This is a genomic window from Variovorax sp. H27-G14 (genome assembly GCF_046156345.1).
GTDB lineage: Bacteria > Pseudomonadota > Gammaproteobacteria > Burkholderiales > Burkholderiaceae_C > Variovorax.
The window spans coordinates 1-56,702 of the sequence record NZ_JAYLVN010000005.1 but is presented as its reverse complement, the minus strand read 5'-3'; the positions used below and the strand labels follow the sequence as shown (position 1 = coordinate 56,702).

The 56,702-nt window shown below is 68.8% G+C and carries 51 protein-coding genes (1 of these 51 running past the window's edge); 15 read left to right on the top strand and 36 right to left on the bottom strand.

Annotated elements, in window-relative coordinates; translation table 11 throughout:
* A protein-coding gene (locus VLK31_RS15520; protein WP_409169307.1) for an RHS repeat-associated core domain-containing protein crosses the window boundary here: on the bottom strand, positions 1-3,154 show its 5' portion. The gene continues 1,811 nt to the left of window position 1, outside the view; the window shows 3,154 of its 4,965 coding nt (coding positions 1-3,154); it begins with the start codon at positions 3,152-3,154; its stop codon lies beyond the left edge, outside the window.
* Between the two features lie 76 nt (positions 3,155-3,230).
* Complete coding sequence (tssI, locus tag VLK31_RS15515; protein WP_409169306.1) at positions 3,231-6,305, bottom strand: type VI secretion system tip protein TssI/VgrG; 3,075 nt, start codon at positions 6,303-6,305, stop codon at positions 3,231-3,233.
* 205 nt (positions 6,306-6,510) lie between these two features.
* Here tssI and VLK31_RS15510 point away from each other — a divergent pair, with 205 nt between their 5' ends.
* Positions 6,511-7,485 (top strand): hypothetical protein, encoded by a 975-nt coding sequence (locus VLK31_RS15510; RefSeq protein WP_409169305.1) that lies wholly within the window; start codon positions 6,511-6,513, stop codon positions 7,483-7,485.
* A gap of 46 nt (positions 7,486-7,531) precedes the next feature.
* Here the strand turns inward: VLK31_RS15510 and VLK31_RS15505 are convergent, their stop codons facing one another.
* From VLK31_RS15505 to pip, 3 genes are all read right to left on the bottom strand, one after another.
* A complete protein-coding gene (locus VLK31_RS15505; protein ID WP_409169304.1) occupies positions 7,532-7,978 on the bottom strand; it encodes an SRPBCC family protein in 447 nt (148 codons plus the stop codon).
* An 89-nt stretch (positions 7,979-8,067) separates the two neighbouring features.
* The gene (locus VLK31_RS15500) at positions 8,068-8,487 is read right to left on the bottom strand and encodes a hypothetical protein (protein ID WP_409169303.1); all 420 of its coding nucleotides are present in this window, start codon (positions 8,485-8,487) and stop codon (positions 8,068-8,070) included.
* Positions 8,488-8,518: 31 nt separating this feature from the next.
* A complete protein-coding gene (pip, locus tag VLK31_RS15495; protein ID WP_409169302.1) occupies positions 8,519-9,472 on the bottom strand; it encodes a prolyl aminopeptidase in 954 nt (317 codons plus the stop codon).
* 290 nt (positions 9,473-9,762) lie between these two features.
* Here pip and VLK31_RS15490 point away from each other — a divergent pair, with 290 nt between their 5' ends.
* Together VLK31_RS15490 and VLK31_RS15485 are read left to right on the top strand one after the other, a co-directional pair.
* Positions 9,763-11,334, top strand: a complete 1,572-nt coding sequence (locus VLK31_RS15490; protein ID WP_409169301.1) for a tannase/feruloyl esterase family alpha/beta hydrolase — start codon at positions 9,763-9,765, stop codon at positions 11,332-11,334.
* Positions 11,335-11,336: 2 nt separating this feature from the next.
* Positions 11,337-11,951: a class I SAM-dependent methyltransferase gene (locus VLK31_RS15485; protein WP_409169300.1), complete on the top strand. Its 615-nt coding sequence runs from the start codon at positions 11,337-11,339 to the stop codon at positions 11,949-11,951.
* 13 nt (positions 11,952-11,964) lie between these two features.
* Here the strand turns inward: VLK31_RS15485 and VLK31_RS15480 are convergent, their stop codons facing one another.
* On the bottom strand, positions 11,965-13,341 hold the full coding sequence (locus VLK31_RS15480; protein ID WP_409169299.1) for an amidase family protein: 1,377 nt from the start codon (positions 13,339-13,341) through the stop codon (positions 11,965-11,967).
* Positions 13,342-13,543: 202 nt separating this feature from the next.
* Between VLK31_RS15480 and VLK31_RS15475 the strand changes: the two genes are divergently transcribed.
* Both VLK31_RS15475 and VLK31_RS15470 read left to right on the top strand, forming a co-directional pair.
* Positions 13,544-14,380, top strand: coding sequence for an alpha/beta hydrolase (locus VLK31_RS15475; RefSeq protein WP_409169298.1), 837 nt, complete (start codon positions 13,544-13,546; stop codon positions 14,378-14,380).
* Between the two features lie 77 nt (positions 14,381-14,457).
* Positions 14,458-14,826, top strand: a complete 369-nt coding sequence (locus tag VLK31_RS15470) for a hypothetical protein (RefSeq protein WP_409169297.1) — start codon at positions 14,458-14,460, stop codon at positions 14,824-14,826.
* Positions 14,827-14,875: 49 nt separating this feature from the next.
* On the opposite strand, the gene VLK31_RS15465 is transcribed toward VLK31_RS15470, so the two are convergent.
* Entirely contained in the window at positions 14,876-15,277 is a 402-nt protein-coding gene (locus tag VLK31_RS15465) for a PaaI family thioesterase (protein WP_409169296.1), read from the bottom strand.
* Positions 15,278-15,427: 150 nt separating this feature from the next.
* On the opposite strand from VLK31_RS15465, the gene VLK31_RS15460 reads away from it, so the two are divergent.
* The gene (locus VLK31_RS15460) at positions 15,428-16,483 is read left to right on the top strand and encodes a MerR family transcriptional regulator (protein WP_409169295.1); all 1,056 of its coding nucleotides are present in this window, start codon (positions 15,428-15,430) and stop codon (positions 16,481-16,483) included.
* Here the strand turns inward: VLK31_RS15460 and VLK31_RS15455 are convergent.
* Positions 16,480-17,091, bottom strand: a complete 612-nt coding sequence (locus VLK31_RS15455; RefSeq protein ID WP_409169294.1) for a DUF938 domain-containing protein — start codon at positions 17,089-17,091, stop codon at positions 16,480-16,482. The genes VLK31_RS15460 and VLK31_RS15455 overlap by 4 nt on opposite strands.
* 96 nt (positions 17,092-17,187) lie before the next feature.
* Here VLK31_RS15455 and VLK31_RS15450 point away from each other — a divergent pair, with 96 nt between their 5' ends.
* The 5 genes from VLK31_RS15450 (at position 17,188) to VLK31_RS15430 (ending at position 21,445) form a co-directional block, all read left to right on the top strand.
* Positions 17,188-17,622, top strand: a complete 435-nt coding sequence (locus VLK31_RS15450) for a hypothetical protein (protein WP_409169293.1) — start codon at positions 17,188-17,190, stop codon at positions 17,620-17,622.
* 75 nt (positions 17,623-17,697) lie between these two features.
* The gene (locus VLK31_RS15445; RefSeq protein ID WP_409169292.1) at positions 17,698-18,255 is read left to right on the top strand and encodes a hypothetical protein; all 558 of its coding nucleotides are present in this window, start codon (positions 17,698-17,700) and stop codon (positions 18,253-18,255) included.
* Positions 18,252-19,451 carry a PrsW family intramembrane metalloprotease gene (locus tag VLK31_RS15440; protein ID WP_409169291.1) on the top strand — a complete coding sequence of 400 codons (1,200 nt, stop codon included), beginning with the start codon at positions 18,252-18,254 and terminating at the stop codon, positions 19,449-19,451. Before VLK31_RS15445 ends, VLK31_RS15440 begins: the two co-directional genes overlap by 4 nt.
* Before the next feature lie 29 nt (positions 19,452-19,480).
* Complete coding sequence (locus VLK31_RS15435; RefSeq protein ID WP_409169290.1) at positions 19,481-20,701, top strand: helix-turn-helix domain-containing protein; 1,221 nt, start codon at positions 19,481-19,483, stop codon at positions 20,699-20,701.
* Positions 20,702-20,749: 48 nt separating this feature from the next.
* Positions 20,750-21,445, top strand: coding sequence for a hypothetical protein (locus VLK31_RS15430; RefSeq protein ID WP_409169289.1), 696 nt, complete (start codon positions 20,750-20,752; stop codon positions 21,443-21,445).
* 41 nt (positions 21,446-21,486) lie between these two features.
* Here the strand turns inward: VLK31_RS15430 and VLK31_RS15425 are convergent, their stop codons facing one another.
* Positions 21,487-22,332, bottom strand: a complete 846-nt coding sequence (locus tag VLK31_RS15425) for a carboxymuconolactone decarboxylase family protein (protein WP_409169288.1) — start codon at positions 22,330-22,332, stop codon at positions 21,487-21,489.
* Between the two features lie 134 nt (positions 22,333-22,466).
* Positions 22,467-23,357 (bottom strand): LysR family transcriptional regulator, encoded by an 891-nt coding sequence (locus VLK31_RS15420; RefSeq protein WP_409169287.1) that lies wholly within the window; start codon positions 23,355-23,357, stop codon positions 22,467-22,469.
* Positions 23,358-23,592: 235 nt separating this feature from the next.
* Here VLK31_RS15420 and VLK31_RS15415 point away from each other — a divergent pair, with 235 nt between their 5' ends.
* A complete protein-coding gene (locus VLK31_RS15415) occupies positions 23,593-24,414 on the top strand; it encodes an SDR family NAD(P)-dependent oxidoreductase (protein WP_409169286.1) in 822 nt (273 codons plus the stop codon).
* 338 nt (positions 24,415-24,752) lie between these two features.
* Positions 24,753-27,923 carry an autotransporter outer membrane beta-barrel domain-containing protein gene (locus VLK31_RS15410; RefSeq protein WP_409169285.1) on the top strand — a complete coding sequence of 1,057 codons (3,171 nt, stop codon included), beginning with the start codon at positions 24,753-24,755 and terminating at the stop codon, positions 27,921-27,923.
* Positions 27,924-28,009: 86 nt separating this feature from the next.
* Here the strand turns inward: VLK31_RS15410 and metC are convergent, their stop codons facing one another.
* The 5 genes from metC to VLK31_RS15385 all read right to left on the bottom strand — a co-directional run bounded on the left by metC (position 28,010) and on the right by VLK31_RS15385 (position 32,974).
* Positions 28,010-29,236 carry a cystathionine beta-lyase gene (gene metC / locus VLK31_RS15405; protein WP_409169284.1) on the bottom strand — a complete coding sequence of 409 codons (1,227 nt, stop codon included), beginning with the start codon at positions 29,234-29,236 and terminating at the stop codon, positions 28,010-28,012.
* A gap of 38 nt (positions 29,237-29,274) precedes the next feature.
* Positions 29,275-30,285 (bottom strand): Bug family tripartite tricarboxylate transporter substrate binding protein, encoded by a 1,011-nt coding sequence (locus VLK31_RS15400; RefSeq protein ID WP_409169283.1) that lies wholly within the window; start codon positions 30,283-30,285, stop codon positions 29,275-29,277.
* Between the two features lie 56 nt (positions 30,286-30,341).
* The gene (locus VLK31_RS15395) at positions 30,342-30,545 is read right to left on the bottom strand and encodes a hypothetical protein (RefSeq protein ID WP_409169282.1); all 204 of its coding nucleotides are present in this window, start codon (positions 30,543-30,545) and stop codon (positions 30,342-30,344) included.
* A gap of 145 nt (positions 30,546-30,690) precedes the next feature.
* Positions 30,691-32,277 carry a rhodanese-like domain-containing protein gene (locus VLK31_RS15390; RefSeq protein ID WP_409169281.1) on the bottom strand — a complete coding sequence of 529 codons (1,587 nt, stop codon included), beginning with the start codon at positions 32,275-32,277 and terminating at the stop codon, positions 30,691-30,693.
* Positions 32,278-32,383: 106 nt separating this feature from the next.
* Positions 32,384-32,974 carry a hypothetical protein gene (locus tag VLK31_RS15385; protein WP_409169280.1) on the bottom strand — a complete coding sequence of 197 codons (591 nt, stop codon included), beginning with the start codon at positions 32,972-32,974 and terminating at the stop codon, positions 32,384-32,386.
* Between the two features lie 106 nt (positions 32,975-33,080).
* Here VLK31_RS15385 and VLK31_RS15380 point away from each other — a divergent pair, with 106 nt between their 5' ends.
* The gene (locus tag VLK31_RS15380) at positions 33,081-33,959 is read left to right on the top strand and encodes a LysR substrate-binding domain-containing protein (RefSeq protein WP_409169279.1); all 879 of its coding nucleotides are present in this window, start codon (positions 33,081-33,083) and stop codon (positions 33,957-33,959) included.
* A gap of 38 nt (positions 33,960-33,997) precedes the next feature.
* Here VLK31_RS15380 and VLK31_RS15375 read toward each other — a convergent pair whose 3' ends face one another.
* The 6 genes from VLK31_RS15375 to VLK31_RS15350 all read right to left on the bottom strand — a co-directional run bounded on the left by VLK31_RS15375 (position 33,998) and on the right by VLK31_RS15350 (position 38,852).
* Positions 33,998-34,684 (bottom strand): GntR family transcriptional regulator, encoded by a 687-nt coding sequence (locus VLK31_RS15375; RefSeq protein ID WP_409169278.1) that lies wholly within the window; start codon positions 34,682-34,684, stop codon positions 33,998-34,000.
* Between the two features lie 74 nt (positions 34,685-34,758).
* On the bottom strand, positions 34,759-35,424 hold the full coding sequence (locus tag VLK31_RS15370; protein WP_409169277.1) for an amino acid ABC transporter permease: 666 nt from the start codon (positions 35,422-35,424) through the stop codon (positions 34,759-34,761).
* Between the two features lie 6 nt (positions 35,425-35,430).
* A complete protein-coding gene (locus VLK31_RS15365; protein WP_409169276.1) occupies positions 35,431-36,111 on the bottom strand; it encodes an amino acid ABC transporter permease in 681 nt (226 codons plus the stop codon).
* Positions 36,112-36,150: 39 nt separating this feature from the next.
* Positions 36,151-37,002, bottom strand: coding sequence for a transporter substrate-binding domain-containing protein (locus VLK31_RS15360; RefSeq protein ID WP_409169275.1), 852 nt, complete (start codon positions 37,000-37,002; stop codon positions 36,151-36,153).
* Between the two features lie 50 nt (positions 37,003-37,052).
* Entirely contained in the window at positions 37,053-37,991 is a 939-nt protein-coding gene (locus VLK31_RS15355; protein ID WP_409169274.1) for an aminotransferase class IV, read from the bottom strand.
* A gap of 36 nt (positions 37,992-38,027) precedes the next feature.
* Entirely contained in the window at positions 38,028-38,852 is an 825-nt protein-coding gene (locus VLK31_RS15350) for an amino acid ABC transporter ATP-binding protein (RefSeq protein ID WP_409169273.1), read from the bottom strand.
* A 241-nt stretch (positions 38,853-39,093) separates the two neighbouring features.
* Between VLK31_RS15350 and VLK31_RS15345 the strand changes: the two genes are divergently transcribed.
* On the top strand, positions 39,094-41,181 hold the full coding sequence (locus tag VLK31_RS15345) for a TonB-dependent receptor (RefSeq protein WP_409169272.1): 2,088 nt from the start codon (positions 39,094-39,096) through the stop codon (positions 41,179-41,181).
* Here the strand turns inward: VLK31_RS15345 and VLK31_RS15340 are convergent.
* The 15 genes from VLK31_RS15340 to VLK31_RS15270 all read right to left on the bottom strand — a co-directional run.
* Positions 41,169-42,794: a diguanylate cyclase domain-containing protein gene (locus tag VLK31_RS15340; protein WP_409169271.1), complete on the bottom strand. Its 1,626-nt coding sequence runs from the start codon at positions 42,792-42,794 to the stop codon at positions 41,169-41,171. The genes VLK31_RS15345 and VLK31_RS15340 overlap by 13 nt on opposite strands.
* A gap of 123 nt (positions 42,795-42,917) precedes the next feature.
* Positions 42,918-44,159 carry a lysophospholipid transporter LplT gene (gene lplT, locus VLK31_RS15335; protein ID WP_409169270.1) on the bottom strand — a complete coding sequence of 414 codons (1,242 nt, stop codon included), beginning with the start codon at positions 44,157-44,159 and terminating at the stop codon, positions 42,918-42,920.
* Positions 44,156-45,007 (bottom strand): GNAT family N-acetyltransferase, encoded by an 852-nt coding sequence (locus VLK31_RS15330; protein ID WP_409169269.1) that lies wholly within the window; start codon positions 45,005-45,007, stop codon positions 44,156-44,158. The genes lplT and VLK31_RS15330 overlap by 4 nt, the downstream gene beginning before the upstream one ends.
* Positions 45,008-45,026: 19 nt before the next feature.
* Positions 45,027-46,124: a hypothetical protein gene (locus VLK31_RS15325; RefSeq protein ID WP_409169268.1), complete on the bottom strand. Its 1,098-nt coding sequence runs from the start codon at positions 46,122-46,124 to the stop codon at positions 45,027-45,029.
* Positions 46,121-47,065 (bottom strand): methyltransferase, encoded by a 945-nt coding sequence (locus VLK31_RS15320; protein ID WP_409169267.1) that lies wholly within the window; start codon positions 47,063-47,065, stop codon positions 46,121-46,123. Before VLK31_RS15320 ends, VLK31_RS15325 begins: the two co-directional genes overlap by 4 nt.
* Positions 47,059-48,012, bottom strand: a complete 954-nt coding sequence (locus VLK31_RS15315; protein ID WP_409169266.1) for an iron-containing redox enzyme family protein — start codon at positions 48,010-48,012, stop codon at positions 47,059-47,061. The genes VLK31_RS15320 and VLK31_RS15315 overlap by 7 nt, the downstream gene beginning before the upstream one ends.
* A 75-nt stretch (positions 48,013-48,087) precedes the next feature.
* The gene (locus tag VLK31_RS15310) at positions 48,088-50,103 is read right to left on the bottom strand and encodes a response regulator (protein WP_409169265.1); all 2,016 of its coding nucleotides are present in this window, start codon (positions 50,101-50,103) and stop codon (positions 48,088-48,090) included.
* 5 nt (positions 50,104-50,108) lie between these two features.
* Positions 50,109-51,020 carry a sensor histidine kinase gene (locus VLK31_RS15305; protein WP_409169264.1) on the bottom strand — a complete coding sequence of 304 codons (912 nt, stop codon included), beginning with the start codon at positions 51,018-51,020 and terminating at the stop codon, positions 50,109-50,111.
* The gene (locus VLK31_RS15300) at positions 51,017-52,105 is read right to left on the bottom strand and encodes an ATP-binding protein (protein ID WP_409169263.1); all 1,089 of its coding nucleotides are present in this window, start codon (positions 52,103-52,105) and stop codon (positions 51,017-51,019) included. Before VLK31_RS15300 ends, VLK31_RS15305 begins: the two co-directional genes overlap by 4 nt.
* Positions 52,096-52,500: an anti-sigma regulatory factor gene (locus VLK31_RS15295; protein ID WP_409169262.1), complete on the bottom strand. Its 405-nt coding sequence runs from the start codon at positions 52,498-52,500 to the stop codon at positions 52,096-52,098. The genes VLK31_RS15300 and VLK31_RS15295 overlap by 10 nt, the downstream gene beginning before the upstream one ends.
* Complete coding sequence (locus VLK31_RS15290; RefSeq protein WP_409169261.1) at positions 52,490-52,864, bottom strand: STAS domain-containing protein; 375 nt, start codon at positions 52,862-52,864, stop codon at positions 52,490-52,492. Before VLK31_RS15290 ends, VLK31_RS15295 begins: the two co-directional genes overlap by 11 nt.
* 10 nt (positions 52,865-52,874) lie before the next feature.
* Positions 52,875-53,729, bottom strand: a complete 855-nt coding sequence (locus VLK31_RS15285; protein WP_409169260.1) for an STAS domain-containing protein — start codon at positions 53,727-53,729, stop codon at positions 52,875-52,877.
* A 247-nt stretch (positions 53,730-53,976) separates the two neighbouring features.
* Positions 53,977-55,152: a HupE/UreJ family protein gene (locus tag VLK31_RS15280; protein WP_409169259.1), complete on the bottom strand. Its 1,176-nt coding sequence runs from the start codon at positions 55,150-55,152 to the stop codon at positions 53,977-53,979.
* A complete protein-coding gene (locus tag VLK31_RS15275) occupies positions 55,139-56,425 on the bottom strand; it encodes a tetratricopeptide repeat protein (RefSeq protein WP_409169258.1) in 1,287 nt (428 codons plus the stop codon). Before VLK31_RS15275 ends, VLK31_RS15280 begins: the two co-directional genes overlap by 14 nt.
* A 5-nt stretch (positions 56,426-56,430) precedes the next feature.
* Positions 56,431-56,702, bottom strand: a 272-nt coding sequence (locus VLK31_RS15270; protein WP_409169257.1) for a hypothetical protein, incomplete at its 5' end; no start/stop codon positions are given.

Genomic DNA, 56,702 nt, shown 5'->3' with positions numbered 1-56,702 from the left:
GGTAGTGGTGGTGTTCCGTGCGCACATTGCCCGCAGGGTCGTGGAACCACTGCAAGTGGATGTGCGCGTTCCTCGCATCCGTGAGCTGCCCGTTGCCGTCGTAGGCGTAGGTGTCGGTCTGGGCGTGCTCGTGGTCCAGGGTTCGCCTTGCAGGCATCCCGTTCCGGCTTGCGGGCTCGATGTACAGCGCCGCGCTGCGCGCGATCAGGCGCCCCATCGGGTCGAAGTCCAAGCGGGTGGCCGAGTCGCCCTCCACCACCTCGCGCAGGATGCCGGTGGACGACTGGTAGGCGTACTGGGTCCTGCTGCCGTCGAACTGCACCTCGGCCAGCAGCTTGCCCATCGGGTCGTAGCTGAAGCTGTACGTTCTGGCGTTCTCGTTGCGCAGAGCAGTGAGCCGGCCCAGGCGGTCCCACTGGTAGTCGATGGTGTGGCGGTTGGCGTCGGTGCGCTGGACGATCAGGCCGGCGGCGCTGTAGCGGTAGCGGGTCTCGCGTTGCAGGGCATCGCGGTGTGCGAGCAGGCGGCCTTCGGCGTCGTACTCCAGATGCTCCAGCGCCCCATCGGGGTTGGTGAGCTTGGCCAATTGGCCGCGCTCGTAGTGGTACTGGGTGGTCTCGCCGGCCGCATTGCGTTGCTTGACCAGCCGGCCGCGCTCGTCATAGGCCCAACTCGACTTCTTGCCCGAGCAGTCGGTGTACGCAGTGAGCTGGCCCGCCTCGTCGTAGGCGAGCTTCTTCTTGCCGCCCTTGGCGTCGGTGATCTCCACCGGCAATCCGTGTTCGTTGTAGGCGTACCCGGTCTTGTGGCCCAGCGGGTCGATCTCTTCGACCAGGTTGATGCCGTCGTAGTCGCGCTTCCAGGCATGGCCCTCTGCATCCCGGATGCCCGTGAGGTTGTCCTTGTCGTCGTAGGCGAAGTGGGCCACCGAGAAGTCGGCCCGGGTGTGGCTGAGGACGTTGCCGCGCGCGTCGTAGCTGTAGCGCTCCTGGCTGCCGTCGGGGCGCATGTGCAGCGTGACGTTCTTGTTGGCGTCGCGAACGAACCATTCTTCATGCGCGCAGATGGTCTGGCTGACGGGGTCGGTGACTTCCGGGTAGATGAGGCGGTAGGTGTAGCCCAGGATGTCGTAGTAGCAGCGGGTTCTTGCGCCAAGCGCGTCGATGACGGTAACCAGCCGGATGTTGTCGTTCCACACCAGGGTGGTGCCGAAGCTGCCGTCGTCGGCCCATTCGCGGTAGGCCTTGGCGCTGGCGCTGTTGGCCGGGGTGATGGCGGCCCTGAAGCCGTCTTCGTGCATCCATTGCAGATGAATGCCGCGCCCGGTGCGGTCGCTGTAGTGGTTCACCAGGTGGCTGTCGTCCTGGTAGGCATAGGCCCAGGCGTGCTGGTCTTCGTCGCTTGCGGCAACAAGGTCGCTGCTGCCGTCGGCGCGGTCCTGGTAGGTGTAGCTGGCCAGCTGGCGTACGGCCTGGCTGCCTTGCACCAGCCACAGGCTGTGGATGCGGCCCTGCGCGTCGATGGCGGTGCTGACATGGGTGTCGCCGCTGACGATGTCGGAGAGCTGGTCGCCGTCGTGGCGGTAGCGCAGTTCGGTTTGCTGGCCGGCCCGCGTGCGCTGCGAGGCCAGGCGGTACACGGCCGTCTTGTTGCGTGTGTCGGGCTTGGCGTTGCGCCAGAAGGCCGGGGCCAGCTCGAAGGTTTCGACGAGGTCGCGCCCGAGGCTGAGGATCAACAGGCCGTCGTTGCCGCGCCCGAGCGTGAGGTGCTCGATGGGGTTGTGGTGGGTCTGGCCGGTGGCGTCCGGCTGCTCCGGGTCGGGGCCGGCGAGTGAGGGGAACTCATGGCTGCGGCCATCGGCGCCGAAGTAGGTCAGGCGGCCGTCTTCGGCCTGATCGATGCGGGTGGTGTAGGGCGTGATCCAGCGCGCGCCCAGGCAGGCATGGGAGGTCTGGTCGTACGCGCCCAGCCTGGAATAGTAGGTGCGACTCCAGACGATGGGCATCAGCCCGGGCAAGGCGAAGTCGGTGTGCGAGATGGTTTCGCTGCCGGACACGAAGCTGATGGCGTTGGCCGTGGTGACCTTGGGCCGGGGGCAGGGGCAGTGACTGGGGTCCGGTATTCCCTTGGTCACCTGCGCGCTTGAACCGTCTACCTCGGGCGAGCCTTTCGCGCGGTCGTGCCTGGCTTGGGTCTTGCCGTTGATCTGGACGCCGCCCTTGTTGCGCGCCAGCTTGCGGGTCACGGCCTCGGAGATTCTGACGAGCAGCCAGCCGATGCTTTTGACGGTCTTCTTGTCGGCATGCGCCAGCAGCTTTTGCTTGACGGCGTCGCCCACGGTTTTGAGGGCCGTGGCGGCGTGGATCAACTTGACATCGGCTCCCACGCTTTTGATGCCCGCCGCAAAGGCGGCATTGCCTTTCTTGCGCAGCTCCAGCAACGCGGCCTGGCGCAGTTTGGCGGCTTTTTCTCCGAGGGCGCCGACCACGGCTGCCCAGTAGTTGCTGTATTCCTTGTTGGGATCGCGCAGTGGCCGCTCGGGCGGCGGGTTGTCGTCAAAGATCTTGCCGGCCGCGAGTTTTTGCAGGCCCTGCGCCCAGTTGCCGGTGAGCGCCTCGGCCTTGGCCCCGGCATCGCCCAGCATGCTTTCGAGCTTGGTGCTGGCCTCGTCGATGAATTTCTCGATGTCCCCGGCCAGCGTGGCATTCAGGTGGTTGACGATCATGCCCACCAGCGCCTCGCTCATGGCATGGGCGGAGGTTTGGAGCGCGCCGCGCGCCAGGTGCAGCGTGGGGCGCAGCGCGGTGCGCGCGGCATTGCCTGCGCCGGGGAGGATGCCGATCAGGTTGATGCCCATGCTGGCCCAGAGCAGGAGTTTGTCGAGCTCGTCCCTGGCCTTGTCGGTGGTCAGCGAAATGATGTCGCACAGCGCGTCGAGCAACGCCAGGATGTTGCCCAGCACCGGAATGGCGCCGGCCACGGTCATCACACGTTCCAGCGTGACCCAGTCGCGGGTCATGGCGCGCAGCCAGCTGTCCACGATGCGTGCGGCCGCCCCGACGTCCTGCACCGCAATGGCGGTCAACGGGACGATGGCGGTTTCTTTTTGTGCGGCTATTTTTTCTATCTGTGCCGGGGTCAGCGGGGTTGCCATGCGGGCTCCTGGGAATGTTCGAAGGGGTGGGGTTTGCTGAAGCGAAGCGCGCCGCCGCGGCGTGGCGTCGCGGGGGTCAGCTCAGGGTCTGCATGAGGGAGATGCCGCAGGGCAGCCGGGCCATGGGCTCGCTGCCAGCGCGACCGGTGGAAGCCGGTACAGCGCCAGCGATGGCGCTCACGGCCTTGCCGGCGATGACGCTCACGGCCTTGCCGGCGCTGTCGCCAAGAAGGCCTGTGGCGGCTGTGCCCGCCACACCGCGCAGGGCCTTGTCGACCGTGCCTTTCAGGCCGCCTTGCAGGCCGTCTTGCAGGCTTTTGTTCAAGCCTTCGAGGCCGCCACCGCCCAGGCCCGACTGGGCTTGCCTCATCAGGCCGCCCAGCAGGTCGCTGCCCGCCGTGGGGGCGCTCTGGGCACTCACGGGGGCTTCGTCCTTGCGCTCGGGCCAGGTGGGCTTGCCGAAGTAGCTGGCGTCGTCCCACGGGTTGCGCGGGTCTTTGCCGAAACTGACGATGGCGCCGCCGGGAGCCAGGCCGGACACCAACGCCTTGCCGGCGCTGTCGAGCGTGCCGGTCTTGACCTGCCCGGTGGCGTCCGTGACCTTGTAGTCGGCCCCCTTGAGCCCTTGCACCGCGCCGTTGTAGATGCTGTTGAGCTCCAGCTGCCCCTTGCCCGGCTTGCGCCCTTCCGGCAGGCTGGGGCTGCCTCCGCTGCCGGGCCCCACCAGGCTGTGGCTGCTGGCGTGCTGCACATGAGGGCCGGTGGTCCCGCTCTCGATGCTGCCGCCCTTGTACCGGGTGTAGCTGCCGCCCCCGCTGACCAGCAATTCGGTCTTCGCCTCGATCGTGATCTTGTCGGCCCGGATCGTGATCTCGTCCTTGGCCAGCAGGTTGATGCAGGTCTTCAGTGCCTGGATGTCGATGTCCGCCTGCGCCGCAACAATCTTGATGCCCTTCTGCGCGGCAAAGAGCTTGATCGCCTGCAAGGCCACGCCCAGCAGGCTGTCCCCGCTGGTGATGCTGGTGTGCTTGCCGCTGGTGATCGCGGTGTGCTCCACGCTGGCGATGTGGGTGCTGAACTGGCTGGTGGTCTCGATGCCCGCGGGGGACGCCAGCACCAGGTGCGGCTGGGCAAGCTCCGGAAACTGCCCCTCGGCCGGGTCGCCCGCGCCATCGCCCTTCACCGCATCGTTCTGCTCCTTGAGCGCCTGGGCGACGAGGGCCTGGTCGTTGCCTTCCTGCGCCTTGTTCTTCTGCGCCTCCTGGGCGGCGCTGTCGTGCAGGTCGCGCGCCTCGCTCAGGCGTTGGCGCGTCTCGCCGCTGTCGAGCAAATGGGCCTGTGCGTTGGGCCGCGCTTCGGTGGTGATGAGCAGGCCTTGTCTGGCCCGGATCGCCCCATGCGCGTCGGTGCGCAGCTCGAAGCCTTCGCCGCGTGCGTCCTGGCGTCCGGCGTTGCCGTCGATGCGCGTCACATGCCCCAGGCTCAGCGAACTGCTCTGGTGGTCGCTCTTGAGCTGCGCCTGGATCTTGCGCTCGCTGTCGTCCAGGATCAGGTGGTTGGAGCGCCCGCCCGCACTGTTGCCCCCTTGCTTGACCAGCTCCCGGCTGCGCAACCCCGACAACGCCGCCTGTCCGGGCAGCGCCCACGGCGGCAGGTTCATCTGGTTGTGCACCCGGCCCGTACAGATGGGCAGGTCGGGGTCGCCACCGATGAAGTCGACGATCACCTCCTGGCCGATGCGCGGCACCTGCACGCCGCCCAGCTGATTGCCCGCCCAGGGCGAGCTCACGCGCAGCCAGCAGGTGGAATGCTGGTTCTTCTCGCCCACGCGATCCCACGGAAACTGCACCTTGATGCGGCCCAGTTCATCGGTCCACAGGTTCTCGCCTTCGGGGCCCACGACCAGCGCGACCTGCGGGCCGTGCGTGTGCGGCTTGGCTCTGAGCAGCGCCGGGCGCAAGGGCTCGGTGACGGGGTGCACCGTGAAGTCGACCTCGACGCGCCATGCCTGCTTGCGGTGGGCGGCAGTGTCGATGCCTTGGCTCTCCTGCGCGATGTTCTCGATGAGAAAGCGGGCGTCCAGCACCAGGTACTGAATGTTGGCCGCTTCACGTGGATGCTTCAGCAGCTTGAAGGTGCCCCCGGGCACCATGCCGCGCAGATAGCCGCTGGCCTTGGCCCGCGCACCGTGGCTGCGCAGGGCCTGCATGCGCAGCCGTGCGAGGCGCTGGCCTTCGGCAAGGGGGTCGTTGGTGCCGGCGCCCGCACGCGGCTGCACGTAGTGGCTGCCGGCCCGGCTGTCGTGCCACTGGTAGACCTCCTGCTCCGCCTGCCCGGTGGGGCGGGGGTCGGCGCGCTTGACGCTCAGGTCGGCCGCGGGCCGTGTGTAGTCGTAGTCGCGGCTGGCATAGCGGCCGCTGGTGAGCTGGTGGTGCGGCGCAAAGCTGTGGATGTACTCGGCATCGACCTTCCAGCCCGGGGCGTGGTACTCCACGCTCTGGTAGGCCGCGCTCGCCATGGGCTCGTGCGCACCCATGTTGTCGGTGAGCACCAGGCGGTGCTTGCCGTCGCCGTGCTGAAAGTGAAAGTTGATTCCCCATTCACAGCACAGGCGCTCGAAGAAGGCAAAGTCGCTTTCGTTGAACTGGGTCTGGTAGTCCCTGGCGGGGTAGGTCTCGTTGAGGTGCTTGTCGACGGGAAACGAATAGTCGGCGAGCAGTTCGTCCAGGATGTCGACGACGGTCTTGTTCTGGTAGATCCTGCAGTCGCTGTTCAGGGTGCACAGGTGCAGCCAGGGGCGCAGGGTGAGCTTGTATTGAACGTGGCGGCCTTCTTCGCTCCAGAACTGCGCGTCGGTGATGAGGGCGTTGATCTCGCGCACGCCTGAACCCGAATTGCCTGCATCGCTGCCCACTGCGCCAGACACGAACTGGCCCGCGCCGTCCAGCTCGATCCGGCAACTGATCTCGCGCCCGATGCAGTCGTCCAGGTCGATGTCCGCGGCCGAGCCGAAGCTGAAGTTCGATGCGTCGGGGGTCTTGAGCAGCAGTTCGTATTCGAAGAGGGTGTTGATGCCCTCCACGCCCGACAGGCGAACAGGCTCGAATGAACCGGGGATTGCAGGGCTGGAGACGGCGAGGGTTTGAGGCATGCGCGGGACTCGGTGGGGCGGTCCCAAAAGTCTGTGGCACCCATGCGCTGCACCCTCTTAAACAATCGTCAAACGCACGCTGCAGCCGAACGCAGCTTCAAAGAATGCGAAAAATTTGGGGGAAGAGAAAGCAAGAGCGCGTCGGAGCTTGAGAGACCTTGACGTGGCGCGTTGCCCTGTGTTGTGGCCCCGGTACGATCGACCGATGAACCCTCCCGTCTTCTCCCGCAGCATCAAGGTCGATCAAGTCGACGGTGGCGCCGGCGGCATTTGGGTGCTGGTGGTGCTGTCGACGGTGCTGGTGGGCCCTGTGCTGGCGGGCGGCGCCTGGTTCATGGACCGGGAGGGCGCTGTCGGCGCGCTGGGCGGGGGCCTGAGCATCGCGTTGGCCTTTGTCATGCTGCTGGTCAGCCTGGCAGTGTGGATGTGGGTCGACACCGGCTGGCGCGCATTGCGCGGCAAGCCCGCGCTTTTCAGCGCGACGACCCAGGTCGACATCGACCAACGCGGCATCTCCGTGCAGTCGCTGGGCCATGTCGATTGGCCCGACGTGCTCGCCATCGAGTCCATTCCCGACAGCAGCACACACCTGGTGGTTCACACGCGCACCTTCCAGAAGCTGATGCTGGCGGCGCCGCTCGATGAGCTGGCGGAAGTGGTTCAGCACTACCTTGCGCAGAAGAGCGTGCCGCCGGTCAACGATCGCTCGGCCGTCCTGCGGACGCGGGCTGTGGTGTTCAGCTGGCCCCGGTTCATGGCGTGGATCTGGACAGGCTATGCAGTGGCCGGCGCCCTGGGCCTGGCCGTGTTGCTGAACGCGAACGATGTGGGTTTTTTGAAAACGCTGGTCGCGCTGGGCGTGCTCATGCCGCTCAGCGCCTGGCTGATGTGGATGGTTCCGTTCGCGCAGCTCAATGTGTTTGCGCCGAGCCGCGTACGTGCGTTCGAGCTTGAAGGCGCCGCCTTGCGCAGCACCGACGACGCATGGCGCATCGACCTGCGCCGCGCGCGCATCGGCAATCGGCAGGTGAGCGGCATCGGCTACGACTTCAGCTTCATCAGCGTGCGCCCGCACAAAGGTGCCCGCCTCGACCTGCTGCTGCCCGACGACGACCGCCGCGCGCTCATCGATGTGCTGCAGCAGCGCGGCTTGATGCAGCCGGCCGTGCACACGCCGTAGGCCCTGTACATGCGGTAGGCCAGCACTGCGCCAGCCGCCAGCGCGCTCACCCCGGAATGTTCGGCTCCACCAACTGCGCCAGCGCCACCAGCGACTCCTGCCAGCCCAGGTAGCACATCTCGGTCGGAATCATGTCGGGAATGCCTTCCTGCACGACCGACATTTCCGTGCCGCAGGACACCGCGGTCAGCGTCACGGTGGTGGTCATGGTGCCTGGCAGATGAACGTCGTCGAAGCGCGCGTCGTAGGCGATGCGCTGGCCGGGCACCAGCGCCAGGTACTTGCCGCCGAACGAGTGGCTGTGGCCGGTGCCGAAGTTGGTGAACGACATGTGCCACGCGCCGCCGACCACGGGCTCCATGGTGTCGACCTTGCCCGTGAACCCGAAGGGCGGCAGCCAGCGCTCGAACGCGGCGGCCTCGACGAAGGCGCGGTAGAGCCGGTCTGGCGTGGTGCGCAGAACGCGGTGCAGACGGATGGTGTTTGTTGCCATGGTTGCTTTCTCCTGAAGAACAGAGGATGACCCTCTTTTAGGTACGTCGATCGCATGCGCTGCGTACGCGCACCTTGCCTCGATGCGGCTCACAGCCCCAGCCGCGTCAATGCCCAAGCCACCGCGCCCAGCTGCACTGCGTTCACCACCATGCCGACCACATGAAGCCGACGAAATTGCAGGGCCGATGCATCGATGGCCGGAATGGTGTCGCGCAGCCTGTCCATGCGCGGAATGACGAGCCAGCGGCGCTGCACAAACGCCAGCCCCGCAATCAGCGCCATGCCCAGGGCGAAGAGCGGCTTGCCGGCCGTGGCATAGCCGAATGCCGCCGCGCTCGCGGTCGGCATCACGGCAAGGTAGTAAACGTCGAACAGGCCACGAATGAAGCGCGAGTCGAGTGCGGTGTCGTGCTTGAGCACCAGCAGCGGCAGCGAGCCCATCATGAAGAACCCCATCCACACCAGCAGCACGACCGTTGCCATGAGTGCGATGACGATGGGAACCATGTGAGCCTTCTGGGTTGACAAGCCGGCTTGGTCAGCGGCCCGCGAAGCGGTCGGTCGCGCGCACCAGCCGGTCGAGGATGCCGGGCTCCGAGTAGGCATGCCCCGCGCCTTCGATCAGATGAAACTCCGCCTGCGGCCAGGCCTTGTGCAGCGCCCAGGCGTAGCGCGCGGGGCAGGGCATGTCGTAGCGCCCGTGCACGATCACGCCGGGAATGCCGTGCAGCTTGTGCGCGTCGCGCAGCAGCTGGCCTTCTTCCAGCCAGGCGTCGTGCACGAAGTAGTGGTTCTCCAGCCGCGCAAAGGCCAGCGCGAAATGGTCGTCGGCGTGGGTCTGCGCCAGCGCGGGGCTCGGCAGCAGGGTGATGGTTTCGCCCTCCCACACGCTCCAGGCACGCGCCGCCTCGACGCGCGCGACCGGGTCGTCGCCGGTCAGGCGCTTGCGGTATGCCGCGATCATGTCGCCGCGCTCGGCCTCGGGAATGGGTGCCTGAAATTTCTCCCACTGCGCGGGGAACACCTCCGACACGCCGAACTGGTAGTACCAGCGCAGCTCGGCGCGGGTCACGGTGTAGATGCCGCGCAGCACCAGTTCGCTCACGCGCTGCGGGTGCTTCTGCGCATAGGCCAGGGCCAGTGTGGAGCCCCATGAGCCGCCGAACACCAGCCAGCTGTCGACGCCGGCTTTTTCGCGCAGGCGTTCGATGTCGGCCACCAGGTGCCAGGTGGTGTTGGCCTCCAGGCCGGCGTGCGGCTGCGAGAGGCCGCAGCCGCGCTGGTCGAACAGCATCAGGTCGTAGCGCGCCGGATCGAACAGCCGGCGGTGCGCGGGCGAGATGCCGCCGCCCGGCCCGCCATGCAGGAACACCGCCGGCTTGGCACCGGGCGTGCCCACGCGCTCGTAGCGGATGCGGTGGCCGTCGCCCACGTCGAGCATGCCGCTCTCGTAGGGTTCGATGGGGGGATAGAGCTGGCGCAGGTCGATCATGGCATGTCTTTCTTCGATGGGCCGTACGTTAAGCGATGCGCGGCCGGTGCCGGGGATTGGGTTTCCCGCAAAACCAAAAACCGAGAAACCGAGAACGATGGACCGGCGCAACGGCGCAAACCCGTGGCGACGTCACCGCCTGTTGTGCCTACCATCGGCCCGGACCCCAACAACAGAGCAGGCGACAAATGGCAATTCAAGAGTTACGCGGCCGCGCTGCGGCGTTCGGCATCGCGGTATTGGCTGGCGCAACGCTGGCTGGGTGCACGGGCACTGGCCGCCCCGCCAACATGGCCGCTGCACCCACCGATCCGCAGGCCGCCTGCGCCGCGCTGCAGGGCATGAAGATCGCGGCCTCGGCCATCGGCAAGCCGAGCGCGGGCGCCGTCGTGCAATCGGCCGTGCGGGTGGCCGCAGATGCCAAGGACAACCCCAACGGCGAGTACTGCGCGGTCAAGGGCGTCGTGCTGCCTGTCGACGCCACGGCACCCAGCCTCGAGTTTCAGGTGAACCTGCCCGTCGCATGGAACCAGCGCGCGTTGCAGATGGGCGGCGGCGGCTACGACGGAACGCTGGTCACCGGCCTGGGCCCCTACACCGCGCAACCCAACGGCACGCCCCATGCGCTGCGCCAGGGCTACGTCACGCTGGGCAGCGACGGCGGGCACAAGGGCACGAGCAACTTCGACGGCGCCTTCGCGCTGAACGAAGAAGCACTGCTCAACTACGGCCAGCAGTCGGTCAAGAAGACGCACGACGCGGCCATGGCGGTCATTCGGCAACGCTATGGCGCGGCGCCGCGGCGCTTCTATTTCATCGGCGGGTCGCAAGGCGGGCACGAGGCGCTGGACGCCGCGGCGCGCTACGGCGCGGACTACGACGGCGTCATCGCCAACTACCCGGCCTACAACATCACGCTGCTGCAACTGGCCTCGCTGCATGTGGGCAAGGCGCTGTACGGCAACGGCGGCGCGGGCTGGATCAACCCCGCCAAGAAGACGCTGCTGGTCAACGCCGTGTATGCCGCGTGCGACGCGCTGGACGGTGCCAGGGACGGCATCATCGGCAACGTGGCGGCCTGCAACGCCAGGTTCAACATCGACACCGTGCGTGCCGCGCTGCGTTGCCCCGCGGGCGCGGACACCGGCGACACCTGCCTGTCTGATGCGCAGATTGCCGCAGTGCGGCAGATTGCATCGCCCTACGACGCAGGCTTCGAGGTGGCGGGCCAGCAGGTGTTCGCGCGCTGGCCGGTGCTGGAAGGCGCGGTGTGGTCGGTGTCGTCGTTCGGCGCGGCGCGGGTGCCGTCGAACCCGCCCGCGCCCACCGACGCCTTGCTGTATTCGATTGGTGCGGCGCATGCCAAGTACTTCGCCACGCAGAACCCGTCGCTCGATGCGCTGGGCTACGAGCCGGCACGCCACAAGGCGCGGCTGCAGCAACTGGGCACGCTCACCGACGTGACCACGGCCAGCCTCGAAACCTTCAGGGCCAGGGGCGGCAAACTGATCCTCACGCACGGCACGGCCGACGACTTCATCAGCCCGCACAACACCGTGGACTACTACCGCCGCCAGGTGGCGGCCTTCGGGCAGCAGGGTGTGGATGCCTTCGTTCGCTTCTACAGCGTGCCGGGTTTCGGGCACGGCATGGGGCCGTACCGGCTGGGCTACGACGGCCTTGCGGTGCTCGACGCCTGGGTAGAGACAGGCCGCGCACCCGAGACCATCGCCTCCGTCGACAACAACCCGAACGCCCACCGCGCACGCCCCATGTGCCGCTGGCCGGCATGGCCGGCGTTCACCGGCGCGGCGGGCGCTTCGCTGGACGATGCAGCCAACTTCAGCTGCCAGGGCCGCTGAACATGAGCGATGTTCTGGGCACCGCAGGCTACGGCACCAACGCCGCCGCGTTGGCGCAGCAGTATGAAAGCCTGCAGTTCACCGATGTGCACCGCGACGTGCTGCACTGCTTTCCGCCGCCGCCCGCGCGCGTGCTCGACATTGGCGCGGGCTCCGGGCGCGACGCCGCCGCGCTTGCCGCGCTGGGCCACCGCGTGATGGCCGTGGAGCCGACGCACGCACTGCGCATGGAAGGCATGCGCCGCCACGCGGCATGGCCCATCGAGTGGGTCGACGACCATCTGCCTGCTTTGCAGCGCATACGGGCGAGCGGCGGCCGGCATGACCTGGTGCTGCTGACGGCGGTGTGGATGCACCTCGATACCGGCGAGCGCGACGTGGCGATGGCGGCCGTCGTGGAACTGCTGGCCGAGTGCGGACAGGTGGTGATGTCGCTGCGCCATGGCCCGGTGCCGCCGGGCCGGCGCATGTTCGACGTGTCGGCGCAAGAGACCGTGCGGCTCGCCGAGGCGCATGGCCTGGCGCTGCGGTTTCTGTGCGAGCGTGAAGACATGCTGGACCGCGGCGATGTGACGTGGAGTTTTCTGGTGCTGCAGGCGCGCGCGGCGCCGGTCTGAGGGCGAGACCCGGTTACGTCGAACCGAGCCCGGCCAGCGCCTGCGCGAGCGCAATCGTCGTGCGGTCCTGCAGGTAGCCGCCGACGATCTGCACCCCCAGCGGAAGCCCGCTCTCGGTCTGGCCGATGGGCGCCGCCGTGGCCGGCAGGCCCGCGAGGCTGGCCATTCCCGCCCAGGCCAACTGCGCGACGTAAGGCGTGGGCTCGCCGTCGATCATCAGCGTGCGGGCTTCCATGTCGGGCAGGTCGTCGTGTATGAACGGCACCACACCGAACGCCGGAAAAATCACCGCGTCGAACTGCGAGAACAACGCGGCCCATTGCCGCTGAAAGCCCGCCCGGCGATGGTGCAGGGCCAACCAGTCGTAGGCACTCAGCGTGCCCTTGCGCTGCGGGTCGCCCTGCGACACGATGGTCAGCAGCATCGCCTCGTACACCTCGTGCACTTTCTTCAGGTCGGGCAACAGCGCGGACTGTCGGGCCACATGGGCCCCGGCATCTTCAAGCTGCGCCGCCAGCCTGTTCACCGCGCCGCGCACCTGTGCAGACGCGGGTGCCATCGGATGGCTGTCGATCACCAGCACACGCCAGTCGCGCCATGCCGCGGCACGCGGCGCGGGCAGGCTGAGCCGGTAGGCGGCGGCATCGGGCGTGTCGGGGCCGGCGAGCACGTTCAACGCCAGCAGCAGATCGTCCGCGCTGCGCGCCAGGGGGCCGACGACCGACAGCGTGTCGGGCGCGCCGGTGGCCATCGTCGGCACGTCGTGGCCGCGGGTCGGCACCAGGCCATGGCTGGGCTTGTGGCCGTACACGCCGCAGAAAGCCGCGGGCATGCGGATCGAGCCTCCGATGTCCGAGCCCACTTCCAGCGCGACCATGCCCGCGCACAGTGCCGCGGCGGCACCGCCCGACGAGCCGCCCGGCGTGCGCGTGGCGTCCAGCGGGTGCACCGTGCGGCCGTGGATCGGGTTGTTCGTTTGCCAGTCGCCCAGGCCCGGCGGCACATTGGTCTTGCCAAGAATCACCGCGCCCGCGGCCTTCAGGCGTTGCACCACCACAGCGTCTTCGCTGGCCACGAAGTCCTTGAACGGCAGGATGCCCCAGGTGGTCTTGAGCCCGGCGATGTTGAAGGACTCCTTCACCGTCATCGGCACCCCGAGCAGCGGTTGACGCTCACCGCGCGCCAGCGCCGCGTCGGCCGCGCGTGCCTGTGCGCGGGCGCGGTCGAAGTCGCGCACCACCACGGCGTTGATGGCGCCGTCGCGTTGCTCGATGCGCGCGATGGCCGTGTCGCACAGCAGGGCGGCGCGCACGTGTCTGTCGGCCAGTGCCTGCGCGCAGGCACTGGCGCCGGCGGCAATCAGTTCGGAGGGGTCGAGGGGGGTGGTCATGGGTTCAGTGCAGGTGCAGACGCAGATCGTTGTGCATGGCAGGCGTGTGACGGAACTCGGTAATCGTCAGGCATCGGATTGTGATGCCCGGCCCCGTGGCGGCCAACTGTTCCCTACGCGCTTTCTACCGCCGCACCCCGGGGTTGATCCAACGCGGCGAAACTACCCGCCAAACCTATCCGTATTCCAGGGAGCCAGAAACTTGTCATCCAACAAAGTCTTTCGCATTGCCTTGTCGGCCTCGGCGGCCGCCATCGGAAGCCTTGCCGCGTACTGGACCTTGCTGGCCACGCGCCAGGGCGACATCTTGTTCAACGCCCGCAAGCTGCCGGTGGTTGCTCTGTCAGAAGATTTTTCGACCTACTCCCACACGGTGCCCGGCGGCATGGTGCGCGGCTATGTGTATCACCCGCAGGGCGAGGCTGCGCTGCAGGACCTGTTCGTGTATTTCGCGGGCCGCGGTGAAGACGTTCGCGCCACCGCGCAAATGCTGCACTGGCTGCCCGAAGGCTTCGGCTTTGCCGCGCTCAACTACCGCGGCGTGGCCGACTCGCAGGGCCGCCCGACGGAGATTGCGTCGGTCGAAGACGCCGCCCAGTTCGCCAACCACCTGCGCCGCGCCTTTCCGCAGGCGCGCCTGCACGTGGTCGGCCGCAGCCTGGGCACGGGCGTGGCCATTCAGCTTGTGGCGCGCCAGGAATTTGCCAGCCTGCAACTGGTCACGCCGTACGACTCGATGCTGCAGGTGGCCAAGAAGCGCTTTCCGCTGGTGCCGCTGTCGCTGCTGCTGCGCCACCAGTTCAACTCGCTCGAGCACAGCCGCGAGGTCGCGGCCAAGACGCAGGTGCTGCTGGCCGCGCACGACGACGTGGTGCTGCCCGAGCGCTCCGCCAAGCTCATCGAAGCCTGGCCCACGCCCATCAGCGTGCAGACCGTGCCCGGCTCGGACCACCACAGCATCATGGGGCTGGAGGCGACGTGGCTGTACCTGGTCGACTTTGCGTTGACGGCGATTCTTCCGGAGCCGATGGCTGCTTGATCGGCTTGATCGGCGAGCGGTGCCACAGAATGCGGTGCACGACTTCATTCAACGCCTTGCCCCGAGGAGCCCACCGCATGTCGTTCGCATCCCGCAGCCTCTTGCTTGTTGGCCTGGCCCTCTTCATGGCCGCAGGCGTGCATGCACAACCCGGCGCGCCAGAAAAAATCGAGCCTGCGCTGCAGGCCCAACCTGTCTTCACCCGCGCCCGCGTCAACTCGTTCCTGGAGGAGGCAGACGGCAAGTCTTACGTTCGATTGAAGGTGCCGCCGAAGTCGAAGCGCCCGTTCAGTGTGCAGACCTTCAGGGTCCGCGACCGTGCGCTGCTCAGGGGCATCACCGAAGGCGCGTGGGTCAAGTTCACGGCGCAGCACGTGGCGGGCGAGAACACCGTCACCTCGATTCATGTGGTGGCGGAATGCCAGCGCTTTCAACCGTGCGACTGAGCCATGGCAGGCCACAGCGGCCCGCCAGGGCGGCCCGCGAACTCGGTCCTCAGGCCGCCGCTCTGAGCAGCTTGCCCGTGGACGACGCGCGCGCAATCAACCGGCCGTCGAGCGCGAACAGATCGGCTTCGAGAAAGACCACGCTGCGGCCCCACCGCACGATGCGCGCCTCGGCCTCGAAGGTGGTGACCGCCGCGCGGTCGAGAAACGACACCTTCAGCTCCAGGCTGGCGAGGCTGGCCGTCGGGTCCTTGGCGTTCACCGCGAAGGCCATGGCGCAGTCGAGCCACGCGGTGACGAGCCCGCCCTGCACCACGGCTCCGTTGCTGTGCGCGAACTCCGGCCGCGCGACGAAGCGCACGCGCGCCGAGCCTGGCTCCGCGCTGGTGTGAAGCACTTGCGAGAAGCCGATGGTCTGCATCAGCGCGCTGGGGAATTTGTCGATGTCCATGGGCGCATTTTCGGGGGGTGCGGACTGCAAACCCACTGTCAGAAACGTCGGGCCTGTCCGCAAGGCGACTCAGGCACCTGCACCGCTTGACCCGGCCCCTGCGGCCACCTTCATAAACGCACCATCCAGTCCAACGCATGAGGTGATGCCATGACCCCTTCCACCCGATTCCTGAGCCCCTCCGAAGCTGCCCGCCGGCTCGGCGTTTCCGCCAAGGCCTTGCGCCTCTACGAGCAGCGCGGCCTGCTGCGTCCGGCCCGCAATGCCGCCGGCTGGCGCTCCTATGGCCCCGGCGAAATGGCGCGTGGCGCGGACATCGTGGCCCTGCGCGCGCTCGGCCTCAGCCTGGCCCAGGTGGCGTGCGTGCTGAACGGCGATGCCGAGGGGCTGGCGCCTGCACTGGCGGCTCATCAGGTGCTGCTGGAGGGCCGTGTGCGCGAGCTGCGCGTGTCCATCGACAAGGTGCGCGCGCTGCGCGCCGATCTCGCCACCGGCCAAGCGCCGAGCGTGGGCGAACTGGTGCGCGTGCTGGCGCCGGCCTCGGCGCTGCATGTCGAATTCGACCTGCCCTGGCCCTGGGGTGGCGAGCGCTTCGTGCTGCGCGACATCCGGCCGTTGAACTACATCGTCGGCCCGCTCGGCAGCGGCAAGACACGGCTGGCGCTGCGCTTGGCCGAGACCCTGCCGGGCGCGGTGTTCCTGGGGCTCGATCGCCTGGTGCAGAACGCGAGCGCCGCGGCGCGCCTGCAGGCCGACCCTGCCCTGGAACAGCGCGTCGACCGGGCGCTGGCATGGCTCGCCGAAGACGGCGCCACGGCGTGCGATGCGCTGGTGTGCCTGCTGGCTGCGCTGGAGGCCGAAGCCCCAGGGGCGCTGGTCGTCGACATGGTGGAGCAGGGGCTCGACGCGGCCACGCAGCAAGCCCTGGTGGCGCACCTGCGACGCCGTGCGGCCGACAGCCGGCCGCTGTTTCTGCTCACGCGCTCGTGTGTGGTGCTGGACCTGGCGGCCGTCGGCGCGAACGAGTCGGTCATTCTGTGCCCCGCCAACCACAGCCCGCCGACGCGCGTGGTTCCCAGCGTGGGTGCGCCGGGCTACGAGGCCGTGGCCACCTGCCTGGCTTCGCCGGAGGTGAGGGCGCGCACGCAAGGCGTGATCGCATGGCGGCCTTGCGGCATCGCGCCCAGGCCTGCGGCGGTCCGCTAGAAACCGAACACCAGCATCAGGTTGTTCGCGGGCATCTCGTGCCGCGCACGCAGCACCAGGCCCGACGCGCGCGCCTGCGCCACCACATCGTCCAGGCGGCGGATGCCCCAGGCGGCATCGCGGGCGCGCAGGCTTTGGTCGAACGCGAGGTTGCTGGGCGCGGGCGTGCCTTCTTCGAAGTAGGGGCCGTAGGTGACCAGCACACCGCCCGGCAACAGGTGCCGCGCGGCGCCTTGCATGAGCGCGGCGCACGTGGCCGGCGGCGAGATGTGCAGCATGTTCGCGCAGTAGATGGCGTCGAAGACTTGCGCGAACGCATCGCCCTGCGACGGCCATTGCGGCGCCAGCACGTCCAGCAGCACCGGCGGGCGGATGTTGGGCAGCGCGGCTTGCTCGATTCGCTGCGCGATGGTGGGAAGCAACCGGGCGTCGGCATCGCTGGGTTGCCAGGTCCAATCGGGCATCTGCTGCGCGAACCATGCGACATGCTGGCCGGTGCCGGAGGCGATTTCCAGGGCCGTGCCACGCTCGCCAAGGGTGCGGCGCAGCACGTCGAGGATGGGTTGCTTGTTGCGCTCGGCGGCGGTGCTGTGGGGAAGGTCGGCCATAGCGGTGAGGACTTGGAATGCGGGGGCACGAGTATGCCGAATTCGAACCGGATCGCTGTGTTAAACCACGGCTTTGTCTCCTTCAAGGCGTCCCCCATGCTGACCTTCGCGATCCAGAAAACCGGCTACGACTACCACCGGACCGACCCGCAAGGCGAGACCAACCTGGTCGCCTTCCAGTCCGCCATCGACGCCTTCCCCTGGGCCGAGCAGCATCAGGCGTGGGAGGAAGAGCAAGAGGGCCCGCTGCCCGCGCTGGTGCTGCAGAACGAGGCCGATCAGCGCGCGCTGTGGGTCACCGCGCTGGGCACCGACCGCGCGGGCAGCTACCAACTGCAGGCGGTGTCGATGAAGCTGCGCAAGGGCTTCTTCGGCAAGGGCAAGCTGGAGCAGGACGCCACGGTCGTCGATGCGCGCAGCCGCGCCGAGGTCGACCGGCTCTGCGAGCTTTTCTGCGACGCGCAGTACGAGGCCTTCGACCGCGAGGTGGCCCAGCTCGCCGAGCGCAACCGCGAGGACAGCGAAGACTGAGCTGCTGCGCCACACGTCGGCGGTCACGCGGTTGTCGCGGGGTCACATCGCGGGGCCCTATGGCACGATCAACCCATGCATGAGCCCTCCCGCCGCATCCCCTACCGCACTTGGCCCGGCGCGCTCGCGGTGCTGCTCGCCATTGCCGCCTATGTGGGCGGCCTCACCTTCTGGGACCGCCACACGCCGGGCAGCCGGCCGCTGGCCGCGGGCGAAACGGTGGACGTCGGCCAGGCCCGCTTCGAGCCGGCCGAAGGTTGGCTGATGGACGTGTCGCGCTCCAGGGCCGGGCAGTCGCTGATGCTGTTCAAGGGCGCGCACAAGTTCCGCGTGACCACCGGCCAGTGGGCCGGCGGCCCCGACGGCCCGCTGGTGCGGCAGCAGCGCTACATGGAACGCGGCCAGGGCCTGACCATCGAAGGCGACGCGTCCGACTTCGTCACGTCATGGGGCCTGCAGGGCAAGACCTTCGCCTACTACGGTGCCACGCTGGCGGGCCGCTTCTGGCAGGTGGTCGACCTGCAGCGCAAGTCGCTGGTGCAGATCGACTTCTACGGCGCCAACGACGGCCTGGAAGATGCGCTGGCCGACGCCCGCCGCATGCTGGACTCGATGGACCTGGAGGCGCAATGACGCCGCCGATTTCTCCACAGGACGAGGGCGTCTGGCCCGTAGGCACGGACTCGTTCTTTCAGCCGCGCCGCGCGGCGTTCTGGGTGCTGGCGGCGCTCATCGTCAACGGGCTGTTCTACACGGTCCACATGTTCTCGATGGGCTTCAGGGTGGTGCCGGTCACCGCGTTCCTGGGGCTGCTGGCCTGGGGCTTGTACACGCTGGTCTTCTGCCTCGCGTTTCGCACGCTCGACCTGCTGGAGCAGCACCCGCCGGAGGCCTACATCCTGGCCTTTGCATGGGGCGGGTTGGGCGCGCTGTACTTTGCCGCGCCGGCCAACGTGGCCATTCAGAGCCTGTGCGCCAAGCTGTTGTCGCCGGAGTTCGCGGCGGTGTGGGGGCCGGCCATTGCGGGGCCGGTCACGGAAGAATTCCTGAAGCTCGCGGGTGTCGTGCTGCTGGTGCTGGTGGCGCGCAACCAGTTCGAGACCTATCTGTCGGTGCTCATCGTGGGCGCGATGGCGGGGCTCGGGTTCCAGGTGATCGAAAACCTCAGCTACACAGTCAACGCATCGATGCACTTTCCGCTGGAAAACCAGGTGTACCCGGTGCTGCTCAACCTGTTCACGCGCGGGCTGCTGAGCGGGCTGTGGAGCCATGCGGCGTACACGACCATCGCGTCTTTCGGTGTCGCCTGGTTCTTGCTGCATCCCCGTCGGCCCATGGCCATGCGCATCGCCGTGGCCGTGTTGTGCTTCGCGCTCGCATGGGCCATGCACTTTGTCTGGAACTCGCCGCTGCTCGAGGACCGGTTCGAGGGCGGCTACGGCCAGATGGCCCTGCTGCTGGCGGTGAAGGGCATTCCGGTGGTGGTGGCGGCCGGCATCTTCTGGCGTGTTGCGGCACGCGAGAACGGCACCTATCTGCATGCGCTGGCCGCGTACTTCGTGCCCGAGCGCGAGCTGATTCGCGACGACGAATGGGTGCGCCTGGGCGACCCGATGGCGCGCTACCGGGTGCGCAGGCAAACGGGCTGGGCCTTCGGCTGGCGCGCGCGGCGCCTGAAGGCGCAGTTGCAGCGCGAGCAGATGCGCCTGATCCGCAAGGCCGCCACCTACGGGCGCGGCGCGCAGACGCTGCGCCACGAGGTCGCGGTGCGGCGCCTGCGCGCCGAGCTGGCGCCGCTGATAGCCGCACCGGCCGCGCAGCCCCGGTAAGAACGCCGACCACCGACCACAGCCACGCCATGGACTCGCTGATCGCCGCCTCCGCCCGCGCCCTTGCCGCTGGCGATGCGCTCGGCGCGCTCAAGCGCGTGGCGCTGCGCGACGACCCGCCGGCGCTGGCGCTGCGCGGCATCGCGATGGCCCAGCTTGGCGAGCTGTCGCGCGCACGCGAGTTGCTGCGCCGCGCGGCCAGCGGCTTCGGCGCGCACGAAGAACTGGCGCGGGCGCGCTGCGTGGTGGCCGAGGCGGAGGTGGCACTGGCCATGCGCGACCTGAGCGGCTCGCCGCGTGCGCTGGCCGCCGCGGCGATTGCGCTGGAGGCGCGTGACGACCACGCCAACGCCTTGCAGGCGCGGCTGATCGCGGCGCGCCGGTTGCTGCTGCTCGGTCGGCTCGCGGAGGCTGCGGCCGCGCTGGCAACGCTAAACGCGCGTGGCCTCTCGCCGTCTCTCGCGGCGGTGGCCGAGCTGGCCGCGGCCGAACTCGCGCTGCGTTCGCTGCATGTCGACACCGCCCGCGCGGCCCTTGCACGCGCCCACGACGCGGCCCTGCGTGCCCGCGTGCCGGCGCTGCTGGCCGAAGTGGCGGAGGCCAGCGCCACGCTCGACCGCCCCGCTGCGCGGCGCCTGTCGAACGGCACCGAGCAGACGCTGCGGCTCGACGAGGTCGCGGCGCTGCTGGCGTCCGATGCGCTGGTGGTCGACGCCTGCCGGCACGGTGTCGGCACGCAAGCCACCTGGCAGCCGCTCGCCCGTCGCCCGGTGCTGTTCACGCTGGCTCGCGCATTGGCCGAAGCGTGGCCCGGCGATGCCGATCGCGAGACGCTGATCGCCGTCGCCTTCCGCACCCGCCACCCCGACGAAACGCACCGCGCGCGCCTGCGTGTCGAAATCGGCCGCCTGCGCGCGCTGCTCAAGGGCCTGGCGACCATCGAGGCGACGCCGCGCGGCTTCGTGCTCAGGCCGCACGGCGATCGCGCGGTGGTGGTGCTGGCACCGCCCATCGACGGCGAGCAGGGCGCGATGGTGGCGCTGCTGTCCGACGGGGCGGCCTGGTCGACCTCTGCACTGGCGCTGGCCCTGGGCGCCAGCCAGCGCACGGTGCAACGCGCGCTGGCCGAGCTGGAGGCCGACGCGCGTGTGCGCGCCATCGGACAGGCGCGGTCGCGGCGCTGGCTGGCCCCGCCGCTGGCCGGATTCACGACGATCTTGTTACTCCCCGCCGCGCTGCCGATTGAATAGAGTCGTCTCCAACGCACCCGATTCGCGGTGCACCACCAGGAGCCGACGATGACCGCCAACACCCTCAAGACCCCCAAGGTTCAGAAGACAAGCCCGCAGGCCCACGTGCAAGCCGCACAGATCGTGCGCGAGTACGGCCCCTTCCCCGGCAGCGACAAGGTGGCCGGCGTGACCCACGACGGCCAGCGCGTGTGGGCCGCGCTGGGCGCGCAACTGATCGCGTTCGACCCCCTCAGCGGCGAGCCCGTGCGCACGCTCGATGTCGCCTGCGACGCCGGCACCGCGTTCGACGGCAAGCACCTCTACCAGATCGCGGATTCGCGCATCGACAAGATCGACCCCGACACGGGCGACGTGGTCGCGTCCATTCCGGCACCGGGCCACGGCAGCGATTCGGGCCTGACCTGGGCCGAAGGCAGCCTGTGGGTGGGCGCGTACCGCGACCGCAAGATCCACCAGATCGACCCCGAGACCGGCGCGGTGGTGCGCACCATCGAGTCGAACCGCTTCGTCACCGGCGTGACCTGGGTCGACGGCGAGCTGTGGCACGGCACCTGGGAAGGCGACGAGAGCGAGCTGCGCCACATCCACCCGCAAAGCGGCGACGTGCTGCAGCGCCTGGAGATGCCGCGCGGCGTGGGCGTGAGCGGGCTCGAGTCCGACGGGGCCGACCTGTTCTATTGCGGTGGCGGGGGCAGCGGCACGGTGCGCGCGGTGCGCCGGCCCAAGGCCGAGCGCGTCTGAATGTTGACGAGCATCGCGCGCGCGAAGCCGCGCGCGGAGTTCTAGTCTGCTTCGGACGCTGTCGCGGTCTTCGTTGCGGTCGTCGCCGCTGTAGGCATGGCACGCTCGGCCATCACTTCCTTGGCAACCAGAGCCGCGTTGATTGCCGCGGGAAAGCCCGCGTACACGGCAATGTGTGTCGCGGTCTCCACCATTTGCGCCTTGGTGCCACCGACATTCAGAAAGCCGTGCATGTGCACCTTCAGCTGTGCCGACGCGGTGCCGATGGCGGCCAGGGCGGCCACCGTCACCAGTTCGCGCGAGAGCAGGTCCAGCCCGGGGCGGCTGTACACGTCGCCAAAGGCAAATTCGACGATGTGCCGGCCAAGGTCGGGCGCGATGTCCTGCAGGGCGGCAATGACCCGCTCGCCCGCGTGCCCGTCGATCTCCGAAAGTCCGGCCCAGCCGCGTTCGAAACGGCCCTGGCCTGCGCTGGATGGCTGAGCGGCTTGCTGCGCCGCGGGCACGATGCCGCGCTCGGCGAACAGCTCCTTCAGAACCAGCGCGGTGTTGATCGCGACCGGAAAGCCGGTGTACACGCTCATGTGGATCGCAAGCTCGACGAGCTCCTCGGGCGTGCACCCGACGTTCAGCGCACCGGCCAGGTGAAACTTCAGTTGAGGCCTGGCGTTGCCCAGCGCTGCCAACGCCGCGCAGGTTGCGAGCTGCCGCTGACGCAGGTCAAGATGGCCGCGAGGGTAGACCTCGCCGTAGGCGAAATCGATTGCAAGCCGGGCCAGGTCAGGCGCCACGTCCTTGAGATGTTCCTCGATGGACGGCGGGCGCCCTCCTTCGATCTTCGCGAGGTAGTCGAGGCCGGTTATATGGATGGCAGATGGATGTTTCACTTTGGAGCCTCTGGGGTGGTGGATGGCTCGAAGCGTAGGAGTCGCTTTGCGATCCGGCCAATACCGATACCGTGATACCTGAACGGCATCAGGAAAACGGAACCCCACGAAGTGGGCCGCCACGCGGCCGGGTGCTATTTCACCGAGGCCGGTATCGCCATGGCGGCCAGCAGTGCACGCATTTCCTGGCGGTCTTTCGGGGTTGCCAGACCGATGCCCACCGCCAGTTCGTCGCCCTCTAGCAGCGCCCTGTAGACCACCCCCGCGCGCTTCAGGCTGGCGAAGGACTTCGGCAGCAAGGCAATGCCTCGGCCGCTGGCCACGTCGGCCAGCAGAACGTGATGGTCCGTGGGTTCCCTGAGCTTGCGGGGCGCGAACCCATGCCGCTCGAAGATCGACAGGCAGTGGTCGTAGAAGGCCGGTTGGCGCGAGCGCTCGAACCAGAACACGCGCTCGGGCGCCAGGTCGGCAAGACGAAGCGACCGGCGCCTTGCGAGTGGATGCGACGACTGCAAGGCCACCACCATCGGCAGGCGCTCTATGTCGAGGATGTCCAGGCCCCGCACATCGGTGGGCAAGGCAACGAAAGCGGCATCCAGCTTGCTGGCGCGAAGCCGTCGCACGAGCCGTGGAGACGCGTCGGAGACGACGGAAACCACCGTTTCCGGATGCCTGGCCTGTATCCGTTCCGCGAGCCCGCGAAACCAGGTCGGCTCCGCGGCGCTTGTCAGCCCCAGTCGCAAGGTCGACGGAAGGGCCCTGACCTTGAGCGCGGCTTCGGCGTCGCGCAGCAACGCGCCCACGTTGCGCGCATAGGGCAGCAACTTCAGCCCCGCCTGCGTCAGGCTCACGCCCTGCGTGTCCCGGTCGAAGAGCCGCGTGCCCAGCCGCTCTTCGAGATCGCGAATGGCGCGGCTGAGGGGTGGCTGCGAAAGATGCAATGCCTCGGCGGCCTGGCGAAAACTCAGTGCATCCGCGACAGCCAGAAAAAGCGCCAGTGAGCGGGAATCAAGCCGAGTCGACATGCGCGGAAGGTATCACGCGCGTGCGTCGCCTCGATGCGATGCGCTGCCGAGAAAGACCACCGATGTGGCGCAGAGCCGCGCCGGCATTCGGTCGTTTGTGCAAGACGTCGAGAGGATCGGGTGCGCGCAAAGCAGGTCCTGAAACTACGATTTCTTCACCTACCGACCGGCGTGCACAACACGCCATAACTCGACATCACGCGACATCACGCGTACTCAACGCAGGAGTTTCATCATGAGCAAGACTTGGTTCATCACCGGAGCAGGGCGCGGCATTGGCGCGGAGATTGCCCGCGCGGCCTTGGCGTCCGGCGACAAGGTGGTCGTCACCGGCCGCAACCTGGAGCAGCTTTCTTCCGCCTACGCGGCGCATGGCGATCGGGTCTTGTGCCTGGCGCTGGACGTAGCCCAGGAGCGCGATACGGTCGTGGCCGCGCAAGCCGCGGTGGCTCGCTTCGGTGGCATCGATGTGCTGGTCAACAACGCCGGCTATGGCCAGCTCGGCCTGTTCGAAGAAGTGGCGAGCGCCGATGTGGAACAGCAGTTTCGGACCAACGTGTTCGGCCTGATGCATGTGACCCGCGCGATTCTTCCGACCATGCGCAGGCAGCGCCGCGGGCACATCCTCAACCTTTCTTCCATCGGCGGCTTCGTGGGTTTCCAGGCCTCGTCGATCTACTGCGCCGCAAAATTCGCGGTGGAAGGGTTTTCCGAATCCCTGGCACTGGAGGTCGCACGCTTCAACGTCAAGGTCACGGTGGTGGAGCCGGGATTTTTTCGCACTGACTTTCTGGACAAGTCTTCCGTTCGCTACGGCAGCCAAACGGTGGGCGACTATGCCGACGCCGGTGGCGCCTCCTACGAGGACTACAACCACAAGCAACCGGGCGATCCGGCAAAGCTCGGGCAGGTGATCGTGCAACTGGCTGGCATGGACGAACCGCCGCTGCATTTCCTGGCCGGCTCGGACGCGGTGGCCTGCGCGACCGATGCGTTCAAGCGTCGGACGCAAGAGGTGCAAAGGCACGCTGCCCTGTCGGTGACGACCGACATCTGAAAGAAAAAGCTGTCTGGCGTTGGATGGTGGTTTGGCATGGGCTTGCGAAAAGCGCGCCCTCAAACTGAGTACTTTCGAATCCATCGAGAAACATTGCTTACTTCTTGATGCAGTTCAGGGTAGACCGTGTCACAAACCGGTTCTTGAGGCGTGGCGCGAGTGAAAAGCCGCATTTCAGGCCAGTCGGGAGGTACCCGGTATCGGGCATATCGCCAGTTGCTACGCGTACTTACATTTTTGACTTGCAAATTCGAAATCGACGGCGTGTGGAGGAGCAAGCCATTGCTGCCGCATGCGGGCGCCTGCCCGATCAGGTAACGAAGGAACAAGTTGAAGCCATGAACAAGATTTTTCGGACCCTCTGGAATCCCACGCTCGGCACCTGGGTGCCCGCGCCTGAAATCGCGCGCGGCCATGCGCGCTCCTCCAGTTCCGGCAGCGCCAGCAGCGCCGTTGCGGTGGCCATGGCCGTGGTGCTCGCGTGTGCCGGGCCGGCACACGCCGCCGGCGGCGCGGGCGGCCAGCCGGTGGGCGACACCACGCTGAACGGCGGCGCCGGCGGCAGCAACGGCACGGGCGGCAACGGGGGCCTGAACGACAACAACTTCAACGCGAGCGGCGGCAACGGCGGCTCGTCCACACCGGCGGGCGTGACCGCGGGGTCCAACGCGACCATCGGCACCTTCGTTGGCGCCACACCCGGCACGGGCGGCGCGGCGGGTGCGACCAGCACCCAGGTGAGCCCGGGCGTGTTCCAGGGCGCGGCCGGCGGCGCGGGCCAGGCGCAGACCGGGGACGCCGCCAACGGCAACGGCTACGGCGGTGGTGGCGGCGGGGGCTTTCAGGGCGCGTCGATCGCCAACAACGTGGGCGCGTCTTCCAGCAGCTACACGGGTGGCGCGGGCGGTGCGGGTGGCGACGGGTACTGGGCCGCGGGCGGCGGCGGCGCGGGCGGCTACGGCTCGATTTTGAACGGCCCGCTCGGCAGCTACACGGCCACCAGCAGTTCGACAGGCGGCGTGGGCGGCAATGGCGGCGACGCGTTTTCTCAAGGCGGCGGCGGGGGCAGCGGCGGCGGCGGGTTCTACCTGAACGCCACCACGGCCGGCATCACCTTCGCCAACACCGGCACCATCACCGCGGGGGCGGGCGGCGCGGGCGGGGCCGGTGGCGGCGGCGCCACGGGCACCGGCTCGCCGGGCGCGGGCGGCGACGGCGGCATCGGCCTGTCGTCCACCGGCGCGGGCGCCACGCTGGCCAACACCGGCACCCTCGCGGGCGGTGCCGGCGGTGCGGGCGGCGTCAACAACAACGGGCGCCCCAACGGCGCCAACGGCGTGGGCGGCGTAGGCCTGGCCGGCGCCAACCTGGCCGTGACCAACAGCGGCACCATCACCGGCGGGCTGGGCGGGGACGGCGTCACGCGCGCGTCTGCCGTGGAGTTCACCGGCGGCACCAACAGCCTCACGCTGAACACCGGCTCGGCCATGACGGGCGCCATTGCCATCGACACCGGCGCCACCGCCAGCGTGATCGCCGGCGCCAACGGGCTGAGCGTGAGCAATGCATTGCTGCTGGGCGGCACCGGCACCATCGACACCCAAGGCAACAGCCTGGCCTTGACCGGCCCCATTTCCGGCGTCGGCAATCTTGTGAAAAACGGCACCGGCGTGCTGACCCTGAGCGGCGCCAACACCATCACCGGCGTCACCAACGTGGCGGCCGGCACCTTGCGCGCCGGCGCGGTCAACACCTTCAGCAGCGCCAGCACATTCAACGTGGCCAGCGGTGCCACGCTCGACCTGAAGGGCAACAGCCAGACCCTGGCGTCGATTGCCAACAGCGGCACCGTGTCGCTGGTGGGCACCGTGCCGGGCACCACGCTCACCATGACCGGCCCCTGGGTGGGCAACGGCGGCACGCTGCGCATGGGCACCGCGCTGGGCGGCAGCGCCAGCGCGAGCGACCGGCTCATTCTGAGCGGCAGCACCGCCATTGCCAGCGGGAGCACCAGCGTGCAGATCACCAACCTGGGCGGCCTTGGCGCTCTCACTGCGGGCAACGGCATCGAGATCATCAGCGCCGTGAACGGTGCCACCACCACGGCGCAGACCACCAAGAGCGCCTTCAGCCTCGCGGGCGGCCACGTGGACGCGGGCGCCTACCAGTACCGCCTGTATGCCGCCGACGCGAGCGGCGCCGGCGAGAACTGGTACCTGCGCTCCACCACCGCACCAACGACCGCTGGGACGGGCACGGGCACCGGCACCGGCGGCGGAACTGGCACCGGCACCGGTACCGGTACCGGTACCGGTACTGGCACTGGCACTGGCACTGGCACTGGCACTGGCACTGGCACTGGCACTGGCACTGGCACTGGCACTGGCACTGGCACTGGCACTGGCACTGGCACTGGCACTGGCACTGGCACTGGCACTGGCACTGGCACTGGTACTGGCACTGGTACTGGTACTGGTACTGGTACTGGTACTGGTACTGGTACCGGCGGAACTGGCACAGGGACAGGCGTTGTGGTGCCCACCTACCGCACCGAAGTACCGCTGTACGCCGCGCTGCCCGAGCAGCTGCGCCAGGCCAACCTGTCGATGCTGGGCAATCTGCACCAGCGCGTGGGTGACGACGGCCCCAATGGCGCCAACACCTCCACGCCCGAGCAGGGCTACCGCCAGGCGTGGGCGCGCATCATCAGCACCGACCGCACCATCGGCCAGGCGGGCACCGTCAGCCCCACCAGCCAGGGCCGCCTCACGGGCTTTCAGGCCGGCACCGACCTGTGGGCCGACCCCAACTGGCGCGTGGGCGTGTACGTGGGCCAGCTCGACGGCGACATGAGCGTCACCGGCTTCGCCAGCGGCCTGCAGAACTACGGCGTGGGCTCCAACGACCTGCGCAACCAGTACTTCGGCGCCTATGCCACGTGGAAGAACGACAGCGGCCTGTACGTCGACAGCGTGCTGCAGGCCGGCCGCCACCGCTACACCGTGTTGCCCGCGTTCAGCTTTGGCAGCGGCGGCAAGGGCAGCAGCCTGTTGGCGTCCGTGGAGGTGGGGCAGTCGTTTCCCATTGCCGAGAACTGGAGCATCGAGCCGCAGTTGCAGCTGGTGCACCAGCGCGTGAGCCTGGACGACACCGGCATCAGCGGCGCCATCGTGCAGCAGGATCCCCACAACGGCTGGCTGGTGCGCGCCGGCGTGCGGGTGAAGGGCGAGATTGCGACCAGCGCCGGCCTGCTGCAGCCTTATGTGCGCTTCAACGTGTACCGCAGCGGCAGCGGCACCGACATTACCCGCTTCGTCGGGCCGGCGGGCTACACCGACATCGCCACGCGCACCGGCGGCACCAGCACCGAGCTGGCGGGCGGCGCCACGCTGAAGCTCACGGAAAGCACCAGCCTGTATGCGGAGCTGGGCAAGCTGTGGGCGTCGGGTGGGGACACGCGCACCAAGGGCGGGGTGCAGGGGAGCCTGGGTGTGAAGGTGCGTTGGTAAGCCGACCGAAAACACGCAAGGGCGCGCGAGGCAACGAGGTCACTCTCGTGCATCTCGTGCATCTTTAGCGGGGGGCCTGCCGGCACTCAGCCGGCAGCCGCCACCGCTCCCATCGCCCCCATCGCGTTAAACCCGCGCGCCAGGTCCGCCACCAGGTCCGCGGGTGCCTCCAGCCCGACATGCAAGCGCACCACCGCCCCGCGCCCGCTCCAATCGGTCACGCTGCGCGCCGCGCGCATGTTGGTCCAAGCCACCAGGCTTTCATAGCCGCCCCATGAAGAGCCACGCCCGAACAGCGTGAGCGCATCCACAAAGCGCTCGACCGCCGCGTTGCTCGTGCCCGGCTGCAGCTCGATCGACAGCAGCCCGTTGGTGCCCTTGCAATCGCGTTTCCATATCTCGTGCCCCGGGTGCTGCGGCAGCGCCGGGCAGAACACCGTGGCCACCTCGGGCCGTGCTTGGAGCCAATGCGCCACTTCCAGCGCGTGCCGCTCGTGCATCTGCAGCCGCGCCGACAGCGTGCGAATGCCGCGCAGCACCAGCCAGGCGTCGTCGGGGCTCACCGTCATGCCGAAGGCGTCGCAGCGTTCGTTCAGCGGGCGCCAGGCGGCCTCGGTGGTGGCGACGGTGCCCATCATCACGTCCGAGTGACCCGACAGGTACTTGGTGGCGGCCATCGTCGAGATGTCCGCGCCCAGTGCCAGCGGCCGGTACTGCAGGCCCGACCCCCAGGTGTTGTCGGCCGCCAGCAGCGCGCCGTGCGCATGCGCGAGCGCGGCCAGCTTCGGCAGGTCGCACATCTCGTACACCAGCGAGCCGGGGCACTCCGCGTACACCAGCCGCGTCGTGGGCTCGAACAGGTGCTCGATGCCGCCGCCGTCCGCCGCGAAGAAGCTGCTGCGAATGCCGTAGGGCTCCAGAAACGAATGCACCAGGTTGCGTGTGGGCTCGTACACGCTGTCCGACATCAGCACATGGTCGCCCGGCTTCAGGTAAGACAGCAGCACCATGCCGATGGCCGCCAGCCCGGTGGGGAACAGCCGCGTGCGGTGCGCGCCTTCGAGTTCGCTCACCGCGTCTTCGAGTGCGAAGGTGGTCGGCGTGCCGCGCGCGCCGTAGCTGAACACGCGCTCGTCGTCGCGCCGCGCGCGGGCGTCGCGCATGGCGCCCACGCTGTCGAACAGCACGGTGCTGGCGCGCACCAGCGGCGTGTTGACGGGCGAGCCGCCCGCATAGGAAGGCGCCTTGCCGATGCGCGTGAGCCGCGTGTCGGGGGCCAGGTCGGCGGGGGGCGCGGAGTGCGAGTCAGACATGGTGATGGGGCTCGGAAATGTCAGGCCGCTATGTTGCGTCAATCCGCGCGCGCGCCGGAGAGTTTGACGATGCGCGACCAGCGCTCGATGTCCTGGCGCATCTGCGCGGCAAAGGCTTCCGACGAGTTGCCCACCACTTCGCTGCCACCGTCGGTGACCAGCTTGGCCACCTCGGGCATGCGCAGTGCGCGCACGATGGCTTCGTTCATGTAGGCCACGCGTTCGGGCGGCGTGCCGGCCGGCGCGAAGAAGCCGTACCAGTCTTCGAAGCGCGCGCCGGCGTAGCCCAGTTCTTCGAGCGTGGGCACCTTGGCGAACACGCCGATGCGGCGCGGGCTGGTCACGGCCAGCACGCGCAGCTTGCCGTTCTGCACCAGGCCCGCCACCGACGCGGTGGACGTCACCAGCACATCGACCTGTCCGCCGAGCAGGTCGGTCAGCGCGGGGCCGGCGCCCTTGTAGGGCACGTGGGTCATTTCGATGCCGTTGTCCTTGCCCAGCACCACGCCCACCAGGTGCGACAGCGTGCCGTTGCCCGGCGTGGCATAGGTCACCTTGCCGGGCGTTGCCTTGGCCTTGGCGGCCAGGTCGGCAAAGCTCTTGAGCGCCGAGTTGGCATCGACCACCAGCGCGAGCGGCGCGGCGTTGATCTGTGTGATGGGAATGAAGTTCTTGACCGGGTCGAAGCCCGCCGACGCATACAGGGTGGGGTTGACCGCCATGATCGACACCTGCGAGGTGAGCAGTGTGTAGCCGTCGGGTTTGGCGTCGGCCACGGCCTTGGCGCCGATGTTGCCGCCCGCGCCGCCGCGGTTGTCGACCACCGCGGCCTGTCCGATGATTTCCGACAGGCGCGAGGTGACGAGTCGTGCAGTGGCGTCGTTGCCGCCGCCCGGTGGAAACGGCGAGATGAACTTCACCGTTTGCGAGGGATAGCCGTTGCGCGGTGCGAGCGGTTCGGCGGTGGCGGGCTGAAGTGCCAGTGCCGTGAGCCACAGGGCAGCGACGGCAAGGCGGGCAAGGTACGGGACGCGAATGACAGACGACATGACGGAACTCCTGAAGTAGGAACTGACAAGGACTAGCGGGAAGACTGTGTGTTTTGCTAAGGGTTGTTGTTCGGGGCGCCGAGCTTCAGGGCGGTTCTTGCGCCGACTTTCAGGGCGACGCTCACGCCGACGGCGTGCTTCTTTTCTCGAATGTCCCCCGGCCTTCGGCCTCCTCCTTTATTTCGCGAAAAGAAGCCCACCATCGGCGTGAGCGTTTTCAGAGCAGTCGTTGATCGCGCGATCACAACGAGCGTGTCCACGAGCAAAGGGCGTCGGGTGCTCCCCGCAGCGAAATAAAGGAGGAGGGCGAAGCCCGGGGGACATTCGCGGAGGGGAGCACCCGGCGGCCTTTGCTCGCGCCCTGAACAGCGGCGCACAAAACAACCGCCCCCAAAACGGCAGTGGTCATGCGCGCAACGTGACCAAAGGCGCAGGCAGTCGGAACGCTGCCTTCTCCTGTGCGTCGAGCTGCGCGACCAAGCCCGTCTCCCAGGCGAGGTAACGGCGCGCCGCCTCCTTGTTGCCGTCGTGACGGTCGTGCACGAAGAAGAGGTAGTCGATGCAGTCGCTGTCCGCGGGCAACGTGGGCGTGGCCTCCACCGGCAAACCGGCATCGCGCCACGCAGTCATGCCGCCTTCGAGCAACAGCGGTGTGGGCATGCCTGCGAGTTCGGAGGCGGCCGTCCATGCCGCGAGCGCGGCGTCGTCGGCCACCAGCACCAACTGGCGCGTTTCGCTCTTCACATCAGCGGCCAGACGCGGGCGAATCGACCAGCGTGCCTGCGGAATGTGGCCCGCCCGAAACTGCATGCTGCCGCGCAGGTCGATCACTGCGACGTCGTTCTTCTCGATGCGTGCGGCCAGGGTTTGCGCATCGATGGTGCGCAGCGACGGCGCGGCCGGTGTCGTTGAAGGTGTCAGAGCCAGCCCGCTCGCCAGCCCGCCTTCGAGAACGCTCGCGTCATGGCCCATCTGCCGCAGCCAGCTCGCGATGGTCGGTGCGCGCACGCCGTCGTCGTCGACCAGCACCAGCCGCGCGCCGCGCACACCCACGTACTGGTCACCGGCCTGCATCAACTGACCACCCGGCGTGTGCTGCGCACCCGGCAGGCTGCCGGCCGCAAATTCTTCCGGCGTGCGCACATCGCACAGGAACAGGGTGCGGGCTGTTTCGGTGGCCCACTGCTGCACCGTCTGCGCGCTGACCACCGGCACATCGAAACGCGCGGCCAGTGCCTTGGCGGCGGGGCGCAGGTCGGTGTTGCCGCTGTCGTCCGTGTAGCGGCGCGTACCGCCGTGCTCCAGCACATGGTCGTTCAGGTACCAGCCCTGCGTGCCGTTCTCCAGCGCATACACCGGGTTGGGCAGGCCGAGGTTGATGAGCGTCTGCGCGCCGATGATGCTGCGCGTGCGCCCCGCGCAGTTGATGACGATGGGCGTGGTGGTGTCGGGCACCAGCCGGCGCACGCGGTAGGCCAGCTCGCCGTTGGGGCAGCAGGTGGCGCTTGGAATGTTCATCTTGTGGAACTCGCTCACCGGGCGCCCGTCGAGCACCACCACCTTGTCGTCGCGCGCCAGCATTTCGGCCAGCTGGTCGGCGCTGACACGCGGCGTGTGATAGACCTCCTCGGCCAGTTCGCCGAAGGTCTTCGATGGCAGGTTGACGCCCGCAAAGAGCACGTAGCCCGCGGCCTTCCATGCAGGAGCGCCGCCTTGCAGCACATGCACATCGGTGTAGCCCAGCGCCGCCAGTTGCGCGGCGGCGCGCTGCGCCACGTGGCTGTCGCCGTCGTCGTAGACCACCACGCGCACACCACGGCGCGGCACCAGGCGCGGTGCATCGAGCTCGAGCCGGCTGAAGGGCAGGGGGATGCCGTAGAACAGATGCGCCTCGCCGTACTGGCCGTGCTCGCGCACGTCGAGCAACGCGATCTCCGCGCCGTCGTGCAGCCACGTCTTCAGGGTCTTCGGGTCGATGGTGGAGGTCGTCATGTGCAAGCGGATCGGTGGGGTCGGATGCGGCCACGCGAACGCGCCCCTGCGAGGCCGCCGTGGCGGTCCGCATCCGGAGAGATGAAAAAGAAAAAGAGGGGGGTGCTCAGCGCCGCGTCTGCACGCCGATGCCCATCGTCTGGTACGTGCCCGCGGCCATGTCGTAGGCGGTGCGCTGGTTCAGCGTTTCGAGCGCGCGGCCGTACATGTGCAGGTGGCGAATGACTTGCTCGCCCTGAATCTCGACCGAGTGAATGTCTTCGGGCATCAGCGCAATGCCCTTGCCCGGTGCCACGACGACCAGTGCCGTTTCCTTCAACTGGCCCACGCCCGGCACGGTGCCGTCGTCGGTGCGCGCGTACACGCGGTTGTGCTCGGTGCCTTCCACGGCCGCAATGCAGGCCCAGGTGGTGTGGTTGTGCGGCACGATCTTCTTGCCCGGGCGCATCACGTTCAGGTAGAGCGCGTAGCTCTGGTCGGCGTCTTCGGCAATGAGGTAGCGCGCCTGGTGCTCGCCCGCCTCCGGCGCGGGGAAGTCGGTGGCACCCCAGTAGGCGGTGTGCGCGGCCAGGTTTTGCAGCGCGCCGAGCACCACGTCGAGCGTTTCGCGGGTGGCTTCAGCGCCGCCAATGGCTTTCTTCATCGCATCGATGGAGGCGGTCACGGCCTGCTGGCGTGGCTCGGATGGGGTGCTCATGCGTGTGCTCCAGTGGGGTTGTCTGTTTGGTATGCGTTCACTGTAGTGACGGCGGCGTGACGCAACAATCCAAGCAGCGCAAGAAACACATCAATAAAATTAATGGATGACCACCCTCGATCTTGAATTGCTGCGCTCTTTTGCCGCCGTTGTCAGCCACCACAGCTTTGCGGCGGCGGGCGTTCACCTGGAGCGCACGCAGTCGGCCATCACGCAGCAGATGCAGCGGCTGGAGGAGCAGATCGGCCACCCGCTGTTTGCCAAGCAGGGCCGCCAGAAGCGGCTGACGGAGCACGGCGAACGCCTGCTCACCTACGCGCACCACCTGCTCGCATTGAACGACGAGGCGCTGCGCAGCCTGCGCCAGGGCCAGCTCGAAGGCAACCTGCGTATCGGCGCGCCGCACGACGTGGCCGAGACCATGCTGCCGCTGCTGCTGACCGAGGTGGCACGCACGTCGCCGCTGCTGCAGCTGGACATTCACATCGGCCGCAGCCCCTACCTGATGACCTCGCTCAAGAGCGGCGAGGTCGACATGATCATCTCCAACCGGGCCGACGCGCAGTCGCAGTTCGAGGGCGTGGTGCTGCGCAACTCGCCCACCGTGTGGCTGTGCGCGGCGGGCTATGTGCACGACCCGGCCAAGCCGGTGCCGCTCATCATGGCGGACGGGCCCAGCATTTTCCGCCGCCTTGCGCACGAGGCGCTGGACGCGGCGGGCGTGGCCTGGACGCCGCGCTACACCTCGTCCAGCCTGATCGGCATCAAGGCCGCGCTGCGTGCGGGGCTGGGCGTGACGGCGCGCGGCGTGGAGCAGCTGGACGCGGGCCTGCGCGTGCTGGGCGCGGGCGACGGCATGCCGCGCCTGCCCGATCTGGCCTACCACCTGTATGTGCGCAGCCATGTGGTGAACCCGGTCACACGCCAGGTGTTCGAAACGCTGAAGACGCAGCTGCGGTTGCCGCGCACCGACGTGGCGGGCTGAGCGGCGCGGCCCGGCCGCCGGCGCGTACGCGGATTCGCTCAGCCCGCGGGCACGCCGACCGCGCGCGACATGAACTCGATGGTCGCCAGGCCGCGGCCGAGATGCACGTCCAGCTCCGCCAGCATCGCGCCGAGGTCGTCGCCCAGGCTCACTTCCAGAAAGCGCCGGTGGTTGTCCTCGAAGTCGACTTTGGGCGCATGCGAGATCTGGCAGATGGCAAAGCCGAGCTGGATCTTCTGCGTCATCTGCAGCCACAGCGCGGGCATCAGGTGGTTGCCGCAGCGCTCATACACCAGGCCATGGAAGTGCGCCTCGGCGCGAATTTCTTCGGTGAGGTCGCCGCTGTCGACGGCGGCCATCATCAGGTCGAAGCGCGCCTGCAGCTCGGTGCGAAAGGCGCGGTCGCGGTGCGGCCAGAGGCTGGTGTAGGCCTGCCGCTCCAGAATGCGCCGCACCTCGTACACGTCGCGCAGCACCTGCTCGTTGATGTCCGTCACGAAGGTGCCGGCATACGGGCGGTTGACCACCAAGCCGGACTCGATCAGCTCGCGAATCGCTTCGCGCAGCAGCCCGCGGCTCACGCCGAACTGCGTGGCCAGGCCGCTTTCGACCAGCTGCGTGCCGGGCGCGATCTGCCCCGCCAGGATGGACTTCTTCAGCGCCGCCGCCACGTGGTCTCGCCGCGTGACCGAGGGAACCGGGCTGAATGTGGGGAGGGTGGACATGGGGTCGAGGGGGTCGATGGGGTCGGTAGAGCGGGGGAGAGATCGTTGGTGGGGGTGCTGCGCGAGGGCGCCGCTCAGGTGCGCAACGCCAGACGTTTTTCGAACCGAGAGGCCCAGAACGCACCCGGATAGATCAGCACGAAGTAGATCACAGCGACCGTGCTCAAGGTCTCCAGCGGATGGTAGTAGGCCGAGCTGAGCGCGCGGCCCTGGTACATGAGTTCGTGCACCGCAATCACCGATGCAATGGACGTGTTCTTGGCCAGCTCGATGCCCCGGTTGGTGAACGCGGGCAGCATGCGCGCCAGCACCTGCGGAACGATGATGCGCCGCAGCGCCTGCGCGTGGCTCATGCCGATGGCGCGCGCGCCTTCCCACTGGCCGTTGGCAATGGAGGCCATGCCGCCGCGGAAAATTTCCGAGCAGTAGGCCGAGGCATTGAGCACCAGCCCGCACAGCGCCGCCGCAATGGGGCTGAGCTGGTAGCCGGTGAGGATGGGAAAGGCATAGAAGAACCAGATCAGCTGAATGATCACGGGCGTGTTTCTGAACACCTCCACGTACACCCGTGCCAGCGCGCGCACGGCGCGCGAATGCGACCGCGCACCCAGCGACAGCACGAAGCCGATCAGCATCGATGCCGGAAAGGCCAGCGCCCACAGCAAGGCGGTCATGCCCAGCCCCTTCAGCAGCACCGGGTAGTTCTGCAGCACCGACGAAAAGTCCCATGTGAAGTCCATGATCGATCAGCCTGCGGGAAGGAGTGCAAAGCGCGACAGGCGCCGCTCGAGCAGGTGCGCAAGCAAGCTCAGCGACAGCAGCGACACGAAGAAGATGGCGGCCACGAAGGTGTAGACCTCCAGCGGCCTGAAGGTGATGGAGTTGACCTGCATCGCCTGGTACATCAGGTCGGAATAGGCCAGCGTGGACGCGAGCGCGGTGGTCTTGATGAGCTCGAACGAGCGCTCCAGAAACGGCGGCAGCATGCGCTGCGCCGCCTGCGGAAGAATCACGCGGCGCACCACCTGCGAGGCCTGCATGCCGATGGCGCGCGCCGCCTCCCACTGGCCGCGCTCGACCGACACCACGCCGCCGCGAATCACCTCCGCGTAGAAGGCGCCCGACTGCGTGGACAGCGCAATGATGGCCGCCACATAAGGGTCCAGGCTCACGCCGATGAGCACCGGCAGGCCGTAGAAGGCCCAGAAGAAGTGAATCAGCGGTGGCGTGTTGCGATAGAACTCGGTGAACCACAACGCGGGAAGCGCAAGCCAGCGGCGCCCCGACAGCCGCATGACCGCCAGCACCGCGCCAATGGCCACGCCCATCACGATGGCCACCGCCGCAATCTTCAAGGTGCCGAAGGCACCGGTCAGCAGCATCTGGCGGTACGCCCAGACGGCGCCGAAGTCCCACTCGTAGTTCATGTCGAAGCTCCTGCGTTGCAGCGCTTGTTTTTAAAGCGCTTACTTTTCCAGCGCTTCCTTGGTCACGCCGGGCAGGGTGGCCGCGTCCAGCCCCTTGGTCTTCAGGTACTGCGCGTACAGGGCCTGGGTCTGGCCCGACGTATAGAGCTTGGAAAACTCACCGTCCAGAAAGTCGCGGAAGGCCGTGTCCGCTTCGCGGCGAATGCCGGCGCTGGTGGGCAGCGCCACCACGGGCTGGGGAATCTGAACCTTGCCCTTGTGGATCTTGGAATACGCGATGACCAGTGCCGGGTGATAGAACGCGATGCCGTCGACGCGGCCCGACATGAAGGCGGCAATGGTCTCGTCGGTGTTCGTGAAGCGCTCCAGCTTGGCTTGCGGAATGCGCTTGGTCAGGTCACGGTCGGTGGCGGTCCCCAGTGCCACGCCCAGCTTGATTTCCGGCTTGTCGAGGTCGCTCCAGTTCTTGGCGACCAGGCTGTCCTTGGTGAGCACGCCCTGGGCGTACCAGAGCAGCGGCTTGGTCGGAAAGTCGATGGCCTTCTTGCGCTCGTCGGTGGCGTCGAGCACGAACATCACATCGATCTGGCCGGCCTGCAGCGCGGCCACGCTGTTGCCGTAGGTGGTTTCCACCGGCACCAGCTTCACGCCCAGGTCCTTCGCGATGACCTGGCCCACCATGAAGCCCAGGCCGCTCCAGGTGCCAGTGGCCGGGTCGCGGTAGTACCAGGGGTCGCCCTGCGCCACGCCGATCTTGAGTTCGCCGGACTGCTTGATTTTTTGCAGTGTGCCGCTCTGGGCCCAGCTGGTGGCGGCTGCGAAAGACAGAAGCAGGGACAGCGCGAAGGCGAAGAGCGTGCGCATGCCCGGGCGTTGGAAGGAGAGGTTCATGTCGGTTCCTTGAGGGATGGATGCAAAGCGAAAAACAGGCAGAAAGCTGATCACTCGGTCTGGCCGATGTACTGGCGGTAGAGCGCGTCCAGCCGCGCGGTGAGCACGCCGGCACCGGCGCCTTGCCCCGCACCTATCGCGCGTCCATCGATCCGCGCCACCGGCGTGATGCCACCGAGCGTGCCGGTGACGAAAGCCTCTTCGGCGTTGTACATGTCGGCCAGCGTGAAGTCGCCTTCGAACACCGGCATGCCGGCCTCGCGCGCCAGCCGCAGCACGGTGGCGCGCGTGATGCCGTTGAAGCAGTAGCGGCCCGACGAGGTCCACAGCGCGCCGTTGCGCACGATGAAGAAGTTGGTCGAGTTGCAGCTGGACACGAAGCCCATGGGGTCGAGCATGATGGCCTCGTCCGCGCCGGCGTTGATGGCCTGAATAAGCGCCTGAATGAAGTTGAGCCGGCTGTGCGAGTTCAGCCGCAGGTCGAACACGTCCGGCGTGCTGCAGCGCACCGTGGAGGTGAAGAGGTTCAGGCCGCGCTGCTTGGCATCGGCCGCCACCACCTTGTGTTCGGCCACGCACACGATGGTGGGGCCGCCGATGACGAAGCGCGGGTCCTGGTTGGGGGTTTTCTTGATGCCACGCGTCACCATCAACCGGGCGTGCGCGCCGTCGGTCATGCCGTTCTGTTCGAAGGTGGAGGTGATCACCGCCTTGATCTCGTCCCGGGTCAGGCCGATGTCCATCTGGATGGTGCGCGCGCCTTCCAGCAGGCGATCGATGTGCGCGTCGAACGAGACGATGCGCCCGCGCACCAGGCGCACGCCCTCCCACACGCCGTCGCCGCACACATAGCCGGCGTCGAACACAGAGATGCGCGCTTCGGCGCGGGGAAAGAATTCACCGTTGACGTACACCTGCACCTGGGCGTTGCGGTCGTCGGGCAGGTACGACTGGGAGCTGGTCTTCGAGGCTTGGGGCGATGTTTGCATGGGGAGGTTCGATGAAATGGGGGAGGAGCGGGTGGCTCAGAAGTTGAAGGCCGTGTAGCGCTCCAGAAAGCGTTGCGTGCGTTCGCGCTGCGGATGCTTCAGCACCTCGTCGGGCGTGCCGGTTTCGTAGAACTGGCCGTCGGCCAGAAACAGCACGCGGTTGGCGTAGTGGTAGGCAAAGCCGAGCTCGTGCGTTACCAGCAACATGGTTCGGCCTTCCTCGGCAAGGTCGCGAATCACGCTCAGCACCTCGCCCACCAGTTCAGGGTCCAGCGAAGAAGTTGGCTCGTCGAACAGCAGCACTTCGGGGTCCATGGCCAGCGCGCGCGCAATGGCCACGCGTTGCTGCTGCCCGCCGGAGAGCCTGCCGGGGTAGGCGTCGGCCTTTTGCGCCATGCCGACCTTGTCGAGCTGCGCCATTGCGCGCGCCCGGGCCTCTTGCGCCGGGACCCGCAGCACCGTCACCAGGCCTTCCATCACGTTGCCCAGCACGCTCATGTGCGGAAACAGGTTGAACTGCTGAAACACCATGCCCACGCGCTTGCGAACCTCGGAGAGCTCGGTGGCGCCGTAGGTCATCTGCAGTTCGGCCGCCGCAGTGCTGGTGGCGGTGCCGTTGCTTGTGCTTGCACCGGAAGGGCGCGCGGGCTTGCCGATGGTGCGTCCGTGCAGTTCGATGCGCCCTGCGCTGGGCATCTCCATGAAGTTCAGGCAGCGCAGCAAAGTGCTCTTGCCTGAGCCGCTGGCGCCCAGGATGGCGATCTTGTCGCCCTTCTGCACGTCGAGGTCGATGCCGCGCAGGACATGGTTGTCACCGAAGCGCTTGTTCAAGCCGGTGATTCGGATGATCGGATCGCTCATGCGGGTGCCTCAAGAGAAGGAGTGCTGTTTTTAAACGATTGTCCGACAATCGACAGTCGGGTTTCCGAGCATCACGCAAGGCGCGTGCCAGAACGCGGCGCTTCGCTACATTCAGCTCCCACCTCCACTGCACCGCCGCTGCACCTCGACTGCACAACTGCACATCCACCCCACGTTTCCACGCGTAACCGTTGTGCTGCCCTCGCAGCGCATCACAACAACCGCCGGAGACAAGCGCCCCATGACCTTTTCACCCCGCATGGCTTCGCGGCCCTGGCTGCTCGGCGCCCTGTTCGGCAGCGCCGCCGCCTGTGCCCAGCAGAACCACCTGCCGGAGATTCAGATCGTCGGCCCGCGCGACGCCACCATCGGCACCGCCGACAGCGCCAGCGAGGGCGCGGTGGAGCGCGAGTCTTACCAGTCGCGGCCCAAGCTGCGCCCCGGGGACATCGTGGAGGCCGTGCCCGGGGTGGTGGCCACGCAGCACTCGGGTGACGGCAAGGCCAACCAGTACTTTCTGCGTGGCTTCAACCTCGACCACGGCACCGACTTCGCGGTAACGGTCGACGGCATGCCGGTGAACATGCCCACGCACGGCCACGGGCAGGGCTATGCCGACCTGAACTTTCTGATGCCCGAGCTGGTCTCGGGCGTGCGCTACCGCAAGGGCCCGTACTTTGCGCAGGGCGGCGACTTTTCATTGGCCGGCAGCGCCTCGCTCGACTACTTCAGCGCGCTGGAGGCGCCCTTCGCCGAGGTCACCGTGGGCTCGCACGACTTTCGCCGCCTGCTGGCCGCCGGCTCGCGCACCGTGCAAGACCAGACCTGGCTGGGCGCCATCGAGCTGGAAGGCAACAACGGCCCGTGGAACGTGCCCGAGCACCTGAAGAAGACCAACGCGGTGCTGCGCTATTCGCAGGGCTCGCAGTCGCGCGGCTTCAGCATCACCGGCATGGCCTACAAGAGCCAGTGGACCTCGACCGACCAGGTGCCCGAGCGCCTCATCGACAGCGGCGCGCTGCCGCGCTTCGGCAGCCTGAACCCGACCGACGGCGGCAAGACGCAACGCCTGAGCCTGTCGGCCAAGTGGTTCGACAAGGGCCCCGGCGGCGACACCGAGTTCAGCGCCTATGCCATCGACTACCGCTTCGACCTGTTCTCCGACTTCACCTACTTTCTGAACAACCCGGTCAACGGCGACCAGTTCGAGCAGACCGACCGCCGCCGCGTCTTCGGCGCGCAGGGCTCGCATTCGATGGCCAACAAGATCGGGGGGCTCGACGGCCTGCTGAGCTTTGGCGCGCAGTGGCGCGGTGACCGCATCGGCGAGGTGGGCCTGTACGACACCGAGGCCCGCCAGCGCCTGGACACGGTGCGCAACGACAAGGTGTCGCAGGACCTGTTCTCGGTGTACGGCCAGCAGCTGGTGAATTTCAGCGAGCGCTGGCGCGCCTACGTGGGCCTGCGCGGTGACGCGCTGCGCTACAACGTGCAGGGCCGCGAGCCGGTGTACGGCCCGCTCAACAGCGGCAAGGGCCACGATTCGCAGGTGAGCCCCAAGTTCGGACTGGCCTTTGCGCCCACGCCGGCGAACGAGTTCTACTTCAACGCGGGCGTGGGCTTTCACAGCAACGACGTGCGCGGCGCCACCATCACCGTCGACCCGAAGACCGGCGACGCCGCCGACCGCGTGCCCGCGCTGGTGAAGGGCCGCGGCGCGGAAGTCGGCTGGCGCTTTCAGCCGAACGAAGACCTCACGGCCACCGTGGCGCTGTGGAAGCTCGACCTTGCCTCCGAGCTGGTCTACGTGGGCGACGCCGGCACCACCGAGCCCGGCCGCGCCAGCACCCGGCGCGGCCTGGAGGCCACGCTGCGCTGGAAGTTCGACCGCGCCTGGCGGCTGGAGGTGGACGGTGCGCTGTCGCGCGCGCGCTTCAAGGGCGCGGCGCCGGAAGGCGAAGGCAACCATGTCGACAACGCCGTGGAGCGCGTGCTGGCGGCCGGCATCACCTACATCGACGGGCCGCTCACCGCCTCGCTGCGGCTGCGCTACATGGGGCCGCGCGCGCTGGACACGCTGAACACCGTGCGCTCGCGCGCCACCACGCTGCTGAATTTTGGCGCGCGCTATGCGATGAACAAGCAGCTGACGCTGGGGCTGGACGTGTTCAATCTGGCGGGGCGCAAGGGCAACGACATCGAGTACTACTACGCCTCATGCACGGCCGGCGAGGTGGCCGGCGGCAGCTGCAACGGCGGCGTGAACGACCGCCACGTGCACCCGATGGAGCCGCGCAGCGTGCGGGTGAGCGCACGCTACACGTTCTGAACTGCGAGCTCCCCGAACTGCGACCCCCGCCCAGGGCTGGGCGTCACATGGCTGCGGCGCCCGCTGTGCTTGGCCTGGTACATGGCCTTGTCGGCGGCGGCCAGCAGGTCTTGCGGCGTCTCGGTGCCGCTGCCCAGCGCAATGCCGACCGACGCGCCAATCACCGTGTCGGAGTTCGCCAGCTGCAACGGCTGGCCGATGGCCTCGACGCAGCGCCGCGCCAGGGTCTGCGCACCTTGCTGCGCGGGCTCCTCGAAGTCGGCCGCCAGCAGCACGAACTCGTCGCCGCCGATGCGCGCCACCGTGTCGGTCTGGCGCACCAGGCTTTGCAGCCGGTGCGCAATTTCGCGCAGGGCCAGGTCGCCGGCCTCGTGGCCCAGCGTGTCGTTGAGCTTCTTGAAGCCGTCCAGGTCCAGGTACAGCACGGCCACCTGGTGCCCGTGGCGCTTGGCGCGCTCCAGCGCCTGCTGGAGCCGGTCGTCCAGCAGCTTGCGGTTGGGCAGGCCGGTCAGGGTGTCGTGGTGGGCCAGGCGCGCCAGCGCCTCCTGGTTGTCGAGCAGCTTGGCCAGCAGCCGGTTGAAGGCCCGCGTGAGGTGGCCGATTTCGTCGTCGCGCACCACCGGCAGCGGCGCCAGCGCCAGCTCCCCGCGGGTCATGCGGTCGGCCTGGCTGGCGGCGCGCAGCAGGGGGCGCAGCAGCCAGGCTACGAGCAGGCCGATGAGGATGAGCGCGATCACCACGGCGGGCGCGCGCTGCTGCACGATGAAGGTCTGCATGCGCCCCACCGGCGCCAGCGCCTGCGTCAGGGGCACCCGCGCCACCACGAACCAGCCGCTGTTGGGCACCGAGGCCATGGCGGCAATTTCTTCGACGCCCTTGGCGTTGCGCGTGGTGCCGGTGCCGCGGAAACCGGCCATGGCCTTGTCGTGCAGCAGGTTCACGCCGTCGGGCGGGGTGGGGGTGAGCGACATGACGGTGTCTGTCGAGGCCACAAAGATGCGGTCGCGCGGCGACACCACCAGAATGCCGCCCGCGTCGCCCACGCGCCCGCGCTGCAGGTGGTCGAGCAGGCCGTCCGCCGACATGTCGGCCGTGCCCAGCAGCACGGCGGCCACCTGGCCGGGCCCGCTGCGCACCGGCACGGCCATGGGCAGCACCGAATGCTGCGAGAGCGGCAGCGCCTGCGCGCGGCCCAGGCCGGAGTGGCCCGCCAGCGCGGCAACAAACTCCGCGCCGTCGGTGGCGATCTGGCCGGAGCCGTCCAGGCGCTTGCCGCTCAGGTCGGCCACCCTCAGGCCCAGCGGGAACACCGGGCTCAGCGTGCTGCGTTCCTGCAACCAGGCGCGCAGTTGCTCGGGCTCCGACAGAAGCGCGGGCGGCAGGGTTTGCGCCAGGCGCTCCAGGAAGGCGAACCGGTCGCCCAGGTAGTTGTCGATGTCGCGCGCCACGTAGGCGGCCAACGCCGTTTGCTGGGTGGCCACCGAGCGGGTGAGGTCCTCGCGCAGGAAGCGGCTGAGCTGGATGTAGCTGGCGGCGGTTCCGATGATGGCCATTGCCAGGCCCATGACGACCAGACGAACAACCAGGCTGTTGGCGGATTTTCGAAGGTTCACTCGGGCGGCACGCGGTTGCGGTAGGTGCGGGACTGTATCGCAAGCGCACCCTCTGCGGCCATGTACGGCCTCATGCGGCCTGCCATATGCGGCCACGTACGGCCTGCACGGCCATGCCCCGCGCTACCCCTTTTGCGCGGCCAGCGGTGCGTGCGCCGGGCCGATGCGGCGCGACCACACGAAGATGCCGCCCATCGCCAGCACCAGGAAGGCGCCGAAGCCCGCCAGCGTGGGCAGCAGAGGCGCGTCCAGCCAGATCAGCGTGCCGTACACCCCCAGCATGGCCAGCGAGGCCAGGCTCTCGTTGGCGTTCTGCACCGCAATCGACTGGCCCGGGTGCATGTGCCGCAGCCCGCGGCTTTGCAGCAGCGCATTCATCGGCACCAGCAGCAGGCCGGCCAGCGCGCCCACCACCACCAGCATCGCGGCGGCCACGGTGGGGCGTGTGACCAGCGTCATGCCCATCACCACCGCGCCCAGCGCCACGCCCAGCGGCAGCGCCCGCCGGGCACGCTCCAGCGGAAACCAGCGCGCCGCGCCCATTGCCCCGCCCACCATGCCGACGGCCACCGCAATCTGCAGCAGTGCGCCGTGCGCCAGCGTGAGGCCCAGTTGCTCCGCGCCCCAGCGCAGCACCAGAAACTGCAACGTGGCCGACGCCGCCCAGAACAGGCTGGTGACGGCCAGCGAGATGCGCGCGTCCGCGTCGCTCCACAGCAGCCCCAGCGCGTGCCTGAAATCGCGCAGCAGCGCGCCCGGGTGGGCCAGTGCCGCGCGGTTGCGCGCCGGGCTGTGCGGAATGGCCAGCGTGCAGGCCGCCGCCAGCAGGTACACCGCGCCGATGGCGGGCAGCGCATGCCCCTTGTCGACCAGCGTGCTGCCCAGCGCCACGCCGAACAGAATGGACGCCACCGTGCTCGCCTCGACCCAGCCGTTGGCCCGCACCAGCTCGCTCTGCGGCAGCAGCTCGGGCAGGATGCCGTACTTGGCCGGCGAGTAGGCCGCCGCGCCCAGCCCCACCAGTGCATACGCCAGCAGCGGCTGCACATGCCACGCCAGCAGCGCGCAGCCGCCCAGCTTCACCAGGTTGGAGACCATCAGCACCCGGCCCTTGGGCGCGGCGTCGGCCACGGCGCCGGCAAAGGCGGCCAGCAGCACATACGACAGGTAGAAGCACACGCGCAGCGCGGGTGTCATCCAGCCGGGCGCGTGGCGCTGCATGAGCAGGCCGATGGCCACGATGAGCAGCGCGTTGTCGCCCAGCGAGCTGAAGAACTGCGCCGCCACCACCGCGTGCAGGGCGCGCCGCGACGGCCGGGGTTGCTGCGGTTGCGGGTGGGCCGCAGCGGGCACGGGCGCCGTCACGCGCTTGCGCCCGAGTGCACGCTCGAGCCCATCTCGACATTCACGCCGACATTCACCCCGAAGTTCATGCCGAAGAAGTGCTGCCGGTAGCGCGGCGCCACGTCGTGCATGCGCAGCATCAGCGGCAGGTCGGCGGTGTTGAAGGCCACGTCAAGCGCGGGCGGCCCCAGCAGGCGCGCGCCGCAGCGCAGGTAGCCCTTGATGAGCGGCGGCGCCTGCGGGCAGGTGGCCGCGGCGGCGCCGTTCGCATCGGCGTGCGCCTGCGTGTGAAGCGGCAGCGCGATGCGCGGCGCCACGCGCCAGCGCTGCTCCACCAGATGGGTGCGGCACAGCCGGTGCCACAGCTGCGCGGCGCTGGTGCCTTGGTCGTCCAGGCCGATGCTGGCGCAGCCGATCATGGTGTCCAGCCCGTGCTGCGCCATGTACTGCCCCAGGGCGGTCCACAGCGCCATGATGACGCTGCCCGAGCGCCATTGCGCGTCCACGCACGAGCGCCCCAGCTCCAGCGCGCGGCCGCGCAGTGGGGCGAGCGGGGCCAGGTCGAACTCGGTGTCGGTGTAGAAGCCGCCCGCGCGTAACGCGGCCTCGGGCGTCAGCACGCGGTAGGTGCCGATGAGCGGGCCGGTGCCGTGCACCGGGTCCACGGCGCGCACCAGCAGGTGGTCGCAGAAGGCATCGAAGCGGTCGGCGTCCAGGCCGCTGGGCGTGCCTTCGGGCGGCGTCAGGTGGGCGCCCATTTCTTGCGCGAACACGCGGTAGCGCAGGCGCTGGGCGTCGCGCACGTCTTCTTCGCAATCGGCCCAGCGGGTTTGCAGGGCCGGCGCGGCAGTGGTGGTGTCGGTGTGCATGAAGGCGGGCCGGCGCGCGTTAGTTGGAAGGCGGGTAGCGCGCAACCAGGCGGTTCTGCCGCCGGTTGAGACGCGCCAGCGCCAGCAGCCCGATGGGCCGCACCCCGGCCTTGCGCTGCGCCGCGCCAATGGCAAACAGCAGCCGCTGCTTGGCGAACACCATGCGAAAGCCCTGCAGCACGCCGATGTCGGGGTCCCATGCCTCGATGGCCTCGGAGCCCGCGCCGTTGATTTCCATGATGGTGAAGCCGCGCCCCGCAGCCAGCTCGCGCAGGCTGTCGTAGCGCACGTCGAAGCGCCCGAAGTGAAAGGCCGGCATGTCGCGCGCCACCGCGTCGATCGCGCGCACCAGCTCCGGCGTGATGAGCCGCGCTCCGTTGCGATAGAGCCCGCCCACGCGGGTCGAGCCGATGGTGGCCAGGCGCACCTGCTGGCCGGCCGCGGGCACGCTGTCGGGCGCCACGCTGCACTGGTGCCGCGGCGATCGCGCGATGCGGCGCGCGCGCACGTCGGCCGCCACCAGCTGGGCCACCGTGCGGCGCCCGTCGCCCGTCACGCGCGGAAAGTAGCGCAGCGCCAGGCCGATGACGCGGCCCTGGCCCGTGTGCGGGTCGCGCGCATAGAAGATGCCGGCCTCGCCTTCCTGCGGCAGGTAGCGCTGCAGCACCACGGTTTCGCCGGCCGGAAAGGCGGCCAGGTAGGCCTGCAGCGCGGCCATGTCCGCCAGCAGGCGCACGCCGTAGCCGCACAGGCCCAGGTCGGGCTTGGCGACCACCGGAAACGCCAGGCCGCTCTCAGCCATGCCCTGGCGCAGCAAGGCTTCGGTGGCCATGCCGTCGTTGAACACCGCGCGGTAGTCGGCCGTGACCGAGCGCGCATGCGGCCCCATGCCGCGGAAGTACTCCAGCTTGCCCTCGCCCACCAGCCCGCCGGAGGTCAGGTGCGGGTTGGCCGCCGAGGGCACCGTGGCGCCGCCATGGCGCACCGACAGCCACAGCCACTGCACGACCAGCGGCACGCAGATGAGCCACTTGGGCATGCGCTCCAGCACGCTGCAGGCACGCACCTCGCCGGGGTGGTCGCTGTCATGGGGAAGGTCGAGTTCCGCCGCCTTCACGCGTTCTCCAGGGGCCGGGTGACCACCAGGCCCACGGCGGCGATGCGGTCGATGTGCGCATACACCGGGCGCTCCAGCTCTTCGCCGAACACGTCGGGGTCGATTTCCGCGTACGACCAGTCGAAGCCCGAGGCCTCCAGCAGCGGCCGCAGCTCGGCCAGGAACAGGTCTTCGCCGTCGACCATGGCCACGCCGGTGTACAGCAGCAGCTGCCCGCCCGGTGTCAGCCGCTTGAGCGACTCGGCCGCGATGCGCGCACTCAGCGCCCGCCCCAGCCGCGTGCCACCGTGGCGGTAGGCGCGCTGCGCGGCGTCGTCCAGGTAGGGCGGGTTGGACACGATCAGGTCGAACGCGCCTTCCACCGCCGACAGCGCGTCGCCCTGCGCCAGCTCTATCGGCACGCCGGCCACTTCCGCATTGATGCCCGTGTACTGCAGCGCCAGCGGGTTGATGTCGTTCATGACCACGGTGGCCGGCGTGCCGGTGGCCGCCAGCGCGCGCGCCACCACGATGCCGCCCGCGCCGCTGCCGCAGCCCACGTCCAGCACGCGTGCGCGCGGCTGCGCCTTGCGCTCGGTCAGCGCATGCAGCACAAAGCGCGCAAAGCGACTGGTGTCGGGCCCGAAGAACACGGCGTTTTCTTCCGCCGTGGGGTAGGCCGAATGCAGGAACAGGTCGTTGCCCAGGCTGGCGATGCGCACGTTGCTGCGCAGCAGCGTGCCGGTGCGCCGCACCAGGCCCGCGTGTTCCATGTCCGCCAGCAGCGCCGCGGGCACGGCGCCGGGCTCGAAGGACAGGTTCCAGCCGAAGATGTCGCGCAGCGTGGCGCCCGGCTCCCGCGCTCGACGCGCCAGCACGCGTTGATGGGTCAGCGGCGTGACGGCGGTGAAGCGGTAGCCGGTGGCGGCCACCCGGCGCAGCACGGCGGCGGCGTTCAGCATGCGGTGGCCTCGATGCGGTTCGGCATGTTCGACCCCATCCAACCGTTCGAAGCCTGCGCGCCGCCCTGTTCGCCGCGCAACTCATGGGTGTAGCGCTCGAAGCAGCGTGCACCGCACACCAGCCGCATCAGCGCGCCTTCGGCAATGAACTGCCCGCACACGGGGTCGCTCTGCACCAGCGGGTGAATCACCTCGCGCATCCATGCGCGCGCATGCGACACATCGAGCGCGCCATGCAGGTCGAAGTACGCGCTCGCGTGGCCGCCCAGGCCCAGGCGGCGCATGCCCGCGGCCACCTTCTTCACGCGCCCCGGCGCAGTGAGTTCGACCACGCCCAGTGCCCCGATGGCGTGGTAGCCGTAGCGCCGCGTGGTGGCCAGCCCCACCATGGTGTTGGCCAGCGCAAGCGACTCCCACACGGTGGTGTCGATGGCCGGGTGCAGGTCGAGCTCGCGCACCATCTGCTCGAGCATCTGGCCGTGCATGGCGCCTTGCTTGCCGTGGCCCATTTCGTCCCAGAAGTTGCGCGCGCACTCCAGCTTGGGCTGCGGCGGCAGCTTGACCTGGGCGTAGGCCAGCAGGTCTTCGAAGCCGGCTTCGCCCGCCGCCTCCTGCGTGAGAAACCAGCGCATCTGCGCCAGGCTGGCCTCGCTTTCCAGCCAGTCGAAAAATGGGTGGTGCTGGCCCGGGCCGGTCTGCGCGAGCGACTCGAACCAGTTCACCATATGCGCGGCATTGCCGGCACAAGCCGATGCCACCGGCTGCACCTGGGCACGCAGCGCCTCCAGAAACTCGCCCTCGCGCACGCGGTGGGCATGCTCGCGCACCAGGTCGTCCTGCCACTGCGGGGAAGGGTGCCCCGGGCTCAGCCGCGTGGCATTGAACTTGGCCAGGCGCCGGTGCAACTGCTGTTGCGCATCGGGGTCCGTGATGTCGTGTGCGGACATGGTCGGTCCTTCTCATCCGGTGGAAGAAAAGGGCCAGCGTGCGCCTTTGCGGCGCCGCTGTCCGTCAGACAGCGGCTACAGATTCGGGCCGGCCGCAGGCGCCACGATGCCGCCCGGCCGCCCGCTGATGAGCGCCAGCAGCGCATGCGGCTGCAGCGGCTTGCCCAGGTGCGCGTCGAACCCCGCCTCGGTGGCCTTGGCATGGTCCTGCGGCCGGGTGAAGGCGGTGTGCGCCACCGAGAACAGCCGGGGCTTGCCCAGCGCCTGCTCGCGCTGGCGCACCTCGCGGATCAGGTCGTAGCCGTCGCGCCCCGGCAGGCCGATGTCGCTGATCAGCACGTCGGGCCACTTGTGCTCGAACAGCGCCAGCGCGCTCTCCACGTCGGTGCCCAGGCGCACCGTGGCGCCGGCGTCGGCCAGCACCACCGTCATGATTTCGCTGGCGTCCGCGTTGTCTTCCACCACCAGCACGTCCAGGCCGGCAAGCACGCGGTCGGCATGGGCCGCGGGCCGCGCCGCGGCGGCGTCCAGCGTGTCCAGCAGCACCAGCGGGGAGTCTTCCGAGGGCACCACGCCCAGCACCACGCGCAGCGTGGCGCCCTGGCCTTCGCCGGCGCTGTGCGCCGAGACGCTGCCGCCGTGCAGCTCGGCCAGGTTCTTGACGATCGAAAGGCCCAACCCCAGGCCGCCGTGGAAGCGGTTGTCCGGCGAGTCGCTCTGCGAGAAGCGGTCGAACAGGTGCTGCAGAAAATCGGCGCGAATGCCGCGGCCGAAGTCCTGCACCGACAGGTCGAGCAGCTCGCCCTCGCGCCGCAGTTCGATCACGATGCGCCCGCCTTCGGCGGAAAACTTGATGGCGTTGGACACCAGGTTCCACACGATCTGCTGGAAGCGCGTGGCGTCCAGCCAGGCGGGCGGGTCGGCCTCTTGCCGCTCGAACACGATGTCCAGCCGCTTGGCCGCGGCCGGCGCGGTCAGCGCCTCGACGGCCGAGCTCACCAGCCCGCGCGGCTCGGCCCATTCGCGGTGCAGGCGCAGCTTGCCGGAGCTGATGCGCGACACGTCCAGAATGTCGGCGATGAGCCGCGTCTGCGCCTTCACGCTGCGGTCGATGGCGTTGAGCCCTTTTTCCATCTGCTCGGGCGAGCGGTTGCCCACCTTCAGCACATGCACCCAGCCGCCAATGGCGTTGAGCGGGTTGCGCAGCTCGTGCGAGAGCACGGCCACAAAGTCGTCCTTGGTGCGGCTCAGTCGCTCGGCCGACACGCGGGCGGCCTGCTCGCGCTCCAGCACCTCGCGCCGGCGCCCCTCCAGCTCGAAGCGTTCGGACACATCCAGCGCAATGCCCACGCGCAGGCCGGGCTCGATGGGGCCAGACATGGTCCATTCGAGCCGGATCCACGAGCCGTCCTGGCGCAGCAGCGGGAACTCGCCCTTCCACGACGCGGCCGGCGGCTGCGTGCCCGCGGTGTGAACCTTCACGAACGCCGTCCATTCGGCCGGCGCAAAGGCGCTCACCGGCTGGCCGATGAGCGCGTCGCGCGACTGGCCGAGCATGGCCACCATGGCGGGGTTGACGTCGGCGAAGCGGCCGTCGACGTCGATCAGCGCCATGCCCGTGGGCGCATGGTCGTAGATGGCGCGAAAACGCGCCTCGCTGCTGCGCTGCTTTTCCTCGGCCATGCGCGCGCGAATGAGCGCCTGCAGCGTGGCAATGAGCACTGGCGGCTCCACCGGGTGCACCAGGTAGGCGTCGGCACCGGCGTTCAGGCCGGCCACCTTGTCCTCGTTGCGCACGAAGGTGGCCGACAGGTGCACCACCGGCAGCGTGGAGGTCGCGGGCTTGATGCGCAGCTCGCGGCACACCTCGAAGCCGCTGAAATCGGGCAGGTGCACATCGAGCACCACGGCCGAGATGTGCTGCGAGGCCAGCGCGAGCGCCTCGCCGCCGGTGCCGGCCTCGCGTGTCTCGAAGCCCGCGGCGCGAATGACGCGCGCCGTGGTGTAGCGCGTGGTCGGGTTGTCGTCCACCACCAGCACGGTGTGGCGCGAGCGGTCGATGGACGTGTTGATCAGGGGTTCGGACGACATGGCTGCTACTGCTCTTGCGCCTCTTTTTGCGCCTTTTCTTGCGCCTGCTGCGCTGGGCCTTGGCCCTGGAGCTGCACGGGCAGCGTGACGGAAAACACCGAGCCCTTGCCGAGTTCGCTCTGCACCTCCACGTGCCCGCCCAGCAGCACCGAGAGCTGCCGGCACAGCGACAGGCCCAGGCCGGTGCCGCGCAGGCGCTTCTGCATGGGCGAGTCGACCTGCGAGAAGTCGTCGAACACCGCCGCGTGGTGCTCCGGCGCAATGCCGATGCCGGTGTCCGACACCGAGAACCGCACCGCGTCGTCGCCCACGCGCATGGCGCTCACGCGCACCTCGCCCTGCGGCGTGAACTTGAGCGCGTTGGAGACGAAGTTGCGCAAGATCTGCGACAGCTTGCGGTCGTCCGTGTAGAGCTTGGGCAGCCCTTCGGGCTCCTCGAAGATCAGCGCGGTGGACGGGTTGTGCAGCACCGGGCGGAACATGCCGCGCAGCGCGGAGAACAGGTCGACCATTTCGAACCACGCCGGAGAAATGTCGACCCGGCCCGCCTCTATCTTGGCCAGGTCGAGCAGGTCGTCGACCATCTCGGCCAGCTCGGTGGCGGTGGTGTCGACAAAGCCGACCTGCTTTTCCTGCTCGGGCGTGAGCGGGCCGTCCACCCGGTCGCTGAGGAGGCGCGCAATGCTGCGGATGGCGCTGATCGGCGTGCGGAATTCATGGCTCATGTAGGCCAGAAAGCGGCTTTTGAGCTCGGTGGCTTTTTGCAGCTGCTGGGCCTGGGCGTCGAGCTCGGCGTACAGCGCCACCACCCCGCGGTTGGTTTCTTCGAGTTCCGCGCGCAGTTCGTCGACCTCACGCCGGCTGGTGGTCAGCGCGTCGTCGCGGTCTTCACAGTCGGCCAGGCCGGTGCTGTTCATGGTTGTTCCTTTGGGCGGATCACCACGACGGTGGCGTCGTCACGGTGCCGCGTATGGTCGCGCAAAAGAACCGCGGCCACCAGCGTGGGATCCCTTTGCAGCAGGGGGCGAATGCGCTCGACGCTCCAGCGCGTCTCCAGGCCGTCGCTGTGCAGCACCACCAGCGCATGCGCCGGCAGTGCCAGGGAGGTGATGTCGGGCTTGCGAATCTGCATGCCGGCGGTGCCGTGCTGGGTGATGACCGACTTGTCGAACACGCCCGACAGCACGCGCCCGACGATGTTGCCGGCGCCGGTGTAGCTGACGGTGCCGCAAGCCGTGGCGTCAGACGTGCTGTCGGCGGTGTTGCCTGCCGTGCTGTTGCCTGCGATGTGGTCGGCCATGTCGATCCGCAGCGCGCACACGGCCGCGCCGCGCGTGGTCTGCAGCGCGCGGTGCACTGCCTGCAGCGTCTCGCGCAGGTCGCCGTGCGGGGCCTCGGCAAAGGCGGTGGTGGCGGCCTGCGAGGCCTTGGCCGCCTCTGGCCCGTGGCCCAGGCCGTCGGCCATCAGCACGGTGGTCTGCGTGCCTTGCGTGGCCAGCGCCCAGCCGTCGCCGCACACCGTTTCGTGCGGGGCGGGCAGGCGGATGGCGCCCACGTGCAGGCCCGGCGTGGTGTCGACCGGCGGGCCCGCGCGCAAGCGCGCGACGCTCACCGTGCCGTGCGGCAGCTCGGAATGAATGTCGAAATGGTTGGCCAGCCGGCGCACCGCGCCCAGGCCGGTGCCGGGCGTGCTGCCGGTGGAGTGGCCGTCGCGCATGGCCAGCGCCAAGTCGGGAATGCCAGGGCCGTTGTCGATGCAGATCAGCTCGAACTCGCCGGACTGCGGCATTGCCGCCAGCAGCATCCGGCCGTTCTGGGCATGTCGCTGCAGGTTGGTGCCCAGTTCGGTCACCACCAGCGCCAGGCGGCCCGCGTCCACCTCGCCCCAGCCCATGTCGGCCACCGCCTGCGCCGCATGGCGCCGCGCCTCGCCGACCCGGCTGGGGTCGTCCATCGGAAAGGCCTTGTGGGTCCAGCCGAGGAGCGTGGCGCCTACTTCCATTTGGTGATGCTCACGCGGGTGCCCTGGCCCGGTGCCGACGCAATGTCGAACTCGTTCACCAGGCGCTTGCTGCCCGGCAGGCCCAGGCCCATGCCGCTGCCGCTGGTCCAGCCGTCGGTCAGCGCCAGGGCCATGTCGGGAATGCCGGGGCCGTCGTCTTCAAAGTGCAGCTGCAGCCCGCGGCGCCCGTTGCGCTCCACAAACTCCCAGCGCATGCGCCCGCCGCCGCCGTGAATCAGCGTGTTGCGCGACAGCTCGCTGGCGGCCGTGACCATCTTGGTCTGGTCGACCAGCGAGAGCTTCAGGTCCTGGCAAAGGGCGCGCACCATCTGGCGGCTGGCAACGATGTTCTGCTCGTTCAGCAGCGGCAGCGTGCCGGTAGGTTCAATGGCCAAGGACGTTCTCCAGCCGGGCGCGGCGCAACAGCTCCATGCCGCGCTCCACGTTGAGCGCCGTTCTCACGCCCTCCAGCGACAGCCCCAGCTCCACCAGCGTGATGGCCACCGCCGGCTGCATGCCCACCACCACGGTGGTGGCCGACAGAATGCGGGCAATGCCCGAGATGCTGGTGAGCATGCGGCCCACGAAGGAGTCGACGATTTCGAGCGCCGAGATGTCGATCATCACGCCCGAGGCGCTGGTCGCGGCAATGCGGTTGGCCAGGTCGTCCTGCAGCATGAGGGCGGTCTGGTCCTGCATGTCGACCTGAATGGTCACCAGCAGGGTTTCGCCCATGCGAAGAATTGGAATGCGGTCCATGGCGTGCCGATCAGGCTTCGTTGGCCACGCGGCTCACGCGCCAGCCGCTCTGCTTGAGCGCCAAAGACAGCGCATCGGCCAGCGTGGCCTTGGTCTGCACGCCTTGCAGGTCGATGCCCAGGTGCACGATGGTCTGCGCAATCTGCGGGCGAATGCCGCTGATGATGCAGTCCGCGCCCATCAGCCGGATGGCCGTGACCGTCTTCAGCAGGTGCTGCGCCACCAGCGTGTCGACCGTGGGCACGCCGGTGATGTCGATGATGGCGATCTCCGAGCCGGTCTCCACGATGGTCTGCAGCAGGGCCTCCATGACCATCTGGGTGCGGCCGCTGTCCAGCACGCCGATCATCGGCACCGCCAGCACGCCTTCCCACAGCTTGACCACGGGGGTGGACAGCTCGAGCAGTTCTTCCTGCTGGCGGCGAATGATTTCCTCGCGTGCCAGCTGGTAGGTGCCCACGGTGTGCTGCGCCAGCGTGTCGACCGTGGTCGACAGGGCCCACAGCGAGGCTGCCATGGCGGCGGAATCGGTGCCCAGGCGCCGCTGGATGGCGGCGAACAGCGGCTTCTTCAGCGCCAGCACGAACAGGCTGGTGTCGGCGGCCGACTGCCCTTTGGCCGCGCGCGTCCTGGAGAGCGCGCCAAGGGTCTCGCGCAGGCCGGCCCATGCCGGTGCCTCGAAGCGCGCGGTGTCCCCCCCGGCCTGCAGGCCTTCGCTCAGTTGGCGCAGGATGTCGGCGGCCTCGGTCTGGGCCGCGCGGCGCGCGCCGGAGTCGGTGATATGGGCTTCGTCGAGCCAGCTGCCGATGACGTTGGCGTCTTCTTCGCGCAGGGTGGCGAGCAGCGCCTGGTGGTCTGTGTTCATTGGTGTTCCTCTTGGTTTTCTGGGGGGCGTCCGTGTGAAACGGCGGGGCTGCATGAACAAGCGCGCGACCAGATGCGTCGAGTGACGTTTCACATGACGGATCGTAGCCGCTGCAAACCGCAGTTTAGGAATTCCGGCAATACCGGTTCGCGCCAGTTGGTGTAGGCGAATGCCTACGCAGCCAAGAGGTTGTGCGCCGGCGCCGGCGCGGCGCAGCGTCTTTCTTGCGTGAGGTGCGGCAGCCGGTTCAGGAGAACGGCAGCACCTTCACGTCGAACACCCGCTCGCCCAGCCAGATGGCCGCCACCAGCACCGCCACCGCCGAGCCGCCGCGCAGCACCAGCGGCGGATAGCGCCGCCAGTTGCGCAGCGCCAGCAACGCCACCAGCACCACGGCCACCACCATGAGCTGGCCGGCCTCCACGCCCAGGTTGAACTGAAGCAGCGCCACGACGAAGTCGCGCAGCGGCAGGTCGAGCTCGGCCAGCGCGCCCGCAAAGCCGAAGCCGTGAATCAGCCCGAACAAAAAGCTGAACAGCTTGCGCCGGCCGCGCAGCACCGGGTAGATGTTGTCGATGGCCGCCAGCATGATGGTGATGGCGATGCCCGGCTCGATGATGCGCGGCGAAATCGTCACCACCTTCAGGCCCGCCAGCGCCAGCGTGATCGAGTGCGCGATGGTGAACATGGTGACGATGCCCAGCATCGGCCACACCGCCTCGCGCCAGGTGACCACCGGCTGCCAGCCCTCGGGCTTGCGACGCAGCACGGCGGGCAGCAGCAGGCAGACCAGAAACAGGATGTGGTCGTAGCCGATCAGGATGTGGTGGATGCCGTCGCGAAAGAAGCTGGTGTCCGACCCGGGTGCGGACAAGGCGGCAGCGTCGGTTGCACCGCCAGCCCCTGGCCACGCCACCGTGACCGGCCCGCCCGACGGGTCGAGCGAGCGCACCGTGGGCTGCGCATTGCCGTCCACCTCCACGCGCAGCAGCCCGCGGTGCGTGGGGTCGACCTCGCGGAACAGCCGGTAGTCGATGTTCAGCGCGGCGCCCGCGCTGCATTGCGCCTGCAGCCGCAGCACCAGGTAGGCGCCGTCGATGCGGTCTTCCACCGCGCTCGGCTGGGCCTCGGTGAGGGCGCAGCTTCCCTGCTGCAGGCTCAGGCGTGCCAGCGCATAGGCGCGAATGTCGGGCAGCCGCGTGCGCACCTCGCCCCAGCTGAGCTTGCGGTCGGCGTTGGTGTCGAGGTCGAGCAGCGCGTCGAGATCGCGCAGCGCAATGTCCCAGCGCAGGTCGAGCGTGTCGCCGCTGCGGTGCAGCTGCAGGTAGGCGTCGCTGGCCTTGTGGGCGTGCGCGGGCGCGGCGCCGAAGAGCAGCGCTACCAGCAGCAGCGCGGCCAGCGCCGCACGTTCAAGGCGTTGCATCGACACGCGCATCCTTCAGTCCGATCTGTTGCATCAAGGCCTTCACTTCGCCGCGCGCGGCGGGGTCGTTGGCGGCCGTGGCGGCCCGCGCGAACACCAGCAGGTCGATGGGCTCGCGCTGCAGCTTCACGTTCAGGCGCGCGAGTTCGAGGGCGCGCTTCGGGTCGTTCTGCACGTCGAGCGCAAACATCGCTTCCTCGCGCGCATGCAGCGCGGTGGTGCCGGGGCGCAGCGCGGCGGCTTCGAAGCGCTGGCGCAGTTCGTCGGCGTCGGCCTGGGCGGGTTTGTTTTGCGCCGGTGTTGTCGATGTGGGCGAGGTTGGGGAGGGTGTTGCTGCTGCGGCGGCAATGGCCAGCCGCAGCAGCACCGCGTCGCTGCGGGCCTCGCGGGCCAGCAGCGCGGGAATTTCGGCGTGCCTGCCGGCACGCTGCAGGTAGTCGCTGTAGGCCAGCAGCAGGTAGCCCGAGCGCTGCGCCGCCACCGCCTTGCGGTAGGCCGCGTCGGCCTCGGCCGGGCGGCCCGCGAGCTCTTCGACTTCTGCCACGCTGGTCAGCAGCCACTGGCGCGTGCCGGCCTGGCCAGAGTCGCGCAAGGCGGGGTCGGCCAGCAGCGCCTGCAGCGCGTCCCGGGCGTCGGCATGGTGGCCGCGCAGCCCGGCGTTTTCCGCCAGGCAGGCCACGCCGTAGAAAGTGGGGCCCACGCGCCCGAGCGAGCGGCAGGCGGCGTCGGACTCGTTGTAGCGCCCGCGCACGCGAAGAATGGTGGCCAGCGTGATCCAGGCCTGTGCGTCGTTGGGGCGCCGGGCGAGTGCCGCCTTCAGGGTGGCCTCGGCACCGTCGAAGTCATGCAGAAACTGTGCGACCGTGGCGCGCATGACGAGCACGCCCGGTGGCGTTTGTGCGGTGGGCGTGGCCTCCCAGGCCTGCAGCGCGCCCATGGCGTAACCGGCGTAGCGCGCGTCGCCTTGCTCGCGCGCCATGTCCAGGTAGGTGGTGGCCGCGGCAATGGCCGTGGCCTCGTCGTTGGGGCGTTGCGCCAGCTCGCGGCGCAGCCGGCGCTGCTCGCCGGACCAGCCGGCGACGGCGGGCAGTGTTTCCACCACCTCGCCGTCGGCGGCGGGCACGCGCGGCACCGCATGCGCCACCACTGGCGTCATTGCGGCCAGCGCGAACAACGTGGCCAGCGCCAGCGCCGTTGCGGCCTTCCATGCGGCCCCTGCGGTCCTTGCGGTCCCTACGGGGGCGAACGGGGTGGCGAGTGCGGGCTGGCGCATGTCGGCTACTGCGTGGCGACCGGGTCTTTGGTCTCCGACGTCGGCGGCGGATCGAAGGCCACCACGTTGGCCGGCTCTTCGGTGTCGAGCATGGTCGTCACCAGGGCCTGCACGTAGGCGATGAACTGGTCGTAGGGGTCGGCCTGCTCGCCCGGGGGAACCGGCGGCGGGTTCTGCGGGTTGCCGGCGATGGGGAACGGGTAGAACCCGCCCCCGCCACCCCCTCCGCCGCCACAACCCGTGTGGGCCGCGGCCAGCAGAAGAGCGCCGCCTATGC

Coding starts and splice junctions, on each gene's coding strand:
- VLK31_RS15445 (WP_409169292.1), top strand. CDS start 17,698: ATGCATGAGCCCTCCCGCCGCATCCCCTACCGCACTTGGCCCGGCGCG.
- VLK31_RS15370 (WP_409169277.1), bottom strand. CDS start 35,424: ATGGACTTCACATGGGACTTTTCGTCGGTGCTGCAGAACTACCCGGTG.
- VLK31_RS15275 (WP_409169258.1), bottom strand. CDS start 56,425: ATGCGCCAGCCCGCACTCGCCACCCCGTTCGCCCCCGTAGGGACCGCA.
- VLK31_RS15410 (WP_409169285.1), top strand. CDS start 24,753: ATGAACAAGATTTTTCGGACCCTCTGGAATCCCACGCTCGGCACCTGG.
- VLK31_RS15505 (WP_409169304.1), bottom strand. CDS start 7,978: ATGGCAACAAACACCATCCGTCTGCACCGCGTTCTGCGCACCACGCCA.
- VLK31_RS15285 (WP_409169260.1), bottom strand. CDS start 53,729: ATGAACACAGACCACCAGGCGCTGCTCGCCACCCTGCGCGAAGAAGAC.
- VLK31_RS15315 (WP_409169266.1), bottom strand. CDS start 48,012: ATGTCCGCACACGACATCACGGACCCCGATGCGCAACAGCAGTTGCAC.
- VLK31_RS15375 (WP_409169278.1), bottom strand. CDS start 34,684: ATGTCCACCCTCCCCACATTCAGCCCGGTTCCCTCGGTCACGCGGCGA.
- pip (WP_409169302.1), bottom strand. CDS start 9,472: ATGATCGACCTGCGCCAGCTCTATCCCCCCATCGAACCCTACGAGAGC.
- VLK31_RS15415 (WP_409169286.1), top strand. CDS start 23,593: ATGAGCAAGACTTGGTTCATCACCGGAGCAGGGCGCGGCATTGGCGCG.
- VLK31_RS15435 (WP_409169290.1), top strand. CDS start 19,481: ATGGACTCGCTGATCGCCGCCTCCGCCCGCGCCCTTGCCGCTGGCGAT.
- VLK31_RS15500 (WP_409169303.1), bottom strand. CDS start 8,487: ATGGTTCCCATCGTCATCGCACTCATGGCAACGGTCGTGCTGCTGGTG.
- VLK31_RS15430 (WP_409169289.1), top strand. CDS start 20,750: ATGACCGCCAACACCCTCAAGACCCCCAAGGTTCAGAAGACAAGCCCG.
- VLK31_RS15305 (WP_409169264.1), bottom strand. CDS start 51,020: ATGAACAGCACCGGCCTGGCCGACTGTGAAGACCGCGACGACGCGCTG.
- VLK31_RS15490 (WP_409169301.1), top strand. CDS start 9,763: ATGGCCGCTGCACCCACCGATCCGCAGGCCGCCTGCGCCGCGCTGCAG.
- VLK31_RS15380 (WP_409169279.1), top strand. CDS start 33,081: ATGACCACCCTCGATCTTGAATTGCTGCGCTCTTTTGCCGCCGTTGTC.
- metC (WP_409169284.1), bottom strand. CDS start 29,236: ATGTCTGACTCGCACTCCGCGCCCCCCGCCGACCTGGCCCCCGACACG.
- VLK31_RS15360 (WP_409169275.1), bottom strand. CDS start 37,002: ATGAACCTCTCCTTCCAACGCCCGGGCATGCGCACGCTCTTCGCCTTC.
- VLK31_RS15330 (WP_409169269.1), bottom strand. CDS start 45,007: ATGCACACCGACACCACCACTGCCGCGCCGGCCCTGCAAACCCGCTGG.
- VLK31_RS15420 (WP_409169287.1), bottom strand. CDS start 23,357: ATGTCGACTCGGCTTGATTCCCGCTCACTGGCGCTTTTTCTGGCTGTC.
- VLK31_RS15465 (WP_409169296.1), bottom strand. CDS start 15,277: ATGGACATCGACAAATTCCCCAGCGCGCTGATGCAGACCATCGGCTTC.
- VLK31_RS15400 (WP_409169283.1), bottom strand. CDS start 30,285: ATGTCGTCTGTCATTCGCGTCCCGTACCTTGCCCGCCTTGCCGTCGCT.
- VLK31_RS15390 (WP_409169281.1), bottom strand. CDS start 32,277: ATGACGACCTCCACCATCGACCCGAAGACCCTGAAGACGTGGCTGCAC.
- VLK31_RS15450 (WP_409169293.1), top strand. CDS start 17,188: ATGCTGACCTTCGCGATCCAGAAAACCGGCTACGACTACCACCGGACC.
- VLK31_RS15300 (WP_409169263.1), bottom strand. CDS start 52,105: ATGGAAGTAGGCGCCACGCTCCTCGGCTGGACCCACAAGGCCTTTCCG.
- VLK31_RS15485 (WP_409169300.1), top strand. CDS start 11,337: ATGAGCGATGTTCTGGGCACCGCAGGCTACGGCACCAACGCCGCCGCG.
- VLK31_RS15365 (WP_409169276.1), bottom strand. CDS start 36,111: ATGAACTACGAGTGGGACTTCGGCGCCGTCTGGGCGTACCGCCAGATG.
- VLK31_RS15310 (WP_409169265.1), bottom strand. CDS start 50,103: ATGTCGTCCGAACCCCTGATCAACACGTCCATCGACCGCTCGCGCCAC.
- VLK31_RS15480 (WP_409169299.1), bottom strand. CDS start 13,341: ATGACCACCCCCCTCGACCCCTCCGAACTGATTGCCGCCGGCGCCAGT.
- VLK31_RS15510 (WP_409169305.1), top strand. CDS start 6,511: ATGAACCCTCCCGTCTTCTCCCGCAGCATCAAGGTCGATCAAGTCGAC.
- VLK31_RS15290 (WP_409169261.1), bottom strand. CDS start 52,864: ATGGACCGCATTCCAATTCTTCGCATGGGCGAAACCCTGCTGGTGACC.
- VLK31_RS15440 (WP_409169291.1), top strand. CDS start 18,252: ATGACGCCGCCGATTTCTCCACAGGACGAGGGCGTCTGGCCCGTAGGC.
- VLK31_RS15460 (WP_409169295.1), top strand. CDS start 15,428: ATGACCCCTTCCACCCGATTCCTGAGCCCCTCCGAAGCTGCCCGCCGG.
- VLK31_RS15470 (WP_409169297.1), top strand. CDS start 14,458: ATGTCGTTCGCATCCCGCAGCCTCTTGCTTGTTGGCCTGGCCCTCTTC.
- VLK31_RS15355 (WP_409169274.1), bottom strand. CDS start 37,991: ATGCAAACATCGCCCCAAGCCTCGAAGACCAGCTCCCAGTCGTACCTG.
- VLK31_RS15280 (WP_409169259.1), bottom strand. CDS start 55,152: ATGCAACGCCTTGAACGTGCGGCGCTGGCCGCGCTGCTGCTGGTAGCG.
- tssI (WP_409169306.1), bottom strand. CDS start 6,305: ATGCCTCAAACCCTCGCCGTCTCCAGCCCTGCAATCCCCGGTTCATTC.
- VLK31_RS15350 (WP_409169273.1), bottom strand. CDS start 38,852: ATGAGCGATCCGATCATCCGAATCACCGGCTTGAACAAGCGCTTCGGT.
- VLK31_RS15320 (WP_409169267.1), bottom strand. CDS start 47,065: ATGCTGAACGCCGCCGCCGTGCTGCGCCGGGTGGCCGCCACCGGCTAC.
- VLK31_RS15385 (WP_409169280.1), bottom strand. CDS start 32,974: ATGAGCACCCCATCCGAGCCACGCCAGCAGGCCGTGACCGCCTCCATC.
- VLK31_RS15345 (WP_409169272.1), top strand. CDS start 39,094: ATGACCTTTTCACCCCGCATGGCTTCGCGGCCCTGGCTGCTCGGCGCC.
- VLK31_RS15455 (WP_409169294.1), bottom strand. CDS start 17,091: ATGGCCGACCTTCCCCACAGCACCGCCGCCGAGCGCAACAAGCAACCC.